Annotated in this window: 39 protein-coding genes and 1 other annotated feature; of the genes, 30 read left to right on the forward strand and 9 right to left on the reverse strand. The window is 32.1% G+C overall.

The features are described from left to right. Positions 1 to 441 precede the first annotated feature (441 nt). From M2475_RS06105 to M2475_RS06115, 3 genes are all read left to right on the forward strand, one after another. Entirely contained in the window at positions 442 to 741 is a 300-nt protein-coding gene (locus M2475_RS06105) for a YciI family protein (protein ID WP_277490269.1), read from the forward strand. Between the two features lie 28 nt (positions 742 to 769). Further along, entirely contained in the window at positions 770 to 1,420 is a 651-nt protein-coding gene (locus M2475_RS06110; protein ID WP_277490271.1) for a hypothetical protein, read from the forward strand. A 169-nt stretch (positions 1,421 to 1,589) separates the two neighbouring features. Then, on the forward strand, positions 1,590 to 2,759 hold the full coding sequence (locus tag M2475_RS06115) for a MucBP domain-containing protein (protein WP_277490272.1): 1,170 nt from the start codon (positions 1,590 to 1,592) through the stop codon (positions 2,757 to 2,759). 36 nt (positions 2,760 to 2,795) lie between these two features. On the opposite strand, the gene M2475_RS06120 is transcribed toward M2475_RS06115, so the two are convergent. Genes M2475_RS06120 through M2475_RS06135 form a run of 4 tightly spaced genes read right to left on the reverse strand, consistent with a single transcriptional unit; the run spans position 2,796 to position 6,749 of the window. Then, entirely contained in the window at positions 2,796 to 3,896 is a 1,101-nt protein-coding gene (locus M2475_RS06120; RefSeq protein ID WP_277490273.1) for an SIS domain-containing protein, read from the reverse strand. Between the two features lie 13 nt (positions 3,897 to 3,909). Next, positions 3,910 to 4,965 carry an SIS domain-containing protein gene (locus tag M2475_RS06125; RefSeq protein WP_277490274.1) on the reverse strand — a complete coding sequence of 352 codons (1,056 nt, stop codon included), beginning with the start codon at positions 4,963 to 4,965 and terminating at the stop codon, positions 3,910 to 3,912. Beyond that, on the reverse strand, positions 4,962 to 5,618 hold the full coding sequence (locus tag M2475_RS06130; RefSeq protein ID WP_277490275.1) for an HAD family phosphatase: 657 nt from the start codon (positions 5,616 to 5,618) through the stop codon (positions 4,962 to 4,964). Before M2475_RS06130 ends, M2475_RS06125 begins: the two co-directional genes overlap by 4 nt. Continuing rightward, entirely contained in the window at positions 5,619 to 6,749 is a 1,131-nt protein-coding gene (locus tag M2475_RS06135) for an SIS domain-containing protein (protein ID WP_277490276.1), read from the reverse strand. It abuts the gene before it with no gap. A gap of 303 nt (positions 6,750 to 7,052) precedes the next feature. On the opposite strand from M2475_RS06135, the gene agaB reads away from it, so the two are divergent. The 21 genes from agaB (at position 7,053) to M2475_RS06240 (ending at position 27,200) form a co-directional block, all read left to right on the forward strand. Continuing rightward, a complete protein-coding gene (gene agaB / locus M2475_RS06140) occupies positions 7,053 to 7,526 on the forward strand; it encodes a PTS galactosamine transporter subunit IIB (protein ID WP_277490277.1) in 474 nt (157 codons plus the stop codon). A gap of 15 nt (positions 7,527 to 7,541) precedes the next feature. Further along, positions 7,542 to 8,336: a PTS sugar transporter subunit IIC gene (locus M2475_RS06145; RefSeq protein ID WP_277490279.1), complete on the forward strand. Its 795-nt coding sequence runs from the start codon at positions 7,542 to 7,544 to the stop codon at positions 8,334 to 8,336. After that, positions 8,326 to 9,129 carry a PTS system mannose/fructose/sorbose family transporter subunit IID gene (locus M2475_RS06150; RefSeq protein ID WP_277490280.1) on the forward strand — a complete coding sequence of 268 codons (804 nt, stop codon included), beginning with the start codon at positions 8,326 to 8,328 and terminating at the stop codon, positions 9,127 to 9,129. The genes M2475_RS06145 and M2475_RS06150 overlap by 11 nt, the downstream gene beginning before the upstream one ends. A 61-nt stretch (positions 9,130 to 9,190) precedes the next feature. Then, positions 9,191 to 10,189, forward strand: coding sequence for an SIS domain-containing protein (locus tag M2475_RS06155; protein WP_277490281.1), 999 nt, complete (start codon positions 9,191 to 9,193; stop codon positions 10,187 to 10,189). Beyond that, positions 10,189 to 12,321 carry a ribulose-phosphate 3-epimerase gene (gene rpe / locus M2475_RS06160; RefSeq protein WP_277490282.1) on the forward strand — a complete coding sequence of 711 codons (2,133 nt, stop codon included), beginning with the start codon at positions 10,189 to 10,191 and terminating at the stop codon, positions 12,319 to 12,321. Before M2475_RS06155 ends, rpe begins: the two co-directional genes overlap by 1 nt. A 9-nt stretch (positions 12,322 to 12,330) precedes the next feature. Continuing rightward, a complete protein-coding gene (locus M2475_RS06165) occupies positions 12,331 to 12,762 on the forward strand; it encodes a PTS sugar transporter subunit IIA (RefSeq protein ID WP_277490283.1) in 432 nt (143 codons plus the stop codon). Then, positions 12,752 to 13,585 (forward strand): DMT family transporter, encoded by an 834-nt coding sequence (locus M2475_RS06170; RefSeq protein WP_277490284.1) that lies wholly within the window; start codon positions 12,752 to 12,754, stop codon positions 13,583 to 13,585. The genes M2475_RS06165 and M2475_RS06170 overlap by 11 nt, the downstream gene beginning before the upstream one ends. A 330-nt stretch (positions 13,586 to 13,915) precedes the next feature. Beyond that, positions 13,916 to 14,692, forward strand: coding sequence for a GntR family transcriptional regulator (locus M2475_RS06175; protein ID WP_277490285.1), 777 nt, complete (start codon positions 13,916 to 13,918; stop codon positions 14,690 to 14,692). 249 nt (positions 14,693 to 14,941) lie between these two features. After that, positions 14,942 to 18,040 carry an ABC transporter ATP-binding protein/permease gene (locus M2475_RS06180; RefSeq protein ID WP_277490286.1) on the forward strand — a complete coding sequence of 1,033 codons (3,099 nt, stop codon included), beginning with the start codon at positions 14,942 to 14,944 and terminating at the stop codon, positions 18,038 to 18,040. A gap of 199 nt (positions 18,041 to 18,239) precedes the next feature. Further along, positions 18,240 to 18,623, forward strand: coding sequence for a hypothetical protein (locus M2475_RS06185; RefSeq protein ID WP_277490287.1), 384 nt, complete (start codon positions 18,240 to 18,242; stop codon positions 18,621 to 18,623). A 15-nt stretch (positions 18,624 to 18,638) separates the two neighbouring features. Then, on the forward strand, positions 18,639 to 18,992 hold the full coding sequence (locus M2475_RS06190) for a nuclear transport factor 2 family protein (protein WP_277490288.1): 354 nt from the start codon (positions 18,639 to 18,641) through the stop codon (positions 18,990 to 18,992). A 29-nt stretch (positions 18,993 to 19,021) separates the two neighbouring features. Next, positions 19,022 to 20,509, forward strand: coding sequence for a glycerol kinase GlpK (glpK, locus tag M2475_RS06195; protein ID WP_277490290.1), 1,488 nt, complete (start codon positions 19,022 to 19,024; stop codon positions 20,507 to 20,509). Between the two features lie 128 nt (positions 20,510 to 20,637). Next, on the forward strand, positions 20,638 to 21,366 hold the full coding sequence (locus tag M2475_RS06200) for a GntR family transcriptional regulator (RefSeq protein ID WP_277490291.1): 729 nt from the start codon (positions 20,638 to 20,640) through the stop codon (positions 21,364 to 21,366). Positions 21,367 to 21,461: 95 nt separating this feature from the next. Beyond that, positions 21,462 to 22,199: an amidohydrolase family protein gene (locus M2475_RS06205; protein ID WP_277490292.1), complete on the forward strand. Its 738-nt coding sequence runs from the start codon at positions 21,462 to 21,464 to the stop codon at positions 22,197 to 22,199. Continuing rightward, entirely contained in the window at positions 22,192 to 22,581 is a 390-nt protein-coding gene (locus M2475_RS06210) for a hypothetical protein (protein WP_277490293.1), read from the forward strand. The genes M2475_RS06205 and M2475_RS06210 overlap by 8 nt, the downstream gene beginning before the upstream one ends. 12 nt (positions 22,582 to 22,593) lie before the next feature. Beyond that, positions 22,594 to 23,061 (forward strand): PTS sugar transporter subunit IIB, encoded by a 468-nt coding sequence (locus M2475_RS06215; protein WP_277490294.1) that lies wholly within the window; start codon positions 22,594 to 22,596, stop codon positions 23,059 to 23,061. A gap of 15 nt (positions 23,062 to 23,076) precedes the next feature. Then, positions 23,077 to 23,826, forward strand: a complete 750-nt coding sequence (locus M2475_RS06220; RefSeq protein ID WP_277490295.1) for a PTS sugar transporter subunit IIC — start codon at positions 23,077 to 23,079, stop codon at positions 23,824 to 23,826. 6 nt (positions 23,827 to 23,832) lie between these two features. Continuing rightward, positions 23,833 to 24,648, forward strand: coding sequence for a PTS system mannose/fructose/sorbose family transporter subunit IID (locus M2475_RS06225; protein ID WP_277490296.1), 816 nt, complete (start codon positions 23,833 to 23,835; stop codon positions 24,646 to 24,648). Positions 24,649 to 24,667: 19 nt separating this feature from the next. Further along, positions 24,668 to 25,387, forward strand: a complete 720-nt coding sequence (locus M2475_RS06230; RefSeq protein ID WP_277490297.1) for an amidohydrolase family protein — start codon at positions 24,668 to 24,670, stop codon at positions 25,385 to 25,387. Between the two features lie 27 nt (positions 25,388 to 25,414). Continuing rightward, a complete protein-coding gene (locus M2475_RS06235; protein ID WP_277490298.1) occupies positions 25,415 to 26,407 on the forward strand; it encodes a hypothetical protein in 993 nt (330 codons plus the stop codon). Beyond that, on the forward strand, positions 26,400 to 27,200 hold the full coding sequence (locus tag M2475_RS06240) for a BtpA/SgcQ family protein (protein ID WP_277490299.1): 801 nt from the start codon (positions 26,400 to 26,402) through the stop codon (positions 27,198 to 27,200). The genes M2475_RS06235 and M2475_RS06240 overlap by 8 nt, the downstream gene beginning before the upstream one ends. Before the next feature lie 4 nt (positions 27,201 to 27,204). Here the strand turns inward: M2475_RS06240 and M2475_RS06245 are convergent, their stop codons facing one another. After that, on the reverse strand, positions 27,205 to 29,454 hold the full coding sequence (locus M2475_RS06245) for an excinuclease ABC subunit UvrA (protein ID WP_277490301.1): 2,250 nt from the start codon (positions 29,452 to 29,454) through the stop codon (positions 27,205 to 27,207). A 92-nt stretch (positions 29,455 to 29,546) separates the two neighbouring features. Here M2475_RS06245 and M2475_RS06250 point away from each other — a divergent pair, with 92 nt between their 5' ends. Beyond that, positions 29,547 to 30,422: an AraC family transcriptional regulator gene (locus M2475_RS06250; RefSeq protein ID WP_277490302.1), complete on the forward strand. Its 876-nt coding sequence runs from the start codon at positions 29,547 to 29,549 to the stop codon at positions 30,420 to 30,422. Positions 30,423 to 30,885: 463 nt separating this feature from the next. On the opposite strand, the gene M2475_RS06255 is transcribed toward M2475_RS06250, so the two are convergent. After that, positions 30,886 to 32,313: an HTH domain-containing protein gene (locus tag M2475_RS06255; protein ID WP_277490303.1), complete on the reverse strand. Its 1,428-nt coding sequence runs from the start codon at positions 32,311 to 32,313 to the stop codon at positions 30,886 to 30,888. 117 nt (positions 32,314 to 32,430) lie between these two features. Beyond that, positions 32,431 to 33,318, reverse strand: a complete 888-nt coding sequence (locus M2475_RS06260) for a fructose bisphosphate aldolase (RefSeq protein ID WP_277490304.1) — start codon at positions 33,316 to 33,318, stop codon at positions 32,431 to 32,433. A gap of 294 nt (positions 33,319 to 33,612) precedes the next feature. Here M2475_RS06260 and M2475_RS06265 point away from each other — a divergent pair, with 294 nt between their 5' ends. The 5 genes from M2475_RS06265 (at position 33,613) to M2475_RS06285 (ending at position 39,735) form a co-directional block, all read left to right on the forward strand. Continuing rightward, complete coding sequence (locus tag M2475_RS06265) at positions 33,613 to 34,446, forward strand: class I SAM-dependent methyltransferase (protein ID WP_277490305.1); 834 nt, start codon at positions 33,613 to 33,615, stop codon at positions 34,444 to 34,446. Between the two features lie 56 nt (positions 34,447 to 34,502). Continuing rightward, positions 34,503 to 36,017: a phosphomannomutase/phosphoglucomutase gene (locus M2475_RS06270; protein WP_277490306.1), complete on the forward strand. Its 1,515-nt coding sequence runs from the start codon at positions 34,503 to 34,505 to the stop codon at positions 36,015 to 36,017. 124 nt (positions 36,018 to 36,141) lie between these two features. Then, a complete protein-coding gene (locus M2475_RS06275; protein ID WP_277490307.1) occupies positions 36,142 to 36,795 on the forward strand; it encodes a VTT domain-containing protein in 654 nt (217 codons plus the stop codon). Positions 36,796 to 36,878: 83 nt separating this feature from the next. Further along, positions 36,879 to 37,580 (forward strand): response regulator transcription factor, encoded by a 702-nt coding sequence (locus M2475_RS06280; RefSeq protein ID WP_277490309.1) that lies wholly within the window; start codon positions 36,879 to 36,881, stop codon positions 37,578 to 37,580. A 7-nt stretch (positions 37,581 to 37,587) separates the two neighbouring features. Beyond that, positions 37,588 to 39,735, forward strand: a complete 2,148-nt coding sequence (locus M2475_RS06285; protein WP_277490310.1) for a HAMP domain-containing sensor histidine kinase — start codon at positions 37,588 to 37,590, stop codon at positions 39,733 to 39,735. Positions 39,736 to 39,842: 107 nt separating this feature from the next. On the opposite strand, the gene M2475_RS06290 is transcribed toward M2475_RS06285, so the two are convergent. Then, the gene (locus M2475_RS06290; RefSeq protein WP_277490311.1) at positions 39,843 to 40,274 is read right to left on the reverse strand and encodes a hypothetical protein; all 432 of its coding nucleotides are present in this window, start codon (positions 40,272 to 40,274) and stop codon (positions 39,843 to 39,845) included. Positions 40,275 to 40,315: 41 nt separating this feature from the next. After that, positions 40,316 to 41,083 carry an SDR family NAD(P)-dependent oxidoreductase gene (locus M2475_RS06295; protein WP_277490312.1) on the reverse strand — a complete coding sequence of 256 codons (768 nt, stop codon included), beginning with the start codon at positions 41,081 to 41,083 and terminating at the stop codon, positions 40,316 to 40,318. 138 nt (positions 41,084 to 41,221) lie between these two features. Next, positions 41,222 to 41,432: a binding site (T-box leader), on the forward strand. Positions 41,433 to 41,552 lie beyond the last annotated feature (120 nt).

Below are 41,552 nucleotides of genomic sequence, written 5' to 3' on the forward strand. Positions count from 1 at the left end.
TGAAGATTATGAGGATATACTGAAAGCATTCAATTTAAAAGAATTAGAGCCTGATGAAGTAACATTATCATCACTGCTATTTAAGAAGAAATAAACGCTTTTAAAAGCAAATCACATAAAGAAGAAACACTTTGTAAAGAAGCAATTACAAACAAACCAAATATAGAAGTAACTTAAAGAAATTTTTGATTATGAATAAATATTTGGGTTTTCATCATGTAACCTATTTATGTACACAATAGATTTGTCACTAATAAATCTTATTCTACAACAAAAAACTTCCTGTACTAGTCGTCATACTGGAAGTTTCTTTCAGAATCATTCTGTTTTTTTAAAACTGGAATTTACTTTTTCAATTTACGATATACAATAATATATCATGTAAGGTATGGTATAATCTTAATAAAGAAATCTATATTATGATTAGAAAGGTGTAAAGTTATGGATGCATGGTTATATGTAGTATTTATTGAAAAAGGAAAAGAATATAATAAACTTACTAAAGCAATTGTCGAAAGACATGTTGAGAACTTAAGAACTTTAGATGAGGATGGAAAATTAGAGTTTTGTGGTGTATTTAAAGGCTATCCAGGAGTAGCAGGAATGTATATCTTAAAAGCTCAAAGCTATGAAGAAGCAGAAGCACTTTGCAAGTTAGAACCACTTGTAACAGAAGGGTTTGCAAAGTGTAAAATCAAAGCTATTCAGGTAGCAAACAAAGAAAATAATTATCTATTATAAAAAATTAAAAAAATATATGGAGGGATTTATGTTTGCTGTTAATACATTAGAAAAGATTGAAGAAAATGAAAAAGCATTAAACAAAGAACATGTGATTGCTTTGTTATTGGTGAGACCAAGTTTAAATGGAGCACAAGAAATTATTAATGAGTTTAATTATATTCATTTTAATTCTAAAGAATATTGCTCTGTTTATGCTGTTGGATACTCAAATGATTTAAGTTGTCGTAATCAAAAACAATGGAAGAAAGTCAGTAAAGTGGATGGAATGGATTGGTACTACAGCGATGAAGAGTTTGTTAATTTAAAAAACAACTTGGAAAAACGTGTAAACTGGAAATATAGTGGAGAAATTGAAATATTGCTTCTTCAAAGCAATCCCAAGGGAGAAAAGATTTTAAATTTTATGAATTATTTGGTAATTGATATTGATTATGGAATTAGAAAAGGATATATTGATTCTTTTCCTAGGTTCATGGAATCTTTGGTTCGTTATTCGAAAAAAGAAGTAGAAGTTGTAGCGGTGAGTAGCAATTTAAAGAAATCTAGAATTAGTGTTAAAAACATTGTTGTAGATGTGATTGAAGATTGTAAAAAGATTCCAACAGGGATAAGAAAGATTATTAAAGATCGATTGTTTTATCGAACAAGTCGATCGTATCCTAAAGATAAGTATTAAATTAATAAAAGTAGGTATAACAATATATCTATTTTTTATTTTTAATGAACGAAATTACAATGAAAGTATACTAAATATATATAGGTAAAAAAATAATAATATAAGCTTATATTTAAGCAAACATTTAATTATTGAATGAGGTTTGTTTTTTTTATACAAGGAGGGCAAAATGAAAAAAACATGGAAAGTAATAAGTGTTGTATTTACGTTGATAGTAGTATCTATGATAGGTAGTATGGTTGGTAATACAACAACGAAAGCAGCAGTTGGAGACATGGCATTATCAGTAGGGGGAGGCTTTATATCAGATCCAAATGGCGAAATAGTGTTACATGGGTATGTATATCGTGAAGATGGGACATCAACACAAGATGCAATTGTGAACAATCCGATGGAGGGAGCAACGGTTGAAATATATGCAGGTTATTTATATTTAGATGATTATGATAATCAAACACCAATTTTGACAACCCAAACCAATGCAGAAGGGTTATTTGTTGCAAAGTTAGTAGCAAATGAAAATGATCGAACAGCTTTTTCGTTTAAGATAAGTAAAGATGGAGAGAAAACAGTTTATTCGGGTGCTGCTTCAGGTGCATTTGCTTGGTGGTGGCCAAATATTAAACTTGAGACCAAAGGAGCAACCATCAATAAAAATGATGCTCTTAATTTGAATGACCTAATTGTAGGAACACCAACCTTTACATATGACACAAAAGAATTTGATAAAGATGTTGATCTTGGTGGAAATCGCAAACTGAAGTTTGTTCAGGAAATTGATAGTAGTAAACTGAAAACAGATGTTGCAGGCGTATACCAAGTGACCATTACTTATAAAGTCAAGCATTTTAATAGTGTAGGGATATCGTTTCCAATTGGAGAATATATTGATACAAAAATTGAAACCCAAGTAGTTTATGTGACAGTTTTAGAAACTGAATCCACATCAGAAGTGTGGTATGTTGATGGAAACGGGAAAGAAATTGCGTCTAAAGAAAGTTATACGGGATTGATTGGATCAAAATTTGATTTTCCGATTAAAGAAATTAAAGGATACAAATATAAGGAAGTTCTTTATCCTTCATCAAGTTCAGAAGCGAAATTTGAGACTACAAATCAAGTAATCAAGGTTGTCTATACGAAGGTGAATGAACCGATTAGTAAACCAGATGTAGCAACGAAACAAGATAGTGATGCTAGCACATCATCCTCTATCAACAATAAAGATGTAAAAACTGGAGATGAGAGTAATTTAAATCATTTGTATGGTATGTTTACAATGTCATTTGTTAGTTTGATGATACTAATATGGAATAGAAAAAGAAGTAAAAGTAAATAAGATATAAAAATAAAAGTTCTACTCTTTGTAGAACTTTTATTCATCTTCTTCTTTATGTGTTTTGCGATATTCTTTTGTGCGAAAATCAATTACTTTATTCATTTCGTAATAAAGTGGATGAGATTTTGTAGAGTTTAAATCTTTTGACATTTTTGCTGCAATCAATTCAAAGAATGGCAAATAATATAAACAACTAAAAGGTTCTTCACAAGTGTTTTCAACAGTTACAACACGTTTATTTGAAATACTTGAAGGTGTAATCATAAACACATTGTCACTCACCTTACAAAGTCCTTTATATACTTGTTGTGCATGATGACTTGTATGGTCATTATTATCGACTACAAATGCTGTATATTTTGGCGATAATTGAAGTGCTGGACCGTGTAGGAATTCATCTTGTTCATAACCAACAGCTAAAACTTTCACAGCTTCTCCTATTTTGAGAGCTCCCTCAAGGGCACTCCCATAGTTACTTCCACATCCCATTACATACACGCGATCCATTGTCATTAAACGTTTATAGTTTTTTTCAATGAAAACTTCTGTTTTATCACATACTTCTTTGTGAATTTTCATCGCTTTTTTTATTTGTTGAAGACAGTGATCAACTTGATTTGAACGTTGTAATCGTTTTGCACTATATGCAGCAAATAATTGTAAATATACAATAAGTGTTACAACTCCTAAGGTTACAAAGCCAACCGTTTCAATACCACAACCCCAATCAAATACTTTTGTAGCATATTTTTTTGCGTCACTGTTGATATCACTAGTTAAGACATAAGCATTCATATTTTTGTCTTTGAGAGCTTGTAATGCATCAATACAATTTGTGCTTGCACCACTTTGTGAGATAACTAAGACAAAATCATCCTCCTTTACACTGTGAATATCGTAGTTTGTGAAAGTATAAGGGTTTATTACACTTGTTGGTATTTGCAATGTTTCTTTTAAATAGGTACGTGCACAGTGGGCAGCAGTATAACTTGATCCAGAAGCAACTAGCATAATTTGTTTGTATTCTTTTTCACAAAATGCATCAACGATATCTTTCACTAATGCGTTTGGGTCTTTTAGATTTTCTAAAACTACTTTTGGTGTTCCATAAATATAATTTTCCATTGTTAGTGTCATTTGCATACCTCCTCTATATAGTTACTGTATGTTTTGATACGCCAATAGGGGTATCAGGATTATATCCTCTAGCAAGGGCTAATAAGCATGAGAACATCTGTGCTACAACAGCGCTAGCGAAAACTGCTTGAATACCATCGTATATATTTGGAATCATGATTTTATAGTCCCCAAGTTTACTGATTTCTTCATCATTTGTAACAATCAACGATAAGATGTTTTTTTCCTTTTTTAAACGGTCATGCAACTGCACAATCGAATCATTTGTTTTCTTGTCAGCGATAAAGAAAATGGTTGGAATAAATGATGTGGCTGTTGCGATTGGACCATGTTGATAATCACTGCTTGCATAACATCTAGCATCTAAATAGCTAGTCTCTTGAATTTTTAATTCTGCTTCTTCACATAAGCCATATAACAAACCTCTACCAAACAGTAATAAACGTTCACTGTTTCTAAAGATTGGGATGATGGCTTTTACCTGATTTTCTAAAGTGTATGCATCTTTTACGACATTCGCTAATGTATCAAGCGAATCGATTAAGCCTTGGTCTTTTGACAGGTATGCTGCTAATGCAGTGACTAAGGTAAGTTGTGTAATGTAAGATTTCGCTGCAGTAATACTTTCTTCAACACCGCATTCATTATTTAAGCGATAATCTCCAATAGTAGACATTAAAGAATCTCTTTCATTGGTGATGGAAACACAAATACCACCATCTTTTACACACTTTTCCATAACCATATAGCAATCTTTTGCTGCTCCAGATTGAGAAATTCCAACAACGAGTGCATTTTGGTAGTTGGTTTTTCCATTGTAACAAGTAACAACAGAAGGGGTAGCGGTGCTAGCAATCATATCAGAATATATTTCGATTAAGTATTTACCAACTTTTGCAGCATGATCACTACTTCCTCTAGCGGCGAATACCACTGTTTTTATTCCGCGCTTATGAACTTCATCAGCAATTTTTTTAATATGTGGAAGATTGATTTGTAAACAATTTTTAATACATACATCTTGTTCGTGAATCTCTTTCCAAAGTTTTGATGTTTCTAAACGAATCATGTATTTATCTCCTTTATAATGTCAATTATTTCTATTAAATTTATAACTTTATAATCTGCTTTTTCTTGATTATAAGAAAAACGATTATCATATTTTGCAATGCAAGTTAAACCAGCTCGCTTTGCTGCTTCAATCCCATATTCACTATCTTCAATAGCAATGCATTCATAATCTTTAAGGTTTAGATGTTGTACACAAGTTATATATATTTCAGGGTTTGGCTTGGATTCCTTAAACATATTACCACTCATGATGTCATCAAAATAGGGGGTTAGATTGCATGTTCGCAACACTTCATTGATATTTTCAACACTAGAACTTGATGCAATCATCGTTTTAAACCCTTTTGCTTTTATCCATTTCAATACATCTTTAACCTCGGGATCAAGAAGTTTTGTATAATCTATAGGATTTTGTTTATAAAAGGTATTTAACTTTGTTTCAAAGGTTTCATAAGGTATTCCATTTGCATTCATGATGGGGGTTAAAACAGCTTTTTGTTGGACGTGATTCCCACCAGCTAATGGATAGAGTTGTTCTTTGTTAAGTGAAATTTGAAATTCTTTTTCTGCCATATCTATGATTTGCTGCATATAAAAGATTTCACTGTCAATGATAACTCCATCCAAGTCAAAGATAATGGCTCTAATCATTTAAACTACCTTTTTTGCGCTGTTTGATTCAGGCATAATATCTTTAATGGTATCGGTTTTTAATGAAATGTGTTCATTAAAATCGTTGTATAGAGGGTGTTTTTCCCATCGGTTTAACTCTTCTGTGATATAGTATGCGAATAATTGGAAACAAGGGAGTACATAAAGAGGGGATAATAATGGTTCTTTCACTTCAAAAGGAATGTGTAATGTATGGTCATCTTCTTTTCTTGTTGAAACAAGGAAGGCTCTATCACTTACATATCTAGTGGCTTTATAAATTTCTAATAAACGATCACTTCCTTGATCAAGGTCATCAATTAACAAAATGGTATAATTTGGTGTTAACTGCAAGTTAGGACCATGGATGTATTCTTCAGCTTCATATACAAAACTTGGGATTTGAACGGTTTCTCCAATTTTAAGAGCACTTTCGTTAGCAATTCCTAGACCTTGCGAGAACCCAACACTATAACATACACTCATAGCAGTTAGAGCTTTTCTATGTAGTTTGTAGAACGCATTTGTTTGCTCTTGCATTTGCTTGTGATAAACAGGTGTTTTTTTCATTTCTTCAAGCACAGAGTCATATACGTTGGTTTCAATTTTTTTAGTTGCTAAAGCAGCTTCTAAAGCGAATAGCATTAAGAACTCTGCTAAGGTAGTTACACCTTTTGTAACGTAACCAACCGATTCTACTCCAACTCCATAATCAATCATTGGGTCTGCATAATCTTTGAAATCAGAATTGGCATTACCAGTGATTCCAATTGGATTATATCCCATAGTTTTTAATTTTTTTAACGCATCAATCGAATTGGTTGAACAACCGCTTTGAGAGATGACCATCGCAAAATCATTTTCTTTCAACTTATCTTCACCAAAGTTAAATGTACTTGGGGTTACGATTTTCACATCACAGTTCAAATACTTCATCATAAATGGCTTTGCACAACTACTACCATTAGAACTAGAGCCAGAAGCAATGATCCAGATAGTATCATATTCTTTAGCAGTATACAGATCCACCATTGTTTTTGTAAGAGCTTTACGATTCTGAATGTTCTTTTCGATCTGTTCAGGTGTCTCTTTAATATAAGTAAGCATCGTAGGTTTGTTGTTTGTTTTCATATAGTCCTCCTTATTACAATGTCAACAAAAATTATAATAACAATATTACAAATATATTATATCAAACTAATTACAAAAGGGAAGATATGAATTTAAAAAAATCGAACAAATAATCTAGATATTGTAAATAAACCTTTAAAATAAAGGTTATAGTCATATTTTAATAAAGTCAAAACAGAAAATATGTTATATTCAAAATTAAAAATAATTAATAAATTTGTAATAACATATTGACAAATTGTCATGACAAAGTTATTCTAATGTCATAAGGTACCTTTAAACAACTGAGAGAGGTGATAATGTATGACAGAACCAAATATTGTGTTTGCACGAATTGACAATCGTTTGGTGCATGGACAAGTTGGTAACTCTTGGGTTGGAGCTGTAAATTGTAATTTGATTGTAGTTGCAGATGATCAATGTGCGGAAGATAAAATTCAACAATCATTAATGAAGATGACAGCCGATTCGGCAGGAGTAGGAATTCGTTTTTTCACATTACAAAAAACAATTGATGTAATTCATAAAGCGAATGCGAATCAACATATTTTTATTGTGTGTCAAAATCCTGATTCAATGCGTAAATTGATTGAAGGTGGCGTACCAATTAAAGCAGTAAACGTTGGTAATATGCACGTGAAGCCAGGTAAAAAAGTTTATCATGAAGCACATGTATATGTAGACGATAAGGATTTAGAAGATTTTGAAGCTATGAAGAGTAAAGGGGCAGAAGTATATATTCAAATTGCTCCAGGAGACAAAAAATATAAAATTTAGATAGGGGGAATTACTATGGAAATAACACTATTTCAAGGTTTAATGTTAACCGTTGTTGGGTTTATATGTGGTTTAGATCAGTGTTGGGAAGCATTCTTTTGGTTTCGACCAATGGTTGTTTCTTTCTTAGCAGGTATTGTCTTAGGTGATGTGCAGCTAGGAGTGGCATGTGGAGCAGTAGCAGAATTATCATACTTAGGACTATTGAGTGTAGGAGGTACCGTACCTCCAGATCCATTAATGGCTGGTATGATGACAGTGGTCATTGCATACACGACTGGTCAATCCGCAGAAACGGCAATCGGACTTTCACTACCATTTGCTTTATTAGCACAATGGATGGGAATTTTCTTCAACACTGTATATGTGGGGATTGCTCATAGATGTGATAAATTGGCAGCTGAAGGGGATGCTAATGGATTTAAAAGAATTGTATATGCAGGGATATTAATTAAAACATCAGCGATTGCATTGCTTGTATTCTTATGTACATATGCATTGCAAGCTCCGATTCAATCTTTTGTAAATACATTCCCAGAAGAATTGATTCACGGGTTTGAAATTGCTGGAGGATTATTACCTGCAATTGGTTTAGGTTTACTTTTGATGGTTACTTTGAAGAAAGAAAATGCACCATATTTATTCTTAGGATTTATTATGGCAACATTCTTAGTAATGCCAAATGTAATGCCAATTGCGATTGTCGGTGTTTGTTTAGCATTTATTAATTACATGTATGAAAAGAAAATTGATAATGCATCTGCAACGGTAACAGTAAATGATATTGGAGGTGAAGAAAATGGCATCTAGTCAAAAGCGAGGAAAACTTACAAAAAAAGATATTACTCGGATGGGATTATATTCTATCATTGAACAATCAGCATTTAGTTTTGAACGTATGCAAGCGCCAGGATTCACATTATCTATGTTACCTGCATTTAAAAAAATATATGGAGACTCAAAAGAAGATTTAGCAGAATTCATGACGTACAATATGGAGTTTATGAATACAGAGCCTCATATGGCAACATTCTTAATGGGATTAATTCTTTCAATGGAAGAAAATGGGGAAGATCGCAAATTGATTGAAGGGATTCGTAATGGTTTGTTTGGACCATTTGCAGGATTAGGAGATGCTATCTTCTGGTTTACATTATTACCAATTTCGGCAGCAATCTGTTGTTCATTGGCACAAGATGGTTCCGTATTAGGACCAATCTTATATATTGTAATTTGGTTTATTGCAGCGATATCTAGAGTATTCTTTGCGAGATTTGGATATAACCTAGGAGTTAAAGCGGTATCAAGAATTTCGGAAAGTACAAAATATTTAACGAAAGCTGCAGGAATTTTAGGTGTTATGGTAGTTGGTGGTTTAATTCCATCATATATTAATGTAGCGTTTAGTGAAAACTTAAAATTTGGTCTAGGGGAAGGAACTACTGTACAAAGTGTATTTGATAATATTTTACCTAACATTCTTCCGTTAGCGTTTGTATTCTTAATTTATTGGTTATTTAAGAAAAAGAATGGAAATGTACTTATTATTATTTTAGGAATCATTGCTTTCAGTATTGCAATGTCATTCTTAGGTTGGATGTAAAATGCAAAACATAGCTCCATGTAATGTGGGGCTATCTTTATCGAAAAAATAGGAGGATATAATGAATAATTTTAATGAAATAAAGATGTTAGAAGATGGTGCATTTATTTATAATCGTAGAAGTGAAATTGAGCAAATAGCAGATGCTGTATGTGAAAAGGGCTTTTGTAATATTTTGTTTTCGTCAGTGGGTGGAAGTCAGGCGATGATGGATCCATTCCAAATTTTTATCGATGAAATGAGTGATATTCAATCATTCTCAGAATTATCAAGCACACTTATTTTTGGTGAAAACAATCAAATTAGTAAAGATACTTTAGTGTTTATGTCTAGTAAATCAGGGGATTCTAAGGAAACGGTGGCAGCGGCTGAGTATTTGAAAAAGATTGGTTGTACGATTGTTTCAGTTGTAGGGATGCCAGATTCAAAGATGGAGAAATTGAGTGATTATTGCTTTGTTTATAAAGATGGAAGACCACAAGAATTAGTAATGTATTTGTTGATTGGAAAGATTTTATATAATAAAGGCTTTTTTAAAGATTATATGAAGTTTGCAAAAGAGTTAGAGCAATTACCTGCTGTATTAGTTGCAGTACGTAAGCAAGCGGATGCACAAGCGCTTGCTTATTGCGAAAAATATTATGCAGAACCATACAATATCTGGATTGCTTCAGGTAGTTTGTGGCCTGTTTGTTATGCTTATGCAATGTGTGTATTGGAAGAAAGTCAATGGATTCGCACCAAATCTGTATCGAGTCCAGAGTTTTTCCATGGAACCTTGGAATTGGTGGAAAAGGACGTATGTTGTACATTGTTAATTGGCGAAGGGAAAACACGAAGTATTGATTTGCGAGTAAAGAAATTTATTGAAACATATAGTGATAAAGCAAACGTTTTTGATTGTGCAGATTATGCTTATCCAGGAATATCAGATGAATTCAGATCTTTATTATCTCCCGTTGTAATGAATGCAATTCTACAAAGGATTTCAAAGAATATGGAAGTTGTTACTGGACATTCTTTGGATATCCGAAGATATTATCGTAAAGTAGAATATTAATGAAAGTATTAGGATTAGGAGATAATGTAGTAGATGTATATCGGAATTTAGAAAAGAGTTATCCTGGTGGGAATGCATTAAACAATGCAGTAAATGCAGCTAAATTAAATTATCAAAGTGCTTATTTAGGGAATTTTGCAGATGATATGTATGGAGAATACATGCAATTTATTTTAAAGTCCATGGGGATTGATATTTCAAAGTGTGTTTGTATTCATGATAGCACTACTAAAAAGTGTATTGTTGATGTATTTGAAGGGGAACGAAACTTTGTAGGTGTTGATTTGGGTGAGCATTATGCAGGATGTATTAATATTACAGCTCAACAACAATCATATATTGAAGATTTTGATATTATCTTTACTAGTTGTAATGCTAAGATTGAAGAACAGTTATATAAATTGGCAAAGGTGAAAGGAATCGTTAGTTATGATTTTGGTGAAAAAGAAAAATATCGTACAACCACATATCTTTCTAAAGTACTTCCTTACATTGATTTTGCACAGTTCTCAATCAATGGTATTTCTGCAGAGGAAGCATTAGCGCTTGTTAATCAACTGCAAATTGATAAGCCAACCTTGATTACGCGAGGTGGGGAATCACCTATTTTTATATATCAAGGGACTTATTATTTAGGAAAAATGCATAAAATAAAAGCCAAAGATACTATGGGGGCAGGAGATGCGTTTATTACCAAGTTTATAACGCAATTATATACTACAACTAAGGGTGACAAATTAGCGGAAGAACAGATTGGAAAAGCACTTCATGATGCAGGATTATATGCTTCAGAAGTTTGTAAGATAGATGGAGGATTTGGGTTTCCATACTTGAAATATAATCTTCAAGGTGTCTTATTTGATATGGATGGTGTACTTGTTGATAGTGAACAATATTGGGTGGAAATAGCAGAAAAAATTCTTTATCAACACGGATATCACTTTAATGAAATTGACAAAGAACGATATTATGGTTGTTCTTTAAAGCAAGAGGTTGAATTAATTAATCAATATATAGAAATTTCAGAAAAGAATTTTCTTGATCAAAAACAAACGATGGTAGAACGATATCCATGCGACTATCAACAGATGTTGATGCCATATGCGAAAGATTTGATTATATGGTTAAAAAGCAAGGGTGTAAAATTGGGTATTGTTTCATCAAGTACTAGAAAAGAAATAAATGAAATGCTTATACAATGTCAGTTACAAGATGTTTTTACTGTGATTGTTTCTGGAGATATGGTAAAACATTCCAAGCCGAATCCTGAAATTTATCAATATGCTATGAAAGAAATGAAAATAACAAATGATAAAGTAATTGTAATAGAAGATTCTGGTTATGGAATAAAGGCAGCACAAGAAGCGGGATTGAATGTAATTGCAATGAAGAATCAAGCAAATAATCAAGCATTAAAAGAAATGAATGTGTATTTTGCTTCTCATGATGATATAAAAACGTATTTAACGTTCATAAGTAAAGATAAAAAACTATTATGTCCTAGCATGATGTGCGCAGATTATGGCTCGTTAAAAGAGGAAGTTTTAAACTTAGATGCAGCTGGTGTAGATATTTTTCACTGTGATGTAATGGATGGTAGTTTTGTACCAAATATGACGATGGGCATAATGGATATAAAGACGATTCGAAAGTATACAAAGAAGATGATTGATGTACATTTAATGGTTGAAAATCCTTTGGCAAAGATGGATTTATTTATTGATGCTGGAGCTGATATCATTTATATTCATCCTGAGGCGGAACGCTATGTAATTAAAGCGATTATGTATATTAAATCAAAAGGAAAACTTGCAGGGATTGCAATTAATCCAGATACGAGTGTGGAAACGATTAAAGAGATGTTGAAGCTAGTTGATTATGTCATGATAATGAGTGTAAATCCAGGATTTACAGGACAAGATTTTATAGAATTTACAATTGATAAAATTAAGCAATTAGCAGAAATAAAAAAACAAAGACCGTTTAAGTTGATTGTTGATGGTGCGATAACGATAGAGAAAATGAAGCGTTTAAATGTGCTTGGTGTTGATGGCTATGTGCTTGGAACGAGTTCTTTGTTTAAAGAAAATGTGAATTATAAAGAACAAATGAAAAAATTAAGAAATTTATAGGAGGTATATATGATCGGATTAGTATTAACAGGGCATGGGGAGTATGCTTCAGGATTAACATCATCATTAAAGTTAATCGCAGGAGATCAGCTTGAACAGTATGAGTATATAGATTTTAAAAAAGAAGATGACGTGGATACTTTAGAAAGGAACATAAAAACCGCTTTTGATCGCTTGGAAAATTGTGATGGAATTCTTGTATGTTGTGATTTAATTGGTGGTAGTCCATTTAAAAGTGCAGTTACATTGGGAATGGAAAAAGAAAATGTGAAAGTAGTAGCAGGAACAAATTTGCCAATGCTTTTAGAAGTGAATACAATGCGCTTTGCGCATGATGATGTAGCAACACTGGCTCATCAAATTGCAGAAGTTGGAAAACAGATGATAATGGTATATGAGTACGAAGAGGTATCGGATACGGAAGGAAGTGATGGTATCTAAAATGAAAAAGGGATATTTGTATTTGTTTATCACTGCTTTTTGTTGGAGTACAGCAGGTACATTTATTCGCTTTAATTCACAATCAGGCTTATTGATTGCTTGTATTGGCTCAGTAGTAGCATTATTTTTTAATCTATGTTTTTATCGTAAACAATGGAAGTTCAATTCCACTATCTTAGCAGTAGCAATTTTTCAGGTAATCTGTGGTATTACGTTTATCTATGCAAATCAATTAACGAGTGTTGGAAATGCAATTGTTTTACAGTATACATCGATGATTTTTGTACTAATCTTTGAAAGCGTTGATAAACGCAGATTACCAATGTTAAGGCAATTGGTTATCATTGCAATTGTAATATTTGGAATGGTATTGTTCTTTTTAGATAGCATCAGTGTGAAGGGGATGATTGGGAATGCTTTAGCAATCATCTCTGGTGCTTTTTTTGGATTGCAATTTTATATCAATACCAAACCATTAGCAGATGCATATAGTTCAACCAATATCAGTTACTGTCTAACGATGCTTTTTTTGGTTTTTATTTTTCATGATCTTTTTAAAGTTCGTTCATTAGAATGGGGAGCTATGCTTGCCAGTGGCGTTTTTCAAACGGCACTTGGAGGGATTTTCTTTGCGAAAGGGATTAAAGAAGTATCTGCATTTACAGCAAATGTAATTTGTATGTCAGAAATCATTTTGGCACCTTTATGGACATTTATACTGTTTCATGAAACCATTAGCATCGTTTCACTTTTTGGTGCATTTATTATTGTGTTGGGTATTTTGGCGAATATTTATATTGAATTTCACCAGAGCACAGACTAGTCTTACAAGAATCTGCTTGTTATCAACTAGGCTGCTTATGAGAAATGTGTTATAATTTTAATACATATTAGTTTATACTATCAGAATATTTATAATATAACAGAAACATATAAATGGTTGTATAGATTTTAAGCTTTGAATGTGAAGACAAACTTGTTCATATGGTTTTTTTATATATAAAGGTATTAGAATTATAAGGGAAAACATGAAAAAAACGAGTGATATTTATTAGTGAGGGAAATATCATTGTTTAGTAAGCATTTTAGATTTATGAAATAAGAAAAATTATATATTTCTTCGAAAGGATGAAATAGTAAAGGAGAAGGCTACATGGGTGATTATGTAACGGACAAAAGATATAAACATTTAAATAGAAATTCGGCATTGCCTTTATATTATCAATTGAAAGAACATATCAAAGAAGCGATTGTAAAAGGGCAATATAAGGCAAATGATAAATTGCCAACGGAAGAAGAACTATGTAAGGAATTTTCTATATCTCGTCCAGTTGTTCGTCAAGCATATGATGAATTAATCAAAGAAGGATTGGTAGGAAGACACAAGGGAAGAGGAACATTTGTAAAGAAAACGGCAGATAAACACTCTTTATTTAAAGACTTTATTGGCTTTTCATTTGAAGAAAATGTGAGGGATTTAGAAAAAGAATCTAAAATAGTAAAAGTAGAAAAAATTACTGATCCGTTGATTGCTATGCGGATGGAAATTCCTAAAGATAGTGAACTTTTGCATATTATTCGTATTGTTCATGATCTTGAATATCCAGTATCGATGATTGAATCGTATTTGCCAGTTGATTATTTTATTAATATCGAAAAATATATGTTGATTTCAATAGATAAAACAATTATTGAATTAATTGAAAGCTTGTATGGAATTCATATTGATAAAGCAATTAGATCGCTTACAGCAATGAAGATTTCAAAAGAGAGAGCAGACTTTCTTCATGGAAATATCGATGATTTGGTATATGAAATAGAAACCCAATATGTTGATGTATTTGAACGTAATGTGATTTTGGAATATGTTACTTATTTAGTGAGTAAAATGAATATTAATATTGAAGTAAATCGAAAGCAGTCATTATAAAACATGAATTGAAATTTTAGCTATACCACAAGGTATGGCTTTTTTTGTTATAATAGAAAGAGATAGATATAGGTATATATTAAAAATATTTTTTAAATGTTGTATATTTCACAAATTATTAACATTATTGAGATATTTCATTTTAGTAAAATTTAATTGTTATGAAATAAAAGATGGATTATATAGAACAGGGAAGGGTTTCATTTTGTATATCATCCAATTGTGATTATTCCAAGAAAGGAATTATATATGTTAAAACTTACTAATATTCGCAAATCATATAAAACTTATAATTTTACTCAAGTTGCATTGAATGATGTTTCAATTTTGTTTCGAGATAATGAGTTTGCAGCAATACTGGGTTCTTCAGGGTCTGGGAAAACGACAATGTTAAATATTATTGGAGGACTTGATCGTTATGATTCTGGTGATCTTGAAATTGATGGAATATCAACCAAAAAGTATACATCATCTGATTGGGATGCTTATCGTAATAATCGAATTGGATTTGTATTTCAAAGTTACAATTTAATTCCTCATCAAACAATATTGTCAAATGTTGAATTAGCGCTTACGTTAAGTGGCGTATCAAAAGCAGAGCGTAGAAAAAAAGCAAAAGCTGCACTGGAAGAAGTAGGACTTTTGGATCATATAAGAAAACTGCCAAGCCAGCTTTCTGGAGGGCAAATGCAGCGTGTTGCGATAGCACGTGCATTAATTAATGATCCAGAGATATTGCTTGCAGATGAGCCTACTGGAGCATTGGATACCAAAACAAGTGAACAGGTAATGGAACTGTTAACAAGAATTGCCAAGAACCGTTTAGTTATTATGGTTACACATAATCCTGCATTGGCTGATAAGTATGCTAATCGAATTATTCAATTGAAAGATGGAGAAATCATAGACGATACAAATCCATTGTCTTTGCATGAAGAAATGGCTGTAACAAAGAAGGCACCACGTAAAGTTAGTATGTCTTTTCTTACTGCCATTTCATTATCACTTAGTAATATGATGACCAAAAAGGGAAGAACGTTCATTACGTCTTTAGCTGGATCGATTGGGATTATCGGAATTGCTGCAATTTTGGCTTTGGCTAGTGGAATAAATGCATATATTGCCAATATCGAAGAAGAGACGATGAGTGTCTACCCGCTTACCATTCAAGCTTCTGGTATTGATATAACGAGTATGCTGGGAGATCCTGAAAATATGACTACCAAAGGTAGTAGTAAAAATGAGGATAGTGATGTAGGGGTACGTAATATTTTTGAAACGATGTTTAGTTATCAAAATCAAAACGATTTAACTTCTTTAAAAGCCTATATTGAGAAAAACAATGATAAAATTGATCCGTATGTTAAAAATATTCAGTATAAATATGATATTATTCCGCAAATATACTTAACAGATACTAGCAAGGGAATTTATCAAGTGAGTCCAGACGCTATATTGAAGAGTTATGGTATAGGTTCTAGTACAGGGATGAGTGCAATTATGGGGAACAGTTCTATGATGGGAATGAATAATTTTCATGAATTACCTGGAGATAGCACAATGTTTGAGAATCAATATGATATCAAGGCAGGACGATGGCCCAAAAAGTATGATGAAACAGTATTGGTTTTAACATCAAACGGGAATGTATCAGATTATGTACTATATTCTTTGGGGTTGAAAGATCGAGATGAGCTAAAAAAGATGTTAGATACTTTTGTAAATGAACCAGGAAAAAGCGTCAATATAAAAGCAGATGATAATAATATTACCTTTAACAAATTAATGAATTCTAAGCTTACGGTGATTCATCCATCTGATAAATATGTGTATGATGAAAAATATAAGGTATGGATAGATAAATCAGATAATGATACACATATGAAGCAAACGATTGAACAAGGGGTAGATTTAAAGATTGTAGGTGTTGTACAAGCGGATCCAGATGCTACTGCTACCTCATTGGCTTCAGGTATCAACTATACACCAGAGTTAACACAATATTTAATTACAACATCTGCTGATACGAAAATTGTAAAAGAGCAATTAAACAAACCAACGATGAACATTTTCACAGGAAAATCATTTGTTGAAGAAAAGAATGAAAGCAACTCACAATTTGACTTTAAAGAGTTATTCACAATTGATGAGGATGCAATACGTAATGCTTTTCATATTGATACATCACAATTGAATGTGGATATGTCTTCTTTTGATATCAATATGAATGATATAACTCTTCCTGAAATGAATTTAGGAAATTTAAACCAAGAGATTGCGGGTCAAATCAATATCCCTGCAGATAAGTTAAATGCAATCATGGAAAATGTATTAAGAGACTTTGTTCAAGAACAAATACGAGATGGAGTAAGTGATCCAGAAGTAGTTATTCAAAATCTAATTGCATATTTAAATAGAGATGATGTACAAGCAAACATCAATAGACAGCTTGCGGAAGCAATTGATACTAGTCAACTTAGTGATCAACTCAGTAAAGTAATTCAAGAGTATATGACAAATGCAATGCAGACATATGTTACACAAATGATGACTACTTTACAAAATCAGATTCAAAATCAAATTCAAAGTGCTCTTGAACAGTTTCCTCAACAGATGCAAAATGCAATGTCGATTGATCAAGAAGCCTTTGCAGCAGCATTTAAATTGAATATTAGTGAAGATGATATCCTGGATTTGATGACGACGATGTTAAGCCCGAATGAAACAACGTTAGAGAGCAATTTATCAACGTTAGGATATGCGGATATAAAAACACCAAATCAAATTAATATATATCCTAAAGATTTTACATCAAAAGAAAATGTAATTCATTTCTTACAAGATTATAATCATAAAATGGAAAAAGCTGGAAATGATGATAAAGTTGTTCGCTATAGTGATATTGTAGGGACAATGATGTCTTCTGTAACAGATATTGTGGATACGATTAGCTATACATTGGTTGCTTTTGTAGCGATTTCTTTAATTGTATCTTCCATTATGATTGGAGTAATTACTTATATATCTGTACTGGAAAGAAAAAAAGAAATTGGGATTCTTCGAGCGATTGGAGCCAGCAAACGAGATATTCGTTGGGTATTTAATGCAGAGACACTAATTATTGGTTTTATTGCTGGAATGATTGGTATCGTAGTAACATATTTATTAAGTATCGTTGCTAATATTATCGTTTATAATGAATTGGGAATTGCAAATATTGCACAATTGCCACCAACTGCAGCAGCGATATTAGTCTTAATTAGTATGGCATTAGCTTTTATTTCTGGATTATTCCCATCTTCAGCAGCAGCACGCAAAGACCCTGTAGAAGCACTTAGAAGTGAATAGAAATTAAAAAGCTATACATTTTAATGATGTGTAGCTTTTTGAGTTAAGCCTTCAATGGTAAAAGTTCTTTACTTTTAAAGGATATATGATAAGTTGTAATTATAAATATTTTTCTTATATTCAGTATGATGATTGTAATTGATTATATGAAATGTTTTAAAAGATTATAATAATAAGTAAAGGGAGTAAGTTGAAAGTGATGAGTAATTATACAAATTCGGATTTTTCTGAGGCATTATTAGAAGTACTTTCGATTATAAATAAATGTGAAAAGATGCATGGTAAATTTGAAGTTGGATCTTCCCAATATACATTGCTTACGAATAGAATAAAAGCAATGTATATTGCGAAAATGCTGTTAACTCACAAATTAGATGATGATTTAAATCTGGGAAAAGATATTAACGAATATAGTAAAAAAGAGTTAAGTGCATCATTGGAACCAATATCTTCAATTCTTAGAAAATGTGAAAAGGCACAGCGAAAATATGAAGAGGGTACAACAAATTATAATCGGTTTGTAAAGCAGATAAAAACTATGTACATTGTAAAGATGCTTGTTGAAGAAGCGTTGGAGAAATAAAAAGGAGGAATATATATGACACCAAAAGAGATATTATTAAAATGGGTAGAGGCATTTAATGCCAAAGATTATGAGGGGATTTCAAACCTATATGCAGAAAATGCAACAAACCATCAAGTAGCCAATGAACCAGTAATAGGAAAAGAAGCGATTAAAGAGATGTTTAAAAGTGAATTTACTATTGAAGAGATGGTTTGTATTGTTGAAAATATATTTGAAGATAGAGAATGGGCAATTTTAGAATGGAAAGATCCATTGGGCTTAAGAGGTTGTGGTTTTTTTCATATTGTAAATGATAAGATTATTTTTCAAAGAGGATATTGGGATAAGTTATCATTTTTAAAACAACATAACTTACCAATTGAATAATAGAAACAGAAAGGGTAGATGGAGAAAGCATGGGAAAATATATATTATCTTTGGATTTAGGGACTACTTCCATTCGGGCGGTATTATTTGATAAACATAGTAATATCTGTGCTATGGAACAAAAGGAATTTACGCAATATTTTGAACATCCAGGATGGGTAGAACAAGATGCCGAAGAAATATGGCAGACTTTGCAAATCCTTCTTGCAGGCTTGCTTGTAAATCAAAAAATTGATTTTGATGAAGTTGAAGCAATAGGGATTACGAATCAAAGAGAAACAACAATTATCTGGGATAAACAAACAGGACTACCAATCTATCGGGCAATTGTATGGCAGTCAACGCAGACAAATGAAATCTGTGAAGCTTTAATTGAACAAGGGCATACGGAATTTATAAAGCATAAAACAGGATTACCAATTAACTCTTATTTTTCGGCAACTAAAATTCGGTGGATATTAGATCGTGTTCCAGAAGCCCAAAAACGTGCTGAGGCTGGTGATTTGTTGTTTGGTACAGTGGATAGTTGGATTTTGTGGAAGTTGAGTAATGGCGTTCATGCAACAGATTATTCTAATGCTTCACGAACGATGCTATATAATATATTTTCATTAGAATGGGATGGTGAAATATTATCGCTCTTGAATATTCCAAGAAAACTATTACCAGAAGTAAAAGATTCATCTGGTTATTTTGCAACAACATCAAAAACACAATTTTTTAATTATGAAATTCCAATTATGGCTATAGCTGGAGACCAACAAGCTTCTTTGTTTGGCCATGGATGCTATGAACCTGGAATTGTTAAAAATACCTATGGAACAGGTTGTTTCATGTTAATGAATACATTGGATAAGCCAATTATTTCTAAAAATGGACTTTTAACAACAATTGCTTGGGGAATTGATGGTTCTATTGAGTATGCGATTGAAGGTTCGATTTTTGTTGCAGGTAGTGCAGTACAGTGGCTTAGAGATAGCTTGAAATTAATTGATACTGCTGCAGAAAGCGAGCAGCAAGCTTTATCACTTAATGATAATCAAGGAGTATATCTAGTTCCAGCATTTGTGGGGTTAGGTTCACCATATTGGGATAGTGAAGCGAAAGGTTCTATTTTTGGACTTACAAGAGGGAGTGGAAGGGAAGCGATTGTTCGTGCAACTTTGGAATCCATCTGCTATCAAACTAAAGATGTTTTAGATGTCATGGTCGAAGAATGCAATTGTGATTTGAAGATGCTGAGAGTTGATGGTGGTGCGGTTGAGAATGCATTTTTAATGCAATTTCAAGCAGATATTTTAGGCGTTGAAATTGATGTAGCACATGTAAGTGAAACAACCGCTTTAGGAGTTGCTTATCTTGCAGGACTGAGTTCAGGATTCTGGACGACAAAAACGGAAATTCTTCAATACCGTCAAATAAAGAAGCATTATAGTGCGAAGATGAGCAAAGAAAAACAAAATCAATACTATGAAAAATGGAAAAAAGCAGTGGCAGCAACAAAAATGTTTAAATAAATAGAGAATGTAGGTATTTTGATTTCGTAAAAGATATTTGTAGAATATAACAAGTTGTGATAAACTTGTATTATAACAATACAAGTTTGATGTTATTTTAATACAGGTGATATTTACTAGGAGGAATTATGAGTCAAAAACCAACTACTACACCTTTATATTTACAAGTATATAAAGAGTTGTTGAAAAGAATTGAAAATGGTATTTATGAAGTGAATGATATGCTTCCTTCAGAAGCGGAGCTTCAAAAAGAATTTAGCGTCAGCAGAATTACGATTCGAAGATCCTTGCAGGATTTAGAACTTGCTGGTTATATAAAGATATCGAGAGGAAAAGGAGCTCATGTATTGCCACATCGTCAATATACAAATCTTGTTGGAGCATCTAGTTTCTCACAAGAAGCAGTAAAATCAGGTGAGCGACCTTCATCCATTATTTTGGATTTCCATGAGATGAAAGCAAGTGGTATTATATGTGAGTACTTGCAAGTGAATGAAGGTGATGATATCTATTATTTGAAGCGTTTACGGCTGAAAAATGGACGTATTATTGGAATGAATGAAACATACATATCAAAGAAATTTGGACTTATAATCAGCGATCAGGATTTGGATGAGAAGACATCTATATATGCACTATATGAAAAGCATGGAGAATCAATTGAACGTGCCGTTGAAACCATTGAAGCACAAATGCCATCTTCAAGTATGCGCAATGAATTGTATATGAGCGAGGGTGAACCAGTCTTTCGAAGAGAGCGGATAACGTATGGAAGTAATAATCTAGCTTTAGAGTTTTCAATCAATACGTATAAAGCAAATGAATATAAATATGTAATACAATTAAAAAAAGGGTAACAGGAAAACTGTTACTCTTTTAGTTGACATACATATTATAATAAGTTAAGATATGAATATAACATGTTATAACAAGATAGAGTAGGAGGTATCGAATGAAGATATATGATATTCATTCCCATTTGGGAAAAACAAGTTCTGGAGATGAAAATACGCCAACGCAATTGGTGGAGGATCTGGCAAAGTTTGGTGTAAGTAAAGTAGGAATCAGTTGTCTTTCTGGAATATCTACAAAGGAACAAAACAACTTGATTGCTCGAGCAATGAAAGCATATCCAGAGCAGATTGTAGGTTATGGTTTTATTAATCCAAAAGCCCCAGATGCATTACATGAAGTAGATGTATGTTTAAGTGAATATAAGATGAGTGCAATTAAATTTCACTCGTGGAAACATGGATATTATCCTGATAATACACCCGCTCTAGATGCTATATTAGATAAAATTGAGAGTTATGGAGTACATGTCCAAACGCATGTGGGAACGGCGCCAATTAGCAATCCATATGTATGGGCAGAATATGCAAAAAAACATCCTAATTTACGCTTTGTTTTCACCCATATTGGATATTACGAATTTGGGCATTCAACACTGATGGCAATTAAGGATTGTCCAAATGTTTGGGTAGAAACATCCGGACAAATGGATGCACAGGTACTTAAAGATGCAATTAATATATTAGGATCAAAACGAATTTGCTTTGGTACGGATTGGCCATATAAACCAATTAATATTGAAATTAGTAAATTTGAGGAACTGGAATTGAATGAGGAGCAAAAAGCAGATATCTTTTATCGAAATGCTGAAAAGCTCTGGGAGAGAAAGAATGATTAACATATTGATAACAACACATGGAGAGCTGGCAAAAGGAATTGTAAATTCAGCGAAAATGATTATTGGGAAATTTGAGAATGTGGAATATCTTGTCTTTGATGAAACAATGGGTATTTCAATATATGAAGAGAAACTTGCTCAAATTCTAATGAATGTAGATGAAGAGAGACAATGGTTGATTTTTACGGATATTCTTGGGGGAACCCCATTTAATACAGTGAGTAAATTTTCCTTTAACAATGATAATATTGCTGTTTTTTATGGAATAAATTTACCTTTATTAATGGAAGCAATTCTAACAAAAGAAGGAAAAAAAGTTCAAGAAATGGCACAGTCACTTATTAAAACACTACCTGATACAGCGGGTTTAAGTACTATTTAGGAGGTATAAAAAATGAATATTAAAGTATTTAGAATTGATGATCGATTGATTCACGGACAAATTGTTACTGCGTGGATTGCACAAGCAGAAGCAAAGCAGATTGTAGTAATTGATGATCTTGCAGCAAAAGATACGCTTCAACAATCACTATTACAAATGGCGACGCCTAAAAATATTAATTTAAAAATTTTGAATGTTGCAGATGGAATTGCTTTTTTGAAGAGTGATGAAGGAAATGATAATACCTTACTATTAGTACGTGGACCTAAACAAGCACTTATGATTATTGATGAGTGTACAGGTGTAGAAAGTATTAATGTAGGAAATATCAATATGAAAAAAGGTAAGAAAAAAATCTTAGACAATGTTTGGGTCGATGAAGATGAAGTAAAAGATTTAAAAGAATTGGGTACAAAAGTAGAAGTGGAAGTACGTGCTGTACCTAATGATCATAAGCAAAATTTAATTGATTTATTATAAAAAAAGGAGACTAATATGAGTTTATTTATTCAAGCACTACTTGTGGCTGCAGTAGTTACAATTGCTTTTATTGATGCACACACATTTCAAACACATATATTTAGACCAATCGTAATTGGACCTGTTGTTGGGGCAATTATGGGAGATTTTGACACTGGATGTCAGGTTGGGGTGACGGTGGAATTAATGTTCTTAGCTGTTATTTTCGTAGGAACAGCAGTACCTCCTAATCCAACGATTAGTACAGCGATTGCAACAGCTGTAGCGATTTTGGGAGGCGGAGGAACAGATTTAGCTGTTGCTACTGCTTTGCCGGTATCATTTATTGGACAGATTGCAGAGACGGTACAAAATTCGGTTATTAATGTTTGGTTTATGCATCGTGCAGAACATGCAATAGAGAAGTTAAATACAAAGGGATTAGTTTTAAATAATACAATTTTACCAATGGCAATGAATGCACTACTTTATGGAGTACCAACATTCTTAGCTGTATATTATGGAGCAGATTTTGTTGCTTCGATAATTAGCGCAATACCTGATGAAATTATTACTGGATTATCAGTAGGTGGTAATATGGTTGGAGCTGTTGGATTTGCATTATTACTTAGTTCAATTAAAAGTAGAACGATGTGGCCATTCTTATTTCTAGGATTTTTCTTTGCATCGTATTTAGCAATTAATATGATTGGAATAGCATTGTTAGCAGTCGTATTCTCTGCCTTGTATTATTACTTTAAATTAGCAGATGAAGGTAAGGAGTAATTAGAGATGGAAGCAAAAAAATTAACAAAAAAAGATTTATGGCGTGTTTTTTGGAATCAGATGGCAATCCGAGGAACAAATAATTATGAACGTCAACAAAATGGTGGATTTACACAAGCAATGATGCCAGTGATTGAAAGGGTTTATGACAATGATGACGATAAGCGTGCAGCTTATGAGCGTCATATGGAATATTTCCTTACACAAGATATGGTATCTGCAATTCCAGTAGGAATAGCAGCTGCAATGGAAGAAATGCATGCAAATGATCCAGAGATGGATCCTAGTTCAATCAACGCAGTGAAAACAGCATTGATGGGACCACTTGCTGGATTAGGTGATTCTTTGTTGAATGGAACGGCAAGACCAATTTTAGCTAGTTTAGCAATTTCATTAGTACAAGCAGGCCTAGGTTGGGCTGGTCCAATTCTCTTTGTTGTTGGAATGAGTATTGTATCGATTGGAATACGTTATCTTGGTGTTTTTCAAGGATATAAGCAAGGAGTTAAATTAGTAGAAAAAATTAATTCAAGTGGACTTATTACAAAAATAACAGATATCGCAGCAATCGCTGCCTATACGATTGTTGGTGGATTTATTCCAGCTCTTGTATTTATTAATATTCCAATTGAAATTGCTTCAGGGGATACAGTAATCAATATTCAAGAAACACTTGATGGACTTATGCCAGGAGTACTTGGGTTATCATATACCTTTTTGATGTATTGGTTAGTTACAAAGAAAAAAATATCAGCAGTTAAGTTGATTTTCTTAACAATGGTAGTAGCAATTGCTGGTGTATATTTAGGCATTTTAGGATAGTATTACGGAGGTGAAGATAATGAAATTTGATATTCATGCACACATTGTTAAAGATAAAAATGAGTATGCAATTGATGAATTATTAGCTGATATGACAAAGAATGACATTGAAAAAAGAGTCATCTCAACGTTTGATGGAGATACAATCAAGCAAGGAAATGAAGATGTAGCAGCTTTGGTAAGACAATATCCTGATAAATTGATTGGATGTGCATTACTAAATCCAGCGTTGCATTCGATTGAAGATGATATTGAACATGCATTATCTTTGCCTGAAATTAAAATGATTGAATTAAATTCATTTATACATGGTTATTTTCCAGATCATTGTGAAGGTGTAGAAATTTTATTTCAATACCTTGCAAAGCATTCAATGCCCATAAAAATATTTTCTGGACTTGGTGCACATGCTTTGCCACATCAGTGGGAGAGGTATGTTAAAAAGTATCCAATGATACCTTTTGTTTTTCTACATTTGGGTTGCTTTGATTATGGATATGGTTGTGTTGATATTATAAAACGAAATGCTAACGCTTATGCAGAAACGTCAAATCAATATGAGCTTCAAATTTTAAAGAAGGCGTTTTCAGAAATTGATATCAATAAAATTGTATTTGGATCTAGTTATCCTGAACGATTTACAAGGAATGGTTATGAAATCTATGATTTATTCCCTTTGTCAAAAGAAGATAGAGAGCAAATCGAAAAAGAAAATATGAAGATACTGTTAAAGGTATAACTATGTATATAAGAGTAAGGAGTTTTTATGGAAAGAAAAATAAATGCCGATGAGGTAAGAAAAATTCTTCCATCAACGGTTATTAAAGATTTTGATGATATTGTATTTCAAAAGGTTTTAGGAGCTAGTAAGCATATTAAAATGATTGGCAATATGATAGAAGCAATTTGTATTGAAGACTGTAAAGCAAATGTAAGTGCAGTAGAGTTTCATAAGCATATTCATTTGTTAGGTGATTTCTTCATTCAAACTAGGGGAGAAGCATCACAAGCGGTTACGAATGCAATTTATCTGATGTTAGATGGAATGAAAGAAAAAGTAGAAAATAGTAATATTGGTGAAATAACGAATCAAGTAATTAAACAAAAAAATTGTTATTTTATAAATGCAGAAAAGAATATGCAGCAAGTTGTAAAGTATGGGGTGGAAATTGCAGAAGCTTGTGAAAATATCATGATTTATGATTATTCGAGTACAGTAGAAGCCATTTTATGCAGTGTAGAACATCCTAAAACAATATATATTGCAGAAAGTAGAGCTATCAATGGAGGGTATCCATTTGTTCAACCTTGCTTAGATAAAGGACATAAAATAAAATTTTTTCCTGATGCAAGTGTTATGTATTATATAAAGGATTGTGACCTTGCATTTATGGGTGCTGAAACATTTTATCCTGATGGAACTGGTTTCAATACGATTGGATCGGACATGGTTGCTTTAGCGTGTCAATATTACAAAGTTCCATTATATATGGTAACACCATTCATAAAACTTGATGTTCGTCCTGTATATGGAAAAAAGAAAGAATTGGTAATCAATGATCTTCAAGAGAAATTAGGGAAGATTGCTACACCTAAAAGAAATGTGGCAGCAATTGATTATCGTACACCCGAATTGATTGGTGTATGTCCTGAACATATTTATGCTTTTATCACAGAAAAGGGAATAATTCCAAGTACCCAAATGTATGATATAAGTATGAAATATATAACAGAGTTGAGAGGCAAAAATTATGTTTAAACCAGATTGTACAGTATTTGCGATGATTCAACCAAGCCCCCTTCCTGGAAGTTATCGACATGATTCAAAAACAATTGATGAGATTGTTGAAGAAGTATTGAAAGAAACCCAGATGGTTGTGGATAATGGTTTTGATGGGGTCATCTTACAAAATATGAACGATATGCCAATTAAGCAAATTGCATCACCTGAAGCAATCGCATATATGAGTAGGATTGGCTATGAGATAAAACAAAAATATCCATCTTTAACACTTGGTGTGTTATTGAACTGGGATGGTGTTGCTAGCTTAGCAGTTGCTGATGCAATTGGTGCAGATTTTGTTCGTGTTGAACATTTGTTTACGGGAGCTAGTGTAACAAGTGCTGGTATTTTACAAGCACAGTGTGTAGAGATAGCCAATATTAGAAAACGTACCAAATCTAAAATACCTGTATATGTTGATATACAAGAAGTTCATGGAGTGGCTTTAGGTGCCAAACCAATGGAGGACGCAGCTTGGGAAGCGGTTCATGAGGCTTTTGCAGATGGATTGTTTATTTCTGGAAAGAATGTTGAAGAAAGTATCCAGATGGCCAAAGCAGTACGAACGAAACTTCCTAATACACCGATGATTTTAGGAGGTGGTGCAACAGGCGACAATATTTATGAGTTGTTGCATTATTATGATGGAGTCTCAGTAGCTACATGGATTAAGAATGGAGATATGAAAAATAACATAGACCCACAAAGAGCTGAAATATTTAATGCCGAAGCACAACGTGCGAAAGAAGACAAAAAACACCGATCATAAATGATTAGGTGTTTTTTACTGCTTTACGTAAACTATTAGCTGTATGTGTTTTACTATATTGAAGCATATCAAGTGGAGTTCCTTGAAAAACAACTTCTCCACCATTTTTTCCACCATTAGGACCAATATCAATAATCCAATCTGCCTGTTTGATTACATCAAGATTGTGTTCAATGATAATTAATGTATTTCCTTTATCAGCCAGATGATTGAATAGCTTTAATAATTTTTTTATATCTGATATATGCAATCCTGTTGTAGGTTCATCAAAGACATATACTTTGCCTTTTTTATTTAGATGTTTAGCTAGTTTTATTCGTTGTAATTCTCCACCAGATAAAGTCGAAAGAGGTTGTCCTAAGGACATATATGCAAGTCCTACATCTTTCATTGCTTGAAGTTTCGTGTTTATCTTCTTATGGTCGAAGAACATCAATGCTTCTTCAATGCTCATATTCAATACATCAACAATGTTTTTATGCTTATACGTATAAGAAAGTGCTAATTGATTATAGCGATTACCCCCACAATGTTCACAAGTGTTGATAATAGGATCCATGAATATAAGTTCAGTAATTAAAACACCCTTTCCTTGACATTTTTCACAGGCTCCAGTTGAATTGAAACTAAAATGGTCCTTTCCAACGTTACAATGGTTGGCAAACAATGTACGGATATCACTTAAAATATCTAAATAGGTAGCAGGTGTAGATTTTGTTGAAGTGGTAATTTGCGATTGATCTACGTGAATAATATCATTAGGATAAGTATTCGTAAAAACTTTGGATATTAAGGTACTTTTTCCAGATCCAGCTACACCACTAATCACATTTATAATGTGTTTAGGAATATTTACATGAACATGCTTTAAGTTGTGTTGGTTTGCGTCTTTGATAGAAAAAGATGTATTCCATTTTCGAGGGGTATGATTAATATCTGTTTCTTCAAGTAACGCTCTAGCAGTAAGTGTATCTGTAAGTAGTAGCTCTTTATAGTCTCCTTGAAAAACAATATTGCCTCCGTGTGTTCCTGCGTATTTTCCTATGTCGATAATTTCATCAGCTATGGCGATGATATCACGGTCATGTTCAACAACAATGACCGTATTTCCTTTATCACGTAAATCTTGAAGTAATAATATCATTCTTTCGACATCATGAGGATGCATGCCAACACTAGGTTCATCAAAAATATAAATCATATCTGTTAAACTACTCCCCATATAACGGACAAGTTTTAGACGTTGTGCTTCACCACCTGACAAAGATGAGGATTCTCGATTTAAATGAAGATAGGGAAGACCAATATCAATCAATCGTTTGATACCTGACTTCAAAGTGTCTAAAACAGATTGGACAGAAGCATCATGAATGGTTTCTAATACATGAATTAAATCACTTAATTCCATTTCACACATATCATTAATTGTATAGTTCATAATTTTACAATTCAAAGCAGCAGAGTTTAACCTTTTTCCCTGGCAATCAGGACAAAGATTTTGACTAATAAAAGAGTTTCCTTTATCTTTTATGGGGGTTATTAATTTACTTAAATCTCTTGTTAGATATTTCTGTGTTATTTTGTGATAGACTCCTGTGATTTTTTCGTTAACAAGTTTTTTATCATGATTTCGTCTACCATAGAGAAGCAATGATAATTCTTCATCTGAATATTGAGCAATTGGTTTATCCATGTCAAAAAGTTTTGATTCTTTATATTGTTTCCAATACCAAGTATTTGGAGCAAAAGTAGATTCTTTTATACAACCTTGGTTAAGTGATTTATCAAAATCAACGAGTTTATTGATATCAACAGTCTTGGTTATTCCTATTCCTGAGCAGGTAGGGCACATACCGTTTGGATCATTGAAAGAAAAGTGTGATGCGCTACCAACAAAAGGTTTTCCAATTCTTGAATAGAGTAATCGTAAGCTGGTATACAAATCACTAATAGTTCCTACAGTGGAACGAATATTACCTCCTAGTGGTGTTTGATCAATGATGATGGAAGCACTTAAGTTTTCAATTTTATCAACATCTGGTCTTGGATATTTTGGCATTCTACCACGGATGAATGCAGGATAAGTATCTTTCATTTGTCGTTGTGATTCAGCTGCAATGGTATCAAAAACAATACTGGATTTACCAGAACCTGAAACACCTGTAAAGACAATTAATTTGTGTTTGGGTATCTGCAATGATACGTTTTTTAAATTATTTTGTTTTAATCCTTGAATGATAATGTTATTGTTCATATTACACTCCTCCATACCGTTTATTCTATAGGAAGGTAGATAGAAATTCTTGATATTTTTTGCTATACTTTAGCCAGATATATGGAGAATGTATGAACTATTTGCAAGCATTAGAGATTGCTATAAATTATATAGAAGATAATATGGAAAAGAATATTACAGTTTTTGATATTGCAAGGACTACAGGTTATTCATATTATCATTTTTCACGTGTTTTCCAAGCTATAATTGGAGAATCGATTGGTTCGTATTTGAAGAGCAGACGTTTGAGTGAAGCAGCAGATGATTTGTTAAATAGTAATACAAATATATTGGAGATTGCTTTAAAGTATGGTTTTACAACGCATGAAGCTTTCACAAGAACGTTTAAGAAGCGATACCATAAGTCTCCATCATCATATCGAAAGCACGGGGTTAGCTATTTTATAGAGAAAAAGAAAGTTATCGATTTTTCGATGTTAGAATATCTTGAAAAAAATCATAAGATTCAAAAACCAAAAATCATGAGAGTAGAGACTTTTACAACGATTGGAAAAAACTATCAAACAAGTCTTTTAAATAATGAAATAGTAAATGCATGGAAAGATTTTATTTCTTATATTAAAAAAAATATAACGTCTATTCCCATTAGAAGTTATGCCTTATGCAATACAGATACTCCATATTATGATGAAAAAGGAGATGTTTTATTTTCGCATCAATTATCAATTGATTATAGTAGTACTTATAAGAATATTCCTGATACTATGGAAAAACGTATTGTATTGGGGGGAAGATACGCAGTGTTTTTGCACCAGGGCAAAGTAAGAGATTTAGTAAAAACTTATGAATATATCTGGGGGATTTGGTTGTTAAATAATGAAGAGGAATTTGATGAATCAAGAGTGGATTTTGAAGTTTACGATGAACGCTTTTTAGGAACTGAACACTTGGAAAGTATCGTTGAAATTTTTATTCCTTTAAAATGAAACACTTTTAGAAGTGTTTTTTATTAAGGGAAAAGTAAATCCTACCTTTTTAGTTCTTTATGTTAGGGACTATAGGAATAATTTGAATACTTTATGTTTATATTTGTTGCTATACTTTTAGAGTAGGTTTTAGGTTTTCTTTTCGATCCTTTCCTGTCCGGAAAGAAAACTTACCTACAACAGAGTCAATTTCCAACAATCTAATTTATGATTATGGCGCCCTTCATCCGTATTTTAAGTTTTTGTTTGGAAATTGAATCATGCAAAAAAGAGTTGTAATTTGATAGTTGATATAATAATAACTATTCAGTTACAACTCCTTTTTTATGTTTGGGGTGTTTTATCAGCAATTCGTATACAGCAAGTGGAGCAGGAGAAGAATAGAAAGAAAGCGTAAGTGAGGAGGAAGAAATGGATCTTCAAATAACATCACCAAATGTGAGGATTTCTATTTATAGATGTATTATTCAATAGCTGCAATGATTTGATTAATTGTATCAGTTTCTAAAAAATCATCAATTAGTAAGATTTTTTGTCCGCTTGCATTTGCTGGTAGGGGAATGGTTGATAAAATGATATCAAAGGATTGAAAGAAGGCCCGTGAACTAGTAATTACTTGTTCATAGCGGAGCTTTGTGATATCAACTTTTTGAACATTACCAATATTAATTGAATTTTCAATTTTTGATGCCAAATAGGTAGCATGTTGATGACTGAAATCACTAATTACTAAAATCATTTTCATTTTTGGCAAATGAATATACTTTGATGTATACACATTAAAATAATAAATAAACACATCAAATAAGACACAAAGGTTTAAACCAACTTTTTTAGATAATTTTTCAAGATGTACATAAGTGATTTTTGCTTTGTCTGGCTTTGTCTGTTGATATTTTTTTGCGAACCATTGCATTCGGCTATAAAATAGATAGGAAGGATATGGGAATATTTTACAATCTAGATAGATTCGATATAGTATGAAATATACAAAGTCTTCAACTTCGCCAATATGACCGATAGGAGAATGTTTTAAGATTGCTTTTGCTGTGTTTCTAAGTTCTTTAGTAACGCTTTCTCTTTCCTGAGAAGTTTCAAAAAAATCATAGGATATAATAATTAAGGAAAAAGATCGTTCTAACCCCGCAGGTGTTAGGTTAGGAAAAGAAAACTTATAACCATCATAAATACTTTTTTTAATATTTAAATTCACTTGATACTTTTTATCCAAAGGAAACCCTTGATTTTCTCTAACTAAAGATATAGCTAATAACATGGAATAATATAATGATTCTACACCATTGAAACTATCGACTGCAAATCGCTCTTGAATGATATTTTCTACATTTTTTTTACTAAAACTCAAATCAAAGGAAAAAGGTAATTCAAATCCATGAGATTCAATAAATGCAAAGGTAAAAAATTTACGGATATAAGCTTCATTATCTCCAGCAATAAAATATTTACCTCGTTGAACTTCGATTTTTATTTTATATTTTATAAGTTCGTTATTAATTTTTGAAATTAGTCTTTTTAAGGTGGAATTGCTTACATAGAGTTTTTCACTATAAAAATTGATGTTTTGTTCTGGATTTATGAATAATTCTAATAGCCATTGAACACTTAATGATTCGTTAATCATCTGGTGAAAAACTATTTTGTTGATAGCGTAGTTACGATTGGCTAAACGAATTCCATATTTTTTTGATGTTTCAATTGTTAGTAAATGCCCCCATTTTTTTCTAATGATATCCACATCTTTGGAAATCGCTCTAGTTGAGCATCCTATTGTTTGTGCTAATTGATTTACGGTAGTTCTTTCTACATCGTAAGAAAGGATTTCAATAATTTGAACAATCCTTTGGGTAGTACTGTCTAAAAGTTGTCTCATTCGACCTCATGCTTTCTCCCTCCAACAACCAATGGGTTGTTTTTTACCAAATGAAAACACATTGCGTATGTAATGTGTTTTCTGTAAGTATAGTTATATCATATTTTTTTTCTAAAATTAAGTAATAGATGCTTTATAAATTGAATTAATTGACACAGAAAGAGTATCATTAAATTCCGTATCACTTTGTTGTACGCTTAGTCCTTCTGCTAAGGCTCTAGAGAAGCTAGCAATCAGACCATGATTTTCTACCAATAATGCATTCGCTTCTTCACGAGAATAACCGCCAGACAGTGCTACAACGCGAATTACATGTGGATACTCCATAAGCTCTGCATAGAAGTCAGGTTCACTAGGAATAGATAATTTAAACATTATTTTTATTTTCTTATCCAATAATTCCAACTGCTTGAAAATCTCTTCTTTTAAAATTATTTCAGCTTCCTTTTTATCTGGAATGTGAATATCTACTTCAGGTTCTAAGATAGGGACAAGTCCAAAATCAGCGATTTGTTTACCAATTTCAAATTGTTGTCGAACAATTTTTTTAATTCCTTCCCGATTTGCTTCTTTGATAACAGAGCGCATCTTTGTACCAAAAATATTTCTTGCTTTTGCTTTTTCTAATAGTTCATCTAAATTTGAAATAGGTTTCATTACTTGAACACCATATTCTAATTCTTCTAGTCCTTTGTCAACTTTTAAAATTGGTATAATCCCTTTCACATCCCATAAATAATCTGCAGTCAATTTGCCATCAATTTCACGATCCATAGTATTTTCGAATAAGATAGCCGCCAAGATATGTCTAGAAGTAAACGCAGGGCTTTTAATAATACGTGTTCGCATTTGATGGACGAGTGAAAACATTTCTTCATCATTTGTGTAAGCATCTTTTGCAATTCCATACTGTGCAAGTGCTTTTGGTGTGCTACCACCACTTTGATCAAGAGCTGCTATAAATCCTTTACCTGTATGCATACGATTTAATTGTTCATTATTCATAAGTATATCCTCCATTTCATATATTTTAATTATAACACTCGTTAAGAAGGGAAAGATAATGGTTTACTCAATTAAATATGGTATACTGTATGAAACAATATACATCATAAGAGAGAAGGAGGGAGGAAGTCCAACCATTTGATATTATACAATCGATAATATAAATGTTCTGTGGAAAAGTTAAGTTAATTATCACGATTACTAAAACAATACTGATGACAGTAGTTTTAGTAATGATAATGACTTTGCATTTCACAGTTTTTTTATGATGTATATTGTTTTTAGGAGGAAATCATGAATAAGAAATTAATCGATATTTATAAAGATTTACCATTTCCATATCAAAAAAGCAATGAATTATTTTGGGATGATGAGTATATATCTAAACAGATGTTAAAAGCACATTTAGATAAAACAAGTAATTCAGCTTCAAGAAATTTAAAGACAATTATAAAATCAACAAAATGGATTTTATCTTTGAATTGTAGAAAGCAAAATCCGATGGTTTTGGATTTAGGATGTGGACCAGGTATTTATACGGAGCAATTTTATAATCTTGGATGTAAAGTAACAGGCGTTGATTTTTCGAAACGCTCGATTACTTATGCAAAACAAGTAGCGAATCAAAAAGGATTAAACATAGATTATTTATATCAAGACTATTTAACACTATCCTTAAAGCAGGTATATGATATCATCACGATGATTTATTGTGATTACGGAGTATTAAATTTAGAGGAACGCAAACATATTTTAACTATGGTTTATGAGAACTTGGTAGAAAAGGGTGTTTTTGTTTTTGATGTTTTCACAAAAGCAAACTACCTTACATTTAAAAATAATGTAGAAGTTACATACGAAGAAAAAGGATTTTGGCGTAATCATCCTTATGTATGTATTAAACGTAATCATCAATATGACAATCATATATATTTGGAACAATATCTAATTGTTGATGATCAAGATGCGCAGTATTATAATATATGGAATACTAGTTTTAGTGTTGAGATGATTTTAGAAGAATTAAGTCAAGTGGGGTTTATTGATGTTACTATATATGCAGATTGCACAGGTAAGAAATACCACAAAGATAGTGAAACAATTTGTATCGTTGCAAGAAAGAAGTGATTGCATTTCTAATTTGGTTTCGTTATGATGATTGTTGAGAGAAAAGAGGTATAATTATGGATTTACTAAAATTACAAAATGGCAGTGATATTCGTGGTGTAGCAGTTGATGGTGTGGAAGGTGAGCCAATAACATTAACAGCAGATATTGTTTATGCTTTTGCAAAAGGTTTTGCAAAGTATTTGCAAGACAAAACGAATAAAGAGAAACTTCGTGTTGCGGTAGGACATGATTCAAGAATTAGTGCAGATGATTTAAAACATGCAGTATGCCAAGGTCTTAGTGATAGTGGTTGTCTTGTTTATGATTGTGGATTAGCGTCTACTCCATCTATGTTTATGTCAACGCTTTTTGAAGAATTTCAAAGTGATGGAGCAATCATGATTACTGCTAGTCATTTACCATTTAATCGAAATGGGATGAAGTTTTTTGATAAAGATGGTGGACTCAACAAGAAAGATATTACGACTTTGATTACACATGCAAAAGAAGCGCAATTTCTATCAGGAATAGGAAATATTGAAAAACAAAATTTATTATCTACGTATTCGCAGTTTTTAGTGGATACGATTCGCAAACAAGTGAATGATCAAGAAGATTATGATAAACCATTAAAGGGCATGAAGATTATTGTTGATGCGGGAAATGGAGCAGGAGGATTTTATGCTGAAAAAGTATTATCTGTACTTGGGGCAGATATTACTGGTAGTCAGTTTTTAGAGCCAGATGGAATGTTTCCAAATCATATTCCAAATCCAGAAAATAAAGAAGCGATGGCTGCAATATGCAATGCAGTAAAAAAGAATCATGCTGATCTAGGGTTGATTTTTGATACCGATGTAGATCGTAGCAGTGCAGTAGATAGATTTGGGAATGAAATTAGCAGAAACGCAATTGTAGCATTAAGTGCAGCTCTTGTTAGCGAAGACCATCCAGCAACAACGATTGTTACAGATAGTGTAACGAGTGATGAGTTACATACCTTTTTAGAAGAAGTATTGAAGGTAAAGCATTTGCGCTATCAACGTGGATATAAAAATGTAATTAATAAAGCGATTGAATTAAATGATAAGGGAATTGATTGTCAATTGGCAATTGAGACAAGTGGCCATGCAGCGTTAAAAGAAAATTATTTCTTAGATGATGGAGCTTATTTGGCAACTAAAATAGTTATAAAAGCGGCTAAATTGTTTAAAGAGGAAAAATACATTGATGAGTTAATTAGTGAATTAAAACATCCTTTAGAAGAACAAGAATTACGATTCCAAATCAAAAATACAGATTTTTCTGCATATGGAGATGATGTGTTGAAAGCTTTAGAGGTGTATTCTAAAGCACATCCACAGTTTCAATTGGCAAAAGAAAATTATGAAGGATTGCGGTTTTCGTTTGATAAAGAACATGGAAATGGATGGTTTTTGCTTAGAAAATCATTACATGATCCAATTATGGCATTGAATATTGAATCAAATACAAAGGATGGATGTAAGAGTATTGCAAAACAACTCCTTGAATTTTTGAAAGAATATGATGGTCTTGATGTTTGCTCATTGGTTGACTTCATCAAGTAATATAGAGAATAGCTTACATGCTATTCTTTTTTCTTTATAAAACCTTTCGAAATTCTTTTTCTTTATTGCCCATAGATATTATAAATCTTTGTTTATAGTTATCTTCGTCGGAGGTGAATATAGAGTGAAAAAGTACAAACCATTATTTTTAAGTGCTGGTGTTTTTCTATTTGTGTTAGCTGCATTTTGTTTGATGGTATATAAGCCATTTATGAATTTTATTGAAAATCCGAAAACCTTGCAACAGAGTTTATTATCACTTGGTATTATTGGGCAAATGGTAATGATTCTTATTATGGCGGTTCAAGTCGTTCTTGTTTTTCTGCCTGGTGAACTTGTTGAAATAGGAGCTGGATTTATTTATGGACCTATTCATGGAATGATATTATGTTTGCTAGGCGCTGCTTTAGGCTCAATTATTATTTATGTTTGCATAAGTAAATTGGGGGTAAAACATCTTAAGAAGAAAGTGGATAATGAGCAGATAAAGCATATTGAGAAAATGAAAGAAAAAAAGAATATTCAGATGATTATCTTTACTATTTTTTTCATTCCAGGAACACCAAAAGATATTTTAACGTATGCAGCGCCTTTTACAGGAATATCCTTAAAACAATTTCTAATCATAACAAGTGTTGCAAGAATTCCATCCGTTATTTCTAGTACCTTTGGTGGAAGTACACTTCATACAAATAACTTAACTTTAACACTATCTATTTTTATTGTAACGGCACTTATCTCTGTTTTAGGTTTGTGGTTTTATAAGAATAAGTTATAATCTTTCGAAATTCTTTCGAATTATATACTAGGTTTCTTTCTGTTTGAAATGTATAATGAAAGGCGTGAAAGAGGTGTGTGGTTATGGTGTATAAGATATTGATTGTTGAGGATGAAATAGAAATTGCAAATGCAATTGAGATATATTTAAAAAATCAAGGGTATATTGTTTTTAAAGCAGCAAATGGAAAAGAAGGTTTAAGTATCATCGAACAAGAAGATATTAGTTTAGCTTTGGTTGATGTTATGATGCCAATTATGGATGGTATTACAATGATTATGAAATTGCGAGAGCAATATGATTTTCCAGTAATTGTATTATCTGCTAAGTCTGAAGATATTGATAAAATCACAGGGCTTAATATAGGAGCAGATGACTATGTGACAAAACCTTTTGTACCAATGGAATTGTTAGCGCGTGTAGCGGCACAATTACGACGTTATACAAGGTTTATTGAATTAGCTAAGAAGGAAGAATCTGCCAATCGTTATGTTGTTGGTGGATTGGAAGTAAATATAGATACAAAAGAAGTGTTTGTAGATGGGGAGCTAGTAAAGATTACACCAATAGAATTTAAAATATTAGAACTGTTAATGAAACATCCAGGAAAGGTATTTTCTGCCGATACAATTTATGAACTTGTATGGAAAGAGGATGCAATTAATACAGAAACTGTAATGGTTCACATTCGTAATTTAAGAGAAAAAATTGAAATTAATCCAAAAACCCCAAAATACTTAAAAGTTATTTGGGGTGTAGGATATAAAATTGAAAAACAATCGTGAGGGTTATATGAACAAGAAAAGAATATGTAAAGTATCATCTGTTTTATTGCTACTTGTGCTGTCATGTTTTATGGTTATTAACTATGATGCAATGAAAGAAAGAGATGGAAAAGATGATGAAAGTTTAAGAGATTACATTTATCAAAAGTGTGAATTACTTCCAAGATATGAATTGATGCTAACGTCACATTTACTAAGTGAACAGGGAACAGACTTAAAGTCATTAGTAAAAGAAGTGAAAACAAAAAATATTAATGTAGATTTACAACAAATAGAGCAATTTCAAGGACATTCATTATCGGAACTTGAAGGAGAGCCATTAAGATATTATGCAATTGATCATACCAAGGGAACGATTTTTACCAATGATAAAGCATTAGGGAAAAAACAGGATGTCGATCGTATAAAAGAAAATTATTACTATTATCTTCGTGTTGATTATGACCAACAAGGAGAGGCAAAAGCAAGTGGCGATTATGATGATTATGATAACTTTGCAGATGAAAAATATCTTCTTGAAGAGCTTGAAGCTCAGAAATATTATGTGTTAGGAGCAACACTTTATGATGAAAATACAAATAGTGAAATAAGGACATTGACATTAGAAAATCCTAAAAACATGACTTTTGTATATGCAATTCCTAGGACATACACATTAAGTGATTTTCATATGTATGGTTATAATAATAGAGCAGAAGTTTATACAAGTTATTTATTTCCTTATGTAAGTTTGTGTGTACTTGTAATAATACTATTTATTATGTTTTATCCAATGGCAATCATAAAGGAATGTAACCCTTATAAGAGCCTTAAAAAAGTAAAGTTCGAAATTGCTTTTATAGTATCAATTATAGCAACTTGCCTTAGCGTTTTGATTGCGCCTGAGATTACAGCTGTAACCAACAGTGGAAGACTGATGGATTCAATTATGGAAGTTGGAGTCAACAAAGGAAGTCCAATAATTGAAGGAATTATAAGTATTATTATGTGGATGTTGATATTTCAATTTGTTGCGTATATTGTATTTATTTTGAAGTATATAATAATGAAAGGGTTTCAATATTTTAAAGAAAGAACCCTTGTTGCATGGATGATAAACAAATTAATGGAATTACTCGATAAAATTACAAAGTTTGATTTTAGCGATTCGCAAAATAAAGCAATTCTTCGTTTTGTAGCTTTTCATTTTATCATCATTAGTATTCTTAGTATGATTGGTTTAGTTAGTAATTCGTTCCTATTGGTTTTAGTCTTTATCACTTTATATTCTATTGCTTTATTTTACTTCTTAAGAAAAAAGTTTAGCACAATAAAACAAGATTATATGATTTTATTAAATTCTACGAAGAAATTGTCAGATGGTAATTTTGATATAGAGATTGATCAGAATTTGGGGATTTTCAATTCTTTGGGAAATGAATTTAGTAACATCAAAGATGGATTTGAAAAAGCTGTGAATGAAGAGGTGAAATCACAGCGGATGAAGACAGAATTAGTATCGAATGTATCACATGATTTGAAAACGCCATTGACAACGATTATTACTTACATAGATTTATTAAAGAATGATAATACATCTGATCAACAAACGGCAGAGTATATTCAAACATTAGATCGAAATGCAATGCGTTTGAAAAATTTAATTGATGATTTGTTTGAAGTGAGTAAAGCAAATAGTGGAAATATTCATTTAGATATAGAAAAAATAGATGTGGTTTCTTTATTAAGGCAAGTGAACTTTGAATGTATGGATAGTAATCAAAGCAAACAATTAGAGTTTAGGATTACTACTTCATCTGATAAAATTGACATTCATTTAGATAGTAATAAAACATATCGTATTTTTGAAAATTTATTTATGAATATTTATAAATATGCACTTGCTAATACACGTGTGTATATAGATGTGGTTGAACAGGATGATACTGTACATATTTCTTTTAAGAATATTTCTGAGCAGGAAATACAGTTGAGTGAGGATGAATTGGTAGAGCGTTTTGTTCAAGGAGATAAATCAAGAAATAGTTCTGGATCAGGTTTGGGATTGGCAATTGCGAAAAGCTTTACAACTGTTCAAGGGGGAACGATGAAGATACTTATTGATGGTGATTTGTTTAAAGTAGAATTGGTCTTTAAGAAAGATAAGCGTTCATAACAAAAAAAGAGCATCTTGTTTCAAATAGAAGCCAAGTAGATGCTCTTTTGCTTATCATGGATATGAAGGACTTGAGTACCTAACGCCCTGACATCTCCAGTCCTTCCCTATTCTAATAAATCCATATCATAATCATATAATAAGTTATTTGTCTCAAAGACATTTAACTTTTTTTCAATTGCGTGAATCAAAACGGCATCACGTTTATGTTTAGCATATAGTTTACCATTATTAGTGAGTTGTAGAAGTTTGTTGCATTCATCTAAAGTACAATGAATACCTAAAGAAAATTGAATGATTTTATCTTTTCCACCTAACTTTTTACCTTGTAATATTTGATAAGCGTATGTACGATCCAATAATGTATTAGCGATGACATCACTTTTTTTAGCCTTATATTTAACTAGAAGTAATTCAAAATATTCAATGAATGTTATTTCTTCTAGCTGGTCTACAATATCCTTAAGGTTGTCTTGTGAAGAATGCTTTAAGATTGATTCTAACTCGGTTGTTTTATGGTGTTTTGTATATTTTTTCATCAACTATATTATACAATAAAAAAAGCTACTTTTATAGTAGCTTATACAATTGACATTCCTCCATCAATAATGATGAATTGACCTGTTACATAGCTTGATGCATCACTAGAAAAATATAAGATTGTGCCATTTAATTCGCCTCGTTTTCCAGGACGATTCATTGGATTTAATCCATTGTATAGATTCAAGAATGCTTCTGATTTAAACAATGTGTTTTCGGTCATTTCAGATTCAAACAATCCAGGACCAATGGCATTTACAGTAATGTTGTATTTACCATAAGATGCAGCCATTCCTTTGGTAAGTCCCAATACAGCTGCTTTACTCGCATTGTATGAATGACGGATGAAGGTATCATCTTTGTCTGCAATAATTGCATTTATGGAAGCTGTGTTAACAATTTTTCCATAGTTGTTATCTATCATATGTTTTACAACATATTTACTAACTAAGAAAATTCCTTTTACATTCACATCCATAGATTTGTCAAAATCTTCAACACTCAATGTATCAACACCACCGCGAACTGCAACACCTGCGTTATTTAATAAGATATCTAAATGTCCAAAATGATCAAAGGCTTTTTGGATTCCATCTTTTACACTTTCTTCGTTTGTGACATCCATCTTAATTGGTAAGACATCACGCCCCAAAGTTTTGATCTCCGCTGCCACCGCTTCTAAACGATCAAGTCTTCTTGCTAACAATACAACATCTGCTCCTGCTTTTGCATAAGCGATTGCAGCATCTTTTCCTAAACCACTACTAGCACCAGTTACAACTGCTACTTTACCTGTTAAGTCAAACATAGTATTACCTCCCATCTTTGTTTGTGTTAACTTTACATACATTATACGAGTGATCTAAGAAAACAACAATTTATGTGCTTAAGATAATTATTTGAAAAAGGCTTGCATTTTTTATTGTTAACGTGTAATATGTCTATATTAAAAGTAATGATCAGGAGTAGTACCTAAATAAAGTGCTTATAGAGACTAGTTGGTTGGTGAAAAACTAGAGCATGAAGTAGGGAACGTGACTGTGAACTGGGATATCGAACGATGATGAGGTAATCCTCGCTTGCTAGCGTTATAGTAAAGAGCCAATACAGAGAGTGTATTGGAAACATGGTGGTACCGCGAACTATTCGTCCTTGTATGTAAGGATGAATTTTTTTATTTATAGGAGCTAACTATAAGGAAGTCAAGCAATATTGACCAACTTTAAAAAGTTTTTAAAGATCTTTGAAAAGTGAATAAGTGTACACTGAAAATAACT

The organism is Breznakia sp. PF5-3, from assembly GCF_029504745.1.
Taxonomy (GTDB): Bacteria; Bacillota_I; Bacilli_A; order Erysipelotrichales; family Erysipelotrichaceae; genus Breznakia.

What these genes read in the sequence shown, in the direction of transcription:
- M2475_RS06105 (WP_277490269.1), top strand. Translation starts at nt 442, where the DNA reads ATGGATGCATGGTTATATGTAGTATTTATTGAAAAAGGAAAAGAATAT.
- M2475_RS06110 (WP_277490271.1), top strand. Translation starts at nt 770, where the DNA reads ATGTTTGCTGTTAATACATTAGAAAAGATTGAAGAAAATGAAAAAGCA.
- M2475_RS06115 (WP_277490272.1), top strand. Translation starts at nt 1,590, where the DNA reads ATGAAAAAAACATGGAAAGTAATAAGTGTTGTATTTACGTTGATAGTA.
- M2475_RS06120 (WP_277490273.1), bottom strand. Translation starts at nt 3,896, where the DNA reads ATGACACTAACAATGGAAAATTATATTTATGGAACACCAAAAGTAGTT.
- M2475_RS06125 (WP_277490274.1), bottom strand. Translation starts at nt 4,965, where the DNA reads ATGATTCGTTTAGAAACATCAAAACTTTGGAAAGAGATTCACGAACAA.
- M2475_RS06130 (WP_277490275.1), bottom strand. Translation starts at nt 5,618, where the DNA reads ATGATTAGAGCCATTATCTTTGACTTGGATGGAGTTATCATTGACAGT.
- M2475_RS06135 (WP_277490276.1), bottom strand. Translation starts at nt 6,749, where the DNA reads ATGAAAACAAACAACAAACCTACGATGCTTACTTATATTAAAGAGACA.
- agaB (WP_277490277.1), top strand. Translation starts at nt 7,053, where the DNA reads ATGACAGAACCAAATATTGTGTTTGCACGAATTGACAATCGTTTGGTG.
- M2475_RS06145 (WP_277490279.1), top strand. Translation starts at nt 7,542, where the DNA reads ATGGAAATAACACTATTTCAAGGTTTAATGTTAACCGTTGTTGGGTTT.
- M2475_RS06150 (WP_277490280.1), top strand. Translation starts at nt 8,326, where the DNA reads ATGGCATCTAGTCAAAAGCGAGGAAAACTTACAAAAAAAGATATTACT.
- M2475_RS06155 (WP_277490281.1), top strand. Translation starts at nt 9,191, where the DNA reads ATGAATAATTTTAATGAAATAAAGATGTTAGAAGATGGTGCATTTATT.
- rpe (WP_277490282.1), top strand. Translation starts at nt 10,189, where the DNA reads ATGAAAGTATTAGGATTAGGAGATAATGTAGTAGATGTATATCGGAAT.
- M2475_RS06165 (WP_277490283.1), top strand. Translation starts at nt 12,331, where the DNA reads ATGATCGGATTAGTATTAACAGGGCATGGGGAGTATGCTTCAGGATTA.
- M2475_RS06170 (WP_277490284.1), top strand. Translation starts at nt 12,752, where the DNA reads ATGGTATCTAAAATGAAAAAGGGATATTTGTATTTGTTTATCACTGCT.
- M2475_RS06175 (WP_277490285.1), top strand. Translation starts at nt 13,916, where the DNA reads ATGGGTGATTATGTAACGGACAAAAGATATAAACATTTAAATAGAAAT.
- M2475_RS06180 (WP_277490286.1), top strand. Translation starts at nt 14,942, where the DNA reads ATGTTAAAACTTACTAATATTCGCAAATCATATAAAACTTATAATTTT.
- M2475_RS06185 (WP_277490287.1), top strand. Translation starts at nt 18,240, where the DNA reads ATGAGTAATTATACAAATTCGGATTTTTCTGAGGCATTATTAGAAGTA.
- M2475_RS06190 (WP_277490288.1), top strand. Translation starts at nt 18,639, where the DNA reads ATGACACCAAAAGAGATATTATTAAAATGGGTAGAGGCATTTAATGCC.
- glpK (WP_277490290.1), top strand. Translation starts at nt 19,022, where the DNA reads ATGGGAAAATATATATTATCTTTGGATTTAGGGACTACTTCCATTCGG.
- M2475_RS06200 (WP_277490291.1), top strand. Translation starts at nt 20,638, where the DNA reads ATGAGTCAAAAACCAACTACTACACCTTTATATTTACAAGTATATAAA.
- M2475_RS06205 (WP_277490292.1), top strand. Translation starts at nt 21,462, where the DNA reads ATGAAGATATATGATATTCATTCCCATTTGGGAAAAACAAGTTCTGGA.
- M2475_RS06210 (WP_277490293.1), top strand. Translation starts at nt 22,192, where the DNA reads ATGATTAACATATTGATAACAACACATGGAGAGCTGGCAAAAGGAATT.
- M2475_RS06215 (WP_277490294.1), top strand. Translation starts at nt 22,594, where the DNA reads ATGAATATTAAAGTATTTAGAATTGATGATCGATTGATTCACGGACAA.
- M2475_RS06220 (WP_277490295.1), top strand. Translation starts at nt 23,077, where the DNA reads ATGAGTTTATTTATTCAAGCACTACTTGTGGCTGCAGTAGTTACAATT.
- M2475_RS06225 (WP_277490296.1), top strand. Translation starts at nt 23,833, where the DNA reads ATGGAAGCAAAAAAATTAACAAAAAAAGATTTATGGCGTGTTTTTTGG.
- M2475_RS06230 (WP_277490297.1), top strand. Translation starts at nt 24,668, where the DNA reads ATGAAATTTGATATTCATGCACACATTGTTAAAGATAAAAATGAGTAT.
- M2475_RS06235 (WP_277490298.1), top strand. Translation starts at nt 25,415, where the DNA reads ATGGAAAGAAAAATAAATGCCGATGAGGTAAGAAAAATTCTTCCATCA.
- M2475_RS06240 (WP_277490299.1), top strand. Translation starts at nt 26,400, where the DNA reads ATGTTTAAACCAGATTGTACAGTATTTGCGATGATTCAACCAAGCCCC.
- M2475_RS06245 (WP_277490301.1), bottom strand. Translation starts at nt 29,454, where the DNA reads ATGAACAATAACATTATCATTCAAGGATTAAAACAAAATAATTTAAAA.
- M2475_RS06250 (WP_277490302.1), top strand. Translation starts at nt 29,547, where the DNA reads ATGAACTATTTGCAAGCATTAGAGATTGCTATAAATTATATAGAAGAT.
- M2475_RS06255 (WP_277490303.1), bottom strand. Translation starts at nt 32,313, where the DNA reads ATGAGACAACTTTTAGACAGTACTACCCAAAGGATTGTTCAAATTATT.
- M2475_RS06260 (WP_277490304.1), bottom strand. Translation starts at nt 33,318, where the DNA reads ATGAATAATGAACAATTAAATCGTATGCATACAGGTAAAGGATTTATA.
- M2475_RS06265 (WP_277490305.1), top strand. Translation starts at nt 33,613, where the DNA reads ATGAATAAGAAATTAATCGATATTTATAAAGATTTACCATTTCCATAT.
- M2475_RS06270 (WP_277490306.1), top strand. Translation starts at nt 34,503, where the DNA reads ATGGATTTACTAAAATTACAAAATGGCAGTGATATTCGTGGTGTAGCA.
- M2475_RS06280 (WP_277490309.1), top strand. Translation starts at nt 36,879, where the DNA reads ATGGTGTATAAGATATTGATTGTTGAGGATGAAATAGAAATTGCAAAT.
- M2475_RS06285 (WP_277490310.1), top strand. Translation starts at nt 37,588, where the DNA reads ATGAACAAGAAAAGAATATGTAAAGTATCATCTGTTTTATTGCTACTT.
- M2475_RS06290 (WP_277490311.1), bottom strand. Translation starts at nt 40,274, where the DNA reads ATGAAAAAATATACAAAACACCATAAAACAACCGAGTTAGAATCAATC.
- M2475_RS06295 (WP_277490312.1), bottom strand. Translation starts at nt 41,083, where the DNA reads ATGTTTGACTTAACAGGTAAAGTAGCAGTTGTAACTGGTGCTAGTAGT.